Genomic DNA, 57,671 nt, shown 5'->3' on the forward strand with positions numbered 1-57,671 from the left:
TGCGAACGAGGCGGAAGGACGCCGGGATGGTGACGTCCGAGTACGCCATGGGCATCGTGGCGGCGGTGGCGTTCGCCGTGGTGCTCTACAAGGTGGTCAACAGCGGGCCGGTCAGCACGGCCCTGCGGAACATCGTGCAGCAGGCACTCGATGGCCGGATGTGACACCGGACGTGACACGCGGGACCGGGGATTCGTGACGGCCGAGTCGGCCCTGGTGCTGCCCGTGCTGGTGCTGTTCACCACGGCGCTGGTGTGGGGGCTGATGGTGGTGGCGGCGCAGATCCAGTGCGTGGACGCGGCCCGGGCCGGCGCCCGTGCGGCCGCCCGGCAGGATCCGCCGGACGCGGTCGTCGAGGTCGCCCGTGCGGCCGCGCCGCCCGGAGCGCAGGTCACGGTGAGCCGGGGTGCCGCGCAGGTACGGGTGGTCGTCGTGGCCCGGCCGCGGCTGCTGCGGGGACTTCCGTTCGACGTACGGGAGGAGGCCGTGGCGGCCGTGGAGGAGACCGTGGGGGCCGGGCCGTGAGGATCGGCGGTGCAGGCCCGGGCGGCCGGGCCGGGACGGGCACAGGCCGGCGCCCCGGACGACGCCGCGGTGGGTCCGGAAGGAGGCGGTTCCCGGCGGACCGGGGGTCGGCGACCGTGTGGAGCGTCGGGGCGATCGCGGTGCTGTGCGTCGTCTTCGGGGCTGTGCTCGCCCTGGGGCACGCGGTGGTGGTCCGGCACCGTGCGGCCGGGGGCGCGGATCTCGCCGCGCTCGCGGCGGCGGACCACTGGGCCGAGGGCGGCGCGGCGGCCTGCGCCCGCGCCGACCAGGTGGCCGGGGCGCAGGGCACGCGGCTCGTGCGGTGCACGGTCGAGGGTGAGATCTCGGACGTGTCGGTGGCCGCGGGCCGGACCCCCTTCGCCGCCGAAGTCAGGGCGAGGGCGGGACCCGCGACGACGCCCGCGCATCCCGGGGGCCCCGCCGGTCCCGGGACTCCGCCCCCTCCCGCGCCTCCGCTTCTCCCGGAGCCGGCTGCGCACCCTCCTCCGGGTCCGGCCCCCCGCGCTTCTCCTCCGGTGCCCCCTCCAGTAGCACCGTGAGGAGGCGGACCGCGCCTCGTTTGTGCAGGGGATCGTTGCCGTTGCCGCACTTGGGGGACTGGATGCAGGAGGGGCAGCCGGCCTCGCAATCGCAGGAGGCGATGGCCTGGCGGGTGGCCGCAAGCCAGTCCCGGGCCGTGCGGAACGCGCGTTCCGCGAAGCCCGCGCCCCCGGGATGGCCGTCGTAGACGAAGACCGTGGGCAGCAGGGTGTCGGGGTGCAGCGGGACGGAGACGCCGCCGATGTCCCAGCGGTCGCAGGTCGCGAAGAGCGGCAGCATGCCGATCGAGGCGTGCTCGGCGGCGTGCAGGGCTCCGCCGAGGATCTCCGGGTTGATCCGGGCCCGGTCCAGCTGGTCCTCGGTGACCGTCCACCACACCGCGCGGGTGCGCAGCGTACGAGGAGGGAGGTCGAGTTTCGTCTCGCCCAGCACTTCACCGGTCATGACCCGGCGGCGCAGGAAGGAGACCACCTGGTTGGTGACCTCGACGGAGCCGAAGCACAGGCGGCCCTCGCCCCAGGGGATCTCGGTGTCCGTCTCCAGGACGGAGACGGACGTGGTGTCGCGGGCGACCGTGGTGTACGGCGGGTCGGCCTGCTCGACGAGGGCGACGGAGTCCTCCAGGTCAAGGGAGCGCACCAGGTAGGTGCGGCCCTGGTGCAGATGGACGGCGCCCTCGTGGACGGTGGTGTGCGCGGCGCCCGCGTCGACCGTGCCGAGCAGCCGCCCGGTGCCGGCCTCGACGACCTGGACGGGGCGCCCGCCCTCGCCGCGGATGCCGGTGAGGTCGGCGGCCCGCTCCCTGCGGGTCCAGTGCCAGGCCTTCGTCCGGCGGCGCAGCAGCTTCGCCGCCTCCAGCTGGGGCAGCAGCTCCGCGCTGGTGGGGCCGAAGAGTTCGAGGTCGTCGTCGGTCAGCGGCAGTTCCTCGGCCGCCGCGCACAGGTGCGGGGCGAGCACATAGGGGTTGTCGGGGTCGAGGACGGTGGACTCGACGGGCTGGTCGAACAGGGCCTCGGGGTGGTGCACCAGGAAGGTGTCCAGCGGGTCGTCGCGGGCGACCAGCACGGCCAGGGCGCCCTGCCCGGACCGTCCGGCACGCCCCGCCTGCTGCCACAGCGAGGCACGGGTGCCGGGGTAGCCGGCGATCACCACGGCGTCCAGGCCGGCGATGTCCATGCCGAGCTCCAGGGCGTTGGTGGCGGCGAGGCCGAGGAGCTCGCCCGAGTGCAGGGCGCGTTCCAGGGCGCGGCGCTCCTCGGGGAGGTAGCCGCCCCGGTAGGCGGCGACCCGTCCGGCCAGGGAGCGGTCCACCTCGGCCAGGCGCTCCTGGGCGATCACCGAGATCAGTTCTGCGCCGCGCCGGGAGCGGACGAAGGTGACCGAGCGGACGCCCTGCACGGTGAGGTCGGTCAGCAGGTCGGCGGCCTCGGCGGTGGCGGTGCGGCGGACGGGGGCGCCCTTCTCGCCGTGCAGCTCGGTCAGCGGCGGCTCCCAGAGCGCGAACACCAGTTCACCGCGCGGTGAGGCGTCGTCGGACACCTCCACCACCGGCAGCCCGGTGAGCCGGCGGGCGGCCACCGCGGGCTCGGCGGCGGTCGCGGAGGCCAGCAGGAACACGGGAGAGGAGCCGTAGCGGGCACACAGGCGGCGCAGCCGGCGCAGCACCTGGGCGACGTGGGAGCCGAACACGCCCCGGTAGGTGTGGCACTCGTCGACGACGACGTACTTCAGGGCCTTGAGGAAGGAGGACCAGCGGGGGTGGGAGGGCAGCACGCCCCGGTGCAGCATGTCCGGGTTGGTCAGTACGTAGTTGGCGTACTGGCGGATCCACTCGCGTTCCTCGAACGGTGTGTCGCCGTCGTAGACCGCCGTGCGCACCGAATGGCCCAGCGGTTGTGAAAGTTCTTTCACCGATCTGCACTGGTCGGCCGCGAGGGCCTTGGTGGGGGCCAGATACAGGGCGGTGGCGCCCCGGCCGTTGGGTGCCTCGGCGCCGTCCAGGAGGGTGGACAGGACGGGCATCAGATAGGCCAGGGACTTGCCGGAGGCGGTGCCGGTGGCGACCACCACCGACTGCCCGTCCAGGGCGTGCTCGGCGGCTTGTGCCTGGTGGGCCCAGGGATGGACGATGCCCGCCGCCTGCACGGCGGCGATCGCCTCGGATCGGATCCGGTCCGGCCAGACGGCATGGCGGCCCTCGCGCGGGGGCAAGTGCTCCGTATGAGTGATGCGCGAAGCCCGGCTCGGTCCGGACGCAAGCCGGTCGAGCACCGCACCCGGCTCGGGCCGGGGTGTGGTGCCGGCAGGGGGTCGATCGGATCGGTGATTCTTGGCCATCGGCACCGAGTGTGTCACCGGCGTGACGGACAATGGAGCCAAGGCGTCGTGTACGCCTGCCGTTAAGTGATTGAATGCCATCGCGGCTGGCGAACCGTCCCGGAGGGCGAGCCGAGATGCCCCGAGGGCGACCGCTCGATAGCAAGGTGCTGGAGGATCCGTGGACCTGTCCCTGTCGACCGAGACCATGGGCGATCGCACGATCGTCAGGGTCGGTGGCGAAATCGACGTATATACCGCGCCCAAGCTGCGCGAGCAGCTGGTCGAGCTGGTGAACGACGGCAGTTTCCACCTTGTCGTCGACATGGAAGGCGTGGACTTCCTCGACTCCACCGGTCTCGGCGTGCTGGTCGGCGGCCTGAAGCGAGTGCGTGCCCACGAGGGCTCCCTGCGCCTGGTGTGCAACCAGGAGCGCATTCTCAAGATCTTCCGCATCACCGGCCTCACCAAGGTGTTCCCGATCCACACCTCGGTCGAGGAAGCGGTTGCGGCCACCGACTGACCATCCCGCCCGGGCCGGTGCGCCCGGGCGGGAGAAGCCAAGCAGGCGGGGACCGGGCGTGCAGGCGGCCCGGTCTCCCCGCAGCACGCCCGAAGTTGCGAGGGGGATGCATGGCCACCGTTGAACTCCGCTTCAGCGCGCTGCCCGAGCATGTCAGGACCGCCCGTCTGGTGGCGGCGGCAGTGGCGCGCAGGGCCGGAGTGGACGAGGCCGTCCTCGACGAGGTCAGGCTCGCCGTCGGAGAGGCGTGCTCACGGGCCGTCGGACTGCACCAGGCCGGCGGGATCTCGGCACCCGTGAAGGTGCTGCTGATCGAGGAGGAGAAACAGTTCTCCATCGAGGTCGGCGACGAGGCGCCCCACGCGGTCCCCGGAAACGCGGACTCCGCGGGCGGCTCCGGCGGCGGTGACGCGGAGATCGAGGAGGACCAGATGGGCCTCGCGGTCATCAGCGGCCTCGTCGACGACGTGGAGGTGAGCGCCGGGAAGCACGGCGGTTCGATCCGCATGCGGTGGCCCACCACGCCGCCGCCCGCGGTGATCGACTGACCGGCGTTCTCCGGCCGGGCGTCACGCCGCGCGTTCACCCGAACAGCCAACTCTTTCCGAAGGGCCCCACTCGTGGGGCCCTTCGGCATGTGCGGGTGTCATCTCCCGCGCTTACAGTGGTCCCTGTGCGATTGATCGCGTGAATTGATTCACGATCAATCCATCGATAGTGATGCGATCAAGTAAATGCCTTCGGGGCATTACCAGGCGGGCCATTTACATTTCCTGCGCTCTGTTTTGATCAGGTTCCGGTACCTACAATCCCGTCCACATCTTGAGCTCAGCCCAAGCGTCAAGGAGGACGAATGGCGGGGCTTTCCATCTCACCTCAGTCGGGCCACACCACCTCCCTCGCAGCCGCCGTGCTGACCGACGACAACCGCGTTCTCGTGGTGGTCATCGGCGTCGTGGCACTGGCGGCACTGGTGGTCGCGGGCGTCCTGGTGCGCCAGGTACTCGCGGCCGGCGAGGGCACCGACAGCATGAAGAAGATCGCCGCCGCGGTCCAGGAGGGCGCGAACGCCTATCTGGCCCGCCAGCTGCGGACGCTCGGCGTATTCGCCGTGATCGTCTTCTTCCTGCTCATGCTGCTGCCCGCGGACGACTGGAATCAGCGTGCCGGGCGGTCGGTGTTCTTCTTGATCGGAGCGGCGTTCTCGGCGGCCACCGGCTATATCGGCATGTGGCTCGCCGTGCGGAGCAATGTGCGTGTCGCCGCGGCGGCTCGTGAGGCGACCCCGGCACCGGGCGAGCCGGAAAAGGATCTCACCGACGTGTCCCACAGAGCGATGAAAATCGCTTTCCGCACCGGCGGTGTGGTCGGCATGTTCACCGTCGGGCTCGGCCTGCTGGGCGCCGCCTGCGTGGTGCTGGTGTACGCGGCGGACGCGCCGAAGGTGCTGGAGGGATTCGGTCTCGGGGCCGCGCTGATCGCGATGTTCATGCGGGTCGGCGGCGGCATCTTCACCAAGGCCGCCGACGTCGGCGCCGACCTGGTCGGCAAGGTCGAGCAGGGCATTCCGGAGGACGACCCGCGCAATGCCGCGACCATCGCCGACAACGTGGGCGACAACGTCGGCGACTGCGCGGGCATGGCGGCCGACCTGTTCGAGTCGTACGCCGTGACGCTGGTGGCCGCGCTGATCCTCGGCTCGGCGGCGTTCGGCGACGCCGGACTGGCCTTCCCGCTGCTCGTCCCGGCGATCGGCGTGCTCACCGCGATGATCGGCATCTTCGCGGTGGCCCCGCGGCGCGCCGACCGCAGCGGCATGACGGCGATCAACCGCGGCTTCTTCATCTCCGCGGTGATCTCCCTGGTCCTGGTCGCCGTCGCGGTGTTCAGCTATCTGCCGTCCTCGTACGCCGACCTGGACGGCGTCACCGACACGGCGATCCAGGCCAAGGACGGCGATCCGCGGATCCTCGCGCTGGTCGCGGTGGCCATCGGCATCGTGCTCGCCGCGCTGATCCAGCAGCTCACCGGCTACTTCACCGAGACCAGCCGGCGCCCGGTCAGGGACATCGGCAAGACCTCGCTCACCGGACCCGCCACCGTCGTCCTCGGCGGCATCTCCGTCGGTCTGGAATCGGCCGTCTACACCGCCCTGCTGATCGGCCTCGGCGTGTACGGGGCGTTCCTGCTCGGCGGTACCTCGATCATGCTGGCGCTGTTCGCGGTGGCGCTGGCCGGCACCGGCCTGCTCACCACGGTCGGTGTGATCGTCGCGATGGACACCTTCGGGCCGGTCTCCGACAACGCGCAGGGCATCGCCGAGATGTCCGGCGACGTCGAGGGCGCGGGCGCCCAGGTGCTCACCAACCTGGACGCGGTCGGCAACACCACCAAGGCCATCACCAAGGGCATCGCCATCGCCACCGCCGTCCTCGCGGCGTCGGCGCTCTTCGGCTCGTACCGGGACGCCATCACCACCGGCGCGCGGGACGTGGGGGAGAAGCTGAGCGGTGAGGGCGCGCCCATGACCCTGATGATGGACATCTCGCAGCCCAACAACCTCGTCGGGCTCATCGCGGGCGCCGCGGTCGTCTTCCTCTTCTCGGGGCTGGCGATCAACGCGGTCTCGCGGTCGGCCGGTTCGGTGGTCTTCGAGGTGCGGCGGCAGTTCCGCGAGAAGCCGGGGATCATGGACTACAGCGAGAAGCCGGAGTACGGCAAGGTCGTCGACATCTGCACCAAGGACGCCCTGCGGGAGCTCGCCACGCCCGGTCTGCTCGCCGTGATGGCGCCCATCTTCATCGGGTTCACCCTCGGCGTCGGCGCGCTCGGCGCGTTCCTCGCGGGCGCGATCGGCGCGGGCACGCTGATGGCGGTCTTCCTCGCCAACTCCGGTGGCGCCTGGGACAACGCCAAGAAGCTCGTCGAGGACGGGCATCACGGCGGCAAGGGCAGCGAGGCCCATGCGGCGACCGTCATCGGCGACACCGTCGGCGACCCCTTCAAGGACACCGCCGGCCCGGCGATCAACCCCCTGCTGAAGGTGATGAACCTGGTGGCGCTGCTCATCGCGCCGGCGGTCATCAACTTCTCCTACGGCGACGACAAGAGCGTCGGCATGCGGGTGCTGATCGCGGTCATCGCGGCCCTGGTGATCATCGGCGCGGTCTACATGTCCAAGCGGCGCGGGATCGCCGTGGGTGACGAAGGCAACTCCGAGACGGATCCCAAGTCGGCCGATCCCGCGGTGGTTTCGTAGCAGACTGCCGGGAATCGCGGCGAGAGGAGCCCCAGCCGCAGCTCAAGGTGCGGGCGGGCGGCGCGTGTTGACGCGTCGCCCGCCCGTGCTGTGCGCGGAGCGCCGTCGCCGTGAGCCTTCTCTCGCTTGGTGCAAATGGTTATAAACGTGTCTTAAGGGATGCTTGACCGGTAGGTGTCGCCCATGTGGCGTGTATGTTCCGGGGCCGAGAGCCATGGAAGGGACCAAACCGGTGAACAAGAAGCTCGCGGCCGCACTGTCCGGCGGTGCGGTACTGGTACTGGCGCTGACGGGATGCGGCGGCGACGACTCCAACGAGGAGCTGGACGCCTGGGCCAAGCAGGTCTGTGACGCGGTGCAGCCGCAGGCGAAGAAGATCGAGTCCGCCAACGCCGCCATCCAGAAGGAGACCTCGGACAACAGCACGCCGGAGGACGTCCAGAAGACCGACTCCAAGGCCTTCAAGGACATGTCCGACGCGTACAAGGCGATCGGCGCCGCCGTGGAGAAGGCCGGGCCGCCGAACGTCGACGACGGCGAGAAGAAGCAGCGGAACGCGGTCAAGGAACTCAACAGCATCTCCGCCGCCTACGCCTCCCTGCGCAAGCAGGTCGACGGCCTGGACACCGACGACCAGGCGAAGTTCGCCGACGGTCTGAAGGACATCGCCACCGAGCTGGACAAGCTCAGCAAGAGCGGCAACGACGCCCTGCGGAACCTGGAGGAGGGCGAGGTCGGCGAGGCGATGTCCCGTCAGCCCAGCTGCCAGGCGGCGACCGCCTCGGCGGGCACCTCGGGCGACTGACGAGCGGGCGGACGGCGAAGGAACAACTGCGGGCCGACCGAGGGACGACGGCCCCGCGTCGTCCGGGTGACGGTGCGGGGCATTCCGTGCGCGCACGGGATGCGCAGGCGCACGCCCTGCGCGGGGAGGTCCGGGCGCACTCCGTGCGCGGGACGGTGGGGCGCGGGCGCCGGTGCGGGCGGCCACAATGGGGTGCGTGAGTGAAGCCGGTCTGCCGCCCCTGCCCTCGTCCGATCGACCCGACGTCGCCGCGCGGCTGAGAGAGGCGCTGCTCGCTGCCTCCTTCACCGCCGACGGACTGCTCGACCTGCTCGGCGCCCCCGCCTACGCGGCGCTGGCCCGCAGCGAGACCGTCCCGGCGCTGCGCGCCACCCGCGGGGACACCCCGCTGGAGGCGCTGGTCCGGCTCTTCCTGCTGCAGCAGCCCGTACCGCTGAGCCGCCTGGAGGACGTGCTGCCGGTCGAACTCTGCCTGGAGAACGGCTGGCTGACCCGGGTCGCCGCGGACGAGCTCGCCGCCACCGTGGACGTACGGCCCTACGGCGGGCCGGACGGCGAGGACTGGTTCATCGTCTCCGACCTCGGCTGCGCGGTCGGCGGCGCCGGAGGGATCGGCAGCCGGGAGGAAGGGGTCGTGCTCGGCGTCGGCGGCGCGTCCACCACGCTGGCCGGCATCACGGTGCGCACCCCGGTCGCCTCCGCGCTCGACCTCGGCACCGGCTCCGGCATCCAGGCGCTGCACGCCGCCCGGCACGCCACGCGCGTGACCGCCACCGACGTCAATCCGCGGGCGCTGCACATCACCGCGCTCACCCTCGCCCTGTCCGGCGCCCCGGCGGCCGATCTGCGCGAGGGGTCGCTGTTCACGCCGCTGCGGCACGACGAGACCTTCGACCTGATCGTGTCCAACCCGCCCTTCGTGATCTCACCGGGCGCCCGCCTCACCTACCGGGACGGCGGGATGAGGGGGGACGACCTGTGCCGCACCCTCGTCGCGGAGGCGGGGGACCGTCTGAACGAGGGCGGCTTCGCCCAGTTCCTCGCCAACTGGGAGCACGTGGAGGGAGAGGACTGGCAGGACCGGCTCAGGTCCTGGGTGCCGCGCGGCTGCGACGCCTGGATCGTGCAGCGCGAGGAGCAGGACGTCACCCAGTACGCGGAGCTGTGGCTGCGGGACGCGGGCGACCACCGCGGGGACGTGGCCGAGTACCAGGCGCGGTACGACGCATGGCTGGACGAGTTCGAGGCGCGCAAGGTCAAGGCGGTCGGATTCGGCTGGATCACGCTGCGCAAGACCGGTTCCCCGGTGCCGTCGGTGACCGTCGAGGACTGGCCGCACCCCGTCGAGCAGCCGCTCGGCGAGACGATCCGCGCGCACTTCGAACGGCTCGACTATCTGCGCGCCCACGACGACGCGGCCCTGCTGGAGGCGAGCTTCCGGCTGGCCGACGAGGTGGTGCAGGAGCAGGTCGGGCTGCCGGGTGCCGAGGATCCGGAGCATGTCGTACTGCGCCAGAACCGCGGCATGCGCAGGGCCACCAGGGTCGACACGGTCGGCGCGGGCTTCGCGGGCGTGTGCGACGGCTCCATGAGCGCCGGCCGCATCCTGGACGCCATCGCCCAGCTCCTCGGCGAGGACCCGGTGGTCCTCCGCGACCGCACCCCCGCCCAGATCCGCCTCCTGATCGAACAGGGCTTCATCGAGCCGGTGGGCTGACCCGGCGGCCCGGCGGGGAGCCCCGGACGACAGGCGTGCGGGGCGCCTGCCGCTCGGGGCTCTCCTCCGGTCGTTTCCGCGGCCGGAATGCGCCTCCGGCGAAAACTTTCGTGCCGTTCTCGATCTCGTGCCGGGCTTCCTTCGGGCCGGGCCGGTCGCCTGCTCCTCCGGATGTGGTCGCCGGGTGTTCACCCGGGATTCGGCCGGGGGTCGCCCGGGGGCGGCAGGGTGCGGGCGGTCGGGCACGGTCGGGCGTGGGAGGAGGGGATCGGACGGTCATGGAGAGTGGGCCGGCGATCTTCGCGGGGACGGTGTTCTGCCTGTTCGGGGCGGGGCTGCTGGCGTGGACCGTGAGCCGTGCACGGCAGCGGCGTCCGGTCGCGCACGGTGTGAGTCCCGTCGCATCCGCCGCCTGCGCCGGCCTCGCCGCGGTGATCTCCCTGGCCCTCGGCGCGTGGTGTCTCGGCCGCCTGTGAGCGGCCCCGCGAGGGGCGGAGGACCGGCGTTGCGGCCGGTAACCGAAATGTCGCGCTCCGCGTTCCGGGGCGTAGGCTCCGGACACTCCGGGCGGCAGGAACGGCGGTAGTCGGGTTACCGTTCGAGTGGCCGTTGCGGACTTTTCCCGTTTGACACGGGGGCGGGATGTACCGTCACACTCCGCAGCGTCACCATGTCCAGGCCCCGGGAGGACCCCCTGGGGAGGCCTCAGCGTCGATCCGGAGAGAAGAGCGAAGTTGTCCCCGACCAGCGAGACCGCGAAGGGCGGCCGCCGACTCGTCATCGTCGAGTCGCCTGCCAAGGCGAAGACGATCAAGGGCTATCTCGGCCCTGGCTACACCGTCGAGGCGAGCGTCGGACACATTCGCGACCTTCCCAACGGCGCCGCCGAGGTGCCCGAGAAGTACACCGGTGAGGTCCGCCGGCTCGGCGTGGACGTCGAACACGACTTCCAGCCGATCTATGTGGTCAACGCCGACAAGAAGGCCCAGGTCAAGAAGCTCAAGGACCTGCTGAAGGAGTCCGACGAACTCTTCCTCGCCACCGATGAGGACCGCGAGGGGGAGGCCATCGCCTGGCACCTCCAGGAGGTCCTCAAGCCGAAGATCCCGGTCAAGCGGATGGTGTTCCACGAGATCACCAAGGAGGCGATCCGGGAGGCCGTGGCCAACCCGCGCCAGCTCAACCAGAAGCTGGTCGACGCCCAGGAGACCCGCCGCATCCTCGACCGCCTCTACGGCTACGAGGTCTCGCCGGTCCTGTGGAAGAAGGTCATGCCCCGCCTGTCCGCGGGCCGCGTCCAGTCCGTCGCCACCCGGCTCGTGGTGGAGCGGGAGCGGGAGCGCATGGCGTTCCGCAGCGCCGAGTACTGGGACCTGACCGGCACCTTCGCCACCGGCAGGCCCGGCGACGCCAGCGACCCGTCCTCGCTGGTCGCCCGCCTGCAGACGGTCGACGGCCGGCGCATCGCCCAGGGCCGGGACTTCGACTCGCTGGGGCGGCTGAAGAGCGAGAACATCCTCCACCTCGACGAGGCGAACGCCCGCGCGCTCGCCGCCGCCCTGGAGAACACGCGGTTCTCGGTGCGGTCGGTGGAGTCCAAGCCGTACCGCCGCTCGCCGTACGCGCCGTTCCGTACGACGACGCTGCAGCAGGAGGCGAGCCGCAAGCTCGGCTTCGGCGCGAAGGCCACCATGCAGATCGCGCAGAAGCTGTACGAGAACGGCTACATCACTTACATGCGTACGGACTCGACGACCCTGAGCGACACGGCGGTCGCCGCCGCCCGTGCCCAGGTCACGCAGCTGTACGGAGCCGACTACCTGCCGCCGCAGCCGCGCACCTACGCGGCCAAGGTGAAGAACGCGCAGGAGGCGCACGAGGCGATCCGCCCCTCCGGGGACCGTTTCCGTACGCCCGCCGAGACCGGCCTCACCGGTGACCAGTTCAAGCTGTACGAGCTGATCTGGAAGCGCACCGTCGCCTCCCAGATGAAGGACGCCACCGGCAACTCCGTCACCGTGAAGATCGGCGGCACCTCCGCCGACGGCCGGGACGTCGAGTTCACCGCGTCCGGCAAGACGATCACCTTCCACGGCTTCCTCAAGGCCTATGTGGAGGGCGCCGACGACCCGAACGCCGAGCTCGACGACCGCGAGCGCCGGCTGCCGCAGGTCGCCGAGGGCGACGCGCTGACCGCCGAGGAGATCACCGCCGACGGGCACGCCACCAAGCCCCCCGCCCGCTACACCGAGGCCTCGCTGGTCAAGGAGCTGGAGGAGCGGGAGATCGGCCGCCCGTCGACGTACGCGTCGATCATCGGCACGATCCTGGACCGCGGCTATGTCTTCAAGAAGGGCACGGCCCTGGTGCCGTCCTGGCTGTCCTTCGCCGTGGTCAACCTGCTGGAGAAGCACTTCGGCCGGCTCGTCGACTACGACTTCACCGCCAAGATGGAGGACGACCTCGACCGCATCGCCCGCGGCGAGGCACAGGCCGTGCCGTGGCTGAAGCGGTTCTACTTCGGTGAGGGCCGTGACAACGGCGGCGCCGCCGAGGCCGGCAACGGCGACGGCGACCACCTGGGCGGCCTGAAGGACCTGGTGACCGACCTGGGCGCGATCGACGCCCGCGAGGTGTCGTCGTTCCCGGTGGGCAACGGCATCGTGGTGCGGGTCGGCCGCTACGGTCCCTACATCGAACGCGGCGAGAAGGACAGCGAGCAGCACCAGCGGGCGGACGTCCCGGCCGACCTGCCGCCCGACGAGCTGACGGTGGAGCTGGCCGAGGAGCTGCTCGCCAAGCCGAGCGGCGAGCGCGAGCTGGGCACCGACCCGGCCACCGGGCACACCATCGTCGCCAAGGACGGCCGCTACGGCCCGTACGTCACCGAGGTCCTCCCCGAGGGGACCCCGAAGACCGGCAAGAACGCGGTCAAGCCGCGCACCGCCTCGCTCTTCAAGTCGATGTCCCTGGACACGGTGACGCTCGAGGACGCCCTGAAGCTGATGTCGCTGCCGCGGGTGGTCGGCGTCGACACCGACGGCCAGGAGATCACCGCGCAGAACGGCCGCTACGGCCCGTATCTGAAGAAGGGCACGGACTCGCGGTCGCTGCAGTCCGAGGAGCAGATCTTCACGATCACGCTGGAGGAGGCGCAGGCGATCTACGCCCAGCCCAAGCAGCGTGGCCGGGCGGCCGCCAAGCCGCCGCTGAAGGAGCTGGGCGAGGACCCGGTCAGCGGCAGGCCGGTCGTGGTGAAGGACGGGCGCTTCGGCCCGTACGTCACCGACGGGGAGACCAACGCGACGCTGCGTTCCGGCGACAGCGTGGAGACGATCACCCCGGAGCGGGGCTTCGAGCTGCTCGCGGAGAAGCGGGCCAAGGGCCCCGCCAAGAAGACGGCCAAGAAGACCGCGAAGAAGACGACCGCCAAGAAGACGGCGGCCAAGAAGGCCCCGGCGAAGAAGACGGCCGCGAAGAAGACCACGGCGAAGAAGACGGCCGCGAAGAAGGCCTCGACCGCGAAGAAGACGGCGAGTGCGTCCGCCGCGGACACCGCGGACGGGGCCGAGGGCTGAGGCGCTCCGAGGGCGCCACAGGCGTCGGCGGGGACTGAGGCTCCTAGAAGGCAGAGGCCTTTCGGGAAGGCTGCCCTTCGGGAAGGGTGAGGTCTTTCGGGACCTTTAGAGAAGGATGAGGCCCTTTCAGGGGCCCCGTCCGGTGGCCGGCTGCTCCGTCCGCGTCGCGGTGCGCTGCTTCGCCCGGGTTCGGAATGCGAACGTCCCGGCAACACTTCGATGTCGGGTCGTGTGCATGTCAGGGATCCCGGCCCGGGCTGCCGGCCCGGGCCGATAGGCTGAAAGCATGACGCGAGCCGAGCAGCCAACGGCCCCTCAACCGGCCCCCGACGACGCCCTGGTCGCGGACTCCCGAGAGCGCGCAGTCCGAGCGCTGCTGCGCCGGCCGCAGCTCAGGAGGCTGTGGAGCGCGCACCTGGTGGGCGGTGTCGGCGACACCCTCGCCCTGCTGGTGCTGGTCCTGCTCATGGTGCAGGCGGCGGTCGCCGAGGGTTCCTTCGGCGGCGGCTACCGGGGCGTGGCGTTCGCAGTGGCGACCGTTTTCGCGGTGCGCATCCTCGCCACGCTGCTGTTCGGCGCCGTGCTCCTGGGCCCGCTCACCTCGCTCACCTCGCAGGACGGCCCGCTGGACCGGCGCTGGACCATGATCGGCGCGGACGGCCTGCGGGCCGCGCTGCTGATCGTCGCGCCCCTGTGGATCGACTGGACGCCCGGCAACGCCCCGGCCGTCCTCCTCGTCACCGCCTTCGTGGCGTCGGTGGCCGAGCGGTTCTGGACGGTCTGCCGCGAGAGCGCGGCCCCCGCGCTGCTGCCGGGACCGCCCCCCGAGGGTGCGTCGATCCGGCCACTGCCCGACCACATGGACGCGCTGCGCCGCCTGTCCCTGCGCACCGGCTTCGTGGCGGTGCCGCTGGCCGCGCTCGCCCTGGTCCTGGCCGCGCTGCTGAACAACCTGCTGGGCACCGGCATCGCCTGGTTCGACCAGCACCAGGCGGCCCTGGCCTCCTATGTGGCCGCCGGGCTGTTCGCCGCCTCGCTGTCCGTGCTGACCTTCCTCGACCTGCCCGACACCCGCACGCCCCGCGCCCGGTCCCCGCTGGAGGGGCTGCGCCGGCCGAGGAGCACCGCAGGCAGCGACAAGGGCCGCACCGGCGCCATACCGCTGCTGGTGTTCGCCTGCGCCTGCGCCGCCGCCGCGATCTCGGCGGCCGTCGCGGTCGCGGTGCTGCACGCCAAGGACCTGGGCGGCGGCCCCGTGCTCTACGGCCTGATGGCCGGCGCGCTGACCGGCGGCGTGGTCGTCGGCATCCGTATCGCGCCCTCGCTGCTGCCCGCCCTGTCCCGGCGCCGCCTGCTGGCGCTGGCCCTCGCCCTCACCGGCGTCGCCCTGCTCGCCGCCGGTCTGGTGCCGGACGTCACCAGCGTGCTGCTGATCATGGCGCTGGCCGGCACCGGCGCGGGCGTGGCCGCCAACGCCGGGCACACGCTGCTCGACCAGGAGGCCGAGGAGCAGCGGCGCACCCGCACGACGGAGCACCTGCACGCGGTGGTGCGGGTCTTCGTGGCGCTGGGCGCGGTGGCCGCCCCGGTGGTGGCCGGGGCCATCGGACCGCACCGCCTGGAGAACGGCCGGTTCGTCTTCGCGCACGGCGGTGCCGCCTTCACGCTGATGCTGGTGGGCGCACTGCTGCTGCCGGTGGCCGCGCTGGTGCTGGCCAAGGTGGACGACCGCTCCGGGGTGCCGCTCCGGCACGATCTGCTCGACGCCCTGCGCGGCGGCGACGACCCGGAGCCGCGGACCGCGCCCTCCGGCTTCTTCATCGCCCTGGAGGGCGGCGACGGCGCCGGCAAGTCCACCCAGGCCGAGGCGCTGGCCGAGTGGATCAGGTCCAAGGGCCACGAGGTGGTCCTCACCCGCGAGCCCGGCGCCACCCCGGTCGGCAAGCGGCTGCGGTCGATCCTGCTCGACGTCTCCAGCGCCGGCCTCTCGCACCGTGCGGAAGCCCTGCTCTACGCCGCCGACCGCGCCGAGCACATCGACACCGTGGTGCGTCCCGCCCTGGAGCGCGGCGCCGTGGTCATCTCCGACCGCTACATCGACTCCTCGGTCGCCTACCAGGGCGCGGGCCGGGACCTCTCCCCGACCGAGATCGCCCGGATCAACCGCTGGGCCACCGACGGGCTGGTCCCGCACCTCACCGTGCTGCTCGACGTGGCGCCCGAGACGGCGCGCGAACGGTTCACGGAGGCGCCGGACCGGCTGGAGTCCGAGCCGGCCGAGTTCCACGCCCGCGTCCGGGCCGGCTTCCTGACGCTGGCCGCCGCCGACCCCGGCCGCTACCTGGTGGTCGACGCCGGCCAGGAGCCGGAGGCGGTCACCACCGTCATCCGGCACCGCCTCGACCAGGTGCTGCCGCTGTCCGAGGCGGAGATCGCCGCCCGTGAGGAGGCCCGCCGCAAGGCCGAGGAGGAGGCCCGGCGGCGAGCCGAGGAGGAGGCCCGCCGCAAGGCCGAGGAGGAGCGCCTGGAGCGCGAGCGCCAGGAGCAGCTGGCGCGGCTGCGCGCCGAGGAGGAGGAACGCAAGCGGCGCGAGCTGGAGGAGGCCCAGCGGCGCGAGGCCGAACGGCAGGCCGAGGAGGCCCGCAGGCGCGCCGAGGAGGCCCGCCGCCGGGCGGAGGAGGAACGTCAGCGGCTCCTCGCCGAGGAGAAGGCCCGCGCGGAGGAGGAGGCCCGGCGCAAGGCCGAGGAGGAACGCCGCCGCAAGCAGGCCGAGGAGGAGGCCCGGCTGCGCGCCGAGGCCGAGGTGCAGCGCCGGGAGAAGCAGCGCAAGGCGGAGGAGGCCCTGCAGCGGGCCGAGGAGGCGCGGCGTCTGGCCGAGGCGGCGGCCGCGGCGGCGCAGGCGGGCCCGCCGAACCCGGCCGCCGGCGCCGCACCCGCGGCGGGAGCCCCGGCTCCCGGCACCGCAGGCGGCGGGGCCTCGGACGCCACGGCCGTGCTCAGGAAGGTGCCCGGGGAGCGGGAGAGCTCGGACTCCGGCGGTGCCTCCGAGTCCGAGACCACCGCGCAGCTGCCCCAGCCGTCCGTCCCGCCGGGGGCGGCCGACGAGACGGCCGTGCTCCCGCCGGTCGGCACGGGCGCCGGTGCCCACGAGGGTGCCGGTGAGGAGACCGAGGTCCTGCCTCCGGTCCGCCAGGACGCAGAGGAGACGGCGGTCCTGCCGCCCGTCGTGCCCGGCCCGGCCGACGAGACGGCGGTCCTGCCTCCGGTGCGCGGCGAGGGCGACGGACCGGGCGGGGGCGCCGGGGACCGGGTCCCGCCGGGCTACTTCCGCGACGAGAGCCCGTCGGCCCCCGCCGACGGCACGGACGGCGGCACCCGCGAGCTGCCCCAGGTCGACGCCGAGCCCGCCCCCCGCCGCGGCAGGCGGCGCAAGCGCTCGGACTGGGCCGAGGAGACCCCGCTGGACGACCTTCCGTCCCTGGCGGACGAACTCCTGGGCCCCCACGAGGACGACCAGGACGACGAAGGGGGCCGGGGCGGGCGCCGGCGGCGCTGAGCGGCACTCTTTGGCGCCTTCCCCGAGCTGACGGCCGGGGGCCGGGCGCCGAGGGGCCGACGCCGGCGCTGCCCCCGGCACGGCTCCGGGGCCCGCTGTGTTTCGCAGGTCACCGTGGTCCGCGCTGTCAGTGCGCGCCCCCACAATGGACAGCGCGGACCGGATGTGAGGCGCAGCCGGATGTGAGCGAGAGGCAGCGGGATCGATGACCGTATGGGACGACCTCGTCGGGCAGGAGCGGGTGAGCGCGCAGCTCGACGCCGCCGCCCGGGACGCCGACGCGATCGTCACCGCGGCGGCGGCCGACGAGCCCCTGCCGGAGGCGTCGAAGATGACGCACGCCTGGCTGTTCACCGGCCCGCCCGGCGCGGGACGCAACCAGGCCGCGCGGGCCTTCGCCGCCGCGCTGCAGTGCGTCAGTCCGGACCGCGCCCTCGGCGGATCTCCCGGCTGCGGTTTCTGCGACGGCTGCCACACCGCCCTGGTCGGCACGCACGCCGATGTCACCACCGTCGCCGCCGTCGGCAGCGAGATCCTGGTCAAGGACATGCGGGACACGGTGCGCAAGTCGTTCACCGCACCCGCCAACGGGCGCTGGCAGATCATCCTGGTCGAGGACGCCGAGCGGCTGAACGAGAAGTCCGCCAACGCCGTCCTGAAGGCCGTCGAGGAGCCCGCTCCCCGCACGGTGTGGCTGCTGTGCGCCCCGTCCATCGAGGATGTGCTGCCGACCATCCGCTCCCGCTGCCGTCACCTCAATCTGAGCACGCCGTCCGTCGACGCCGTCGCCGACATGCTGGTGCGCCGCGAGGGCATCGAGCCCGACGTGGCCGCCGCCGTGGCCCGTGCCACCCAGGGGCACGTCGACCGGGCCCGCCGGCTGGCCACCGACCCGGCCGCCCGTGAGCGCCGCGCCGCCGTGCTGAAGCTGCCGCTGCGGGTCGACGACATCGGCGGCGCGCTCCGGGCCGCGCAGCAGCTCGTCGACGCCGCCGCCGAGGACGCCAAGCAGCTCGCCGAGGAGATGGACACCAAGGAGACCGACGAGCTGAAGGCCGCTCTCGGCGCCGCCCAGGGCGGCAGGCTGCCGCGCGGCACGGCCGGCGTGGTCAAGGAGCTGGAGGACATGCAGAAGCGGCGCCGCACGCGCACCCAGCGCGACAGCCTGGACGTCGCCCTCACCGACCTCACCAGCTTCTACCGCGACGTCCTCGCCCTCCAGCTCGGCTCCCGCGTCGCCATCGCCAACACGGACATGCAGGACGCCCTGGAGCGGCTGGCCCGCTCCAGCACCCCGGAGTCCACGCTCCGCCGCATCGAGGCGATCAGCGCCTGCCGCGACGCCCTCGACCGCAATGTGGCCCCGCTGCTGGCGGTGGAGGCGATGACCATGGCCCTCAGAGCCGGCTGACCGCCCCCGTGCGCAACACCGCGCCGGGTGTCGCCGCAACTCGTACGCGGCACGAGCCGCACACAGCGCATTCGAGTCGTTGCACAGAGTTACGCTCGCGGGATGTACCCAAGGCGCACCCTTCGCAGGACCCGTACCGCGGCCACGCTGCTCGCCGCCGCCGCGCTGCTGCTCGCCGGCTGCTCGGCCGGAAGCTCCACGAGCACCGCCAGCTCGGCCGGCCGGGAGGCCGAGGCGGCGGCGCTGGCACCGCTGCCCCGCTCCACACCGGCGGCCCTGAAGCCGTACTACGCGCAGCAGCCCCGCTGGCGCGACTGCGGCGTCCCCGGCTTCCAGTGCACCACCCTCAAGGCCCCCCTGGACTACGCCGACCCGTCGGCCGGGGACGTCCGCCTCGCCGTGTCCCGCAGGCAGGCCACCGGGCCGGGGAAGCGGCTGGGCTCGCTGCTGGTCAACCCGGGCGGTCCCGGCGGCTCGGCGGTCGGCTATCTGCAGCAGTACGCCGGGGTCGGCTACCCCGCCGAGGTGCGCGCCCGCTACGACATCGTGGCCGTGGACCCGCGCGGCGTGGCCCGCAGCGAACCCGTCGAGTGCCTGGACGGGCCCGCGATGGACGCCTACACGCAGACCGATCTCACCCCGGACGACCGGCGGGAGGAGCAGGCGCTGGTCGGGGCGTTCCGGAAGTTCGCCGAGGGCTGCGGGGCGGACGCCCCGCGCCTGCTGCGCTATGTGTCCACCATCGAGGCGGCGCGCGACATGGACATCGTGCGGGCGGCGCTGGGCGACGAGAAGCTGAACTTCGTGGGCGCCTCCTACGGCACCTTCCTGGGCGCCGCCTACGCCGGGCTGTACCCGGACCGGACGGGGCGGCTGGTGCTGGACGGGGCGCTGGACCCGTCGCTGCCCGCGCGCCGGCTGAACCTGGAGCAGACGGAGGGCTTCGACACGGCGTTCACCGCCTTCGCCGAGGACTGCGTGCGGCGCAGCGGCTGCCCGCTCGGCGCCAAGGGCACGCCCGTGGAGACCGTCGGCAAGAACCTCAGGGCCTTCTTCGACGAACTCGACGCCCGCCCCCTCCCCGCCGGTGACGCCGACGGCCGCGAACTCACCGAGTCCCTGGCCACCACCGGGGTGATCGCGGCGATGTACGACGAGGGTGCCTGGGAGCAGCTGCGCGAGGCGCTCACCTCCGCGATGAAGCACCGGGACGGCGCGGGACTGCTGCTGCTCTCCGACAGCTACTACGAGCGCGGGGCCGACGGCAGCTACTCCAACCTGATGTCCGCCAACGCGGCCGTGAACTGCCTCGACCTGCCGCCCGCCTTCGCCTCGCCCGAGGAGGTCCGCAAGGCGTTGCCCGAGTTCGAGAAGGCGTCCCCCGTCTTCGGCGAGGGCCTGGCCTGGGCGGCCCTGAACTGCACCTACTGGCCGGTGGAGGCCACGGGTGAGGCGCAGCGCATCGAGGCGAGGGGCGCGGCCCCGATCGTGGTCGTCGGCACCACCCGCGACCCGGCGACCCCCTACCGCTGGGCCCGCTCCCTGGCCGCCCAGCTCTCCTCGGCCCGCCTGCTCACCTACGACGGCGACGGTCACACCGCCTACGGCCGGGGCAGCCGCTGCATCGACTCGGCGATCAACGCCTACCTGCTCCGCGGCACCCCGCCCGCGGACGGAAAGCGCTGCTCATAGCGGGCGTGCCGGTCCTTGAGGGCGGGGACGGGCCCCGCCCTCGGGGCCGGTACGAAGCACCCCCGGAAACTGTGTAGACTTACCGGCGTTGCTGATCGCACCATGGTGCGCACGGCGCGCCGCCTTAGCTCAGATGGCCAGAGCAACGCACTCGTAATGCGTAGGTCTCGGGTTCGAATCCCGAAGGCGGCTCGGAGAGACCCCAGGTCCCACGCTGGTGACCTGGGGTTTTGTGTTGCCCGGGGCAGGGCGCTCCGCGCATGGGGCACGAGGGGGGCGGGGGGAGTCGCCGTGGGCTTTTCCTACACCGGGGCCGCCCTGTTCTGGCTACCGGCCGCACTCGTGTCCGCGGCCATCGCGCTCCTGGTCCGGCGCAGGCAGAGGGAACCGGGCCTGCTGCGGCCCGCGCCGATGCTCGCCCTCGGCTGCATCTCCCTGCTCAACGCCCTCACCGCATGGGCCGTCGGTATCGCCCAGGCGGGCCTGGACCTCAGGGAGTCCTGCGAGTACCGCGGCGGCGTCCGCTTCGACGAGCGGTGGCACGCCGCGCACTACCGGGAATCGCAGAACCTCTTCCCGGTCCACGCCAGATGCAGCGCGGCCGTGGACCTCGTACCCGCCTGGATCAACCCCGCGATCACCGCTCTCGTCCTGCTCTCCGTCGCCTGCCTGTGCACGGCGCTCTGCCTCTCCGCCCGCCGGCTTCTCGGCGGCGCGGCCCGGAACGGCGTCCGCCGCCCGCCCGTACGAGGCGCCGGGCGCTCTCGAGTCAGGCGGGCGGAACCCGGGGTGTCAGACGCCGGCGTGCGGCTTGCTCTGCTCCAGCTCCGGGGCGGCGGTCCTGGTGACGGACGGGCGGGTGAAGCGGTCGGCCAGGGGAGCGACGTAGCGGGCGGTGAGGGGGCCGATGACGACCAGGATCAGGACGTAGGCGGTGGCCAGGGGGCCGATGCGGGGTTCGACGCCGACGGCGAGGCCGGCGATGACGATGGAGAACTCGCCGCGGGCGACCAGGGTGCCGCCGGCGCGCCAGCGGCCCGCTCCCTGGATGCCGGCGCGGCGCGCCGCGTACCAGCCGGTGGCGATCTTGGTGCCGGCGGTGGCGAGGGCCAGCAGCAGCGCGGGAATGATGACCGGGGGGATCGCGGCGGGGTCGGTGGACAGGCCGAAGAAGACGAAGAAGACGGCGGCGAACAGGTCCCGCAGCGGGGTCAGCAGGCTGGCGGCGCCCTCGGCGACCTCGCCGGACAGGGCGATGCCCACCAGGAAGGCGCCCACGGCGGCGGAGACCTGGAGCTCCTGGGCTATGCCGGCGACCAGGATGGTCAGGCCGAGCACCACCAGCAGCAGCATCTCGCGGCTGTCGGAGGAGACCGCACGGCTGATCAGACGGCCGTGGCGCAGGGCGACGTAGAGGACCGCGCCGACGGTGCCGAGGGAGATCAGCAGGGTCAGGCTGCCGCCCGCGAGGCTCACCCCGGCGAGCAGGGCGGTGAGGATCGGCAGGTACACGGCCATGGCGAGGTCCTCGAGGACCAGGATGCCGAGCACCACCGGTGTCTCCCGGTTGCCGAGCCGGCCGAGATCGCCGAGGACCTTGGCGATCACGCCCGAGGAGGAGATCCAGGTGACGCCGGCCAGCGCGGCGGCGGCCACCGGACCCCAGCCGAGCAGCAGCGCGGCGATGGCGCCGGGGGCCGCGTTGAGGACGAAGTCGACCGCGCCCGAGGGGTACTGCGTCTTGAGGGTGGTGACGAGTTCGGAGGCGCTGTACTCCAGGCCGAGCAGGAGCAGCAGGAGGATGACGCCGATCTCGGCGCCGGTGGTGGTGAACTCCTCACTGGCGTCGAGGGGGAGGATGCCGCCATGGCCGAAGGCGAGTCCGGCGAGCAGGTAGAGAGGGATGGGGGAGAAGCCCACTCTTCCGGCGAGGCGTCCCAGCAGTCCCAGTCCGAGGATGACGGCGCCTAGTTCGATGAGCATGGCGGTGGTGTTGTGCACGGGCGTCTCCTCCGGTGGTCGGCGGCGGCGTCTGCGCCTGGTCGGCTTGCGGTGGCGTGCGGGCGCTGTCGGCGGGTGGGCCTCACGGGCCGTGCAGGGGCCGGGTCGGGCGGGGCGGGTACGGCCGGGTCGTGCTCGGCGCGCGGGATGTGCGGCGAGCAGGAGTGGTCGAGTGGCTGGTTACAAATGGGCCGGTCCGGCGGCGGACCGCGCCGGGCTCGGCGCGGCTGCCCGGGTACGGGCCCTCATGGCCCGGCCGGGCGGCGTTCGCGCGCAGGCCGGGGCGGGCCCGGAGTGCGGGTGGGCCGGGGTTCAGACTCGGGGAGCGGACGCGCACGGATCGGGCACGCTGTCGCGAGCCGTGTTGTCGATGCGCACAGCCCTGACTCGATCCATGTCACGCCCCCCATCACACGCGCCGGTTCCGGGAACGTCCGGAAGCAACTTCTCGTACTTCAAAGAGTGAGCGAGCCAGCGCTCAACGGAGCGTCAAGGCTCGGTAAAGAAGCTTAGCGTACGAAAAAAGACGCATAGCGAACATACTGCTGCAAATGGGTGGTTGGGGAGCTGAGGATCGCACAATTTACCGGATGTAACGCCCATGTCATTCGGCCCGTACGGAGGTTGCGGGCCCCGTGTTCTCGGTGGGCTCCTCCTCCGGCGCGCCCCGTTCGCCGAGCCAGCGCGCGAGCTTCCCACGTCGGCCGATGGCCCGGAGCCGGCGCTCCGTGGCCTCGCGGTTCTTCGGCGTGGTGATCAGCAGCAGCTCGTCGCCGGCCCGCAGCACGGTGTTGCGATCGGGAACCAGGGTGGTGCCGTCGCGGACGATCAGGGTGACCACGGTCGGCGGCGGCAGCCGCAGCTCGAAGACGGCGACGCCGTGCAGCTTGGAGCCTTTCGGGATGGAGACGGTGAGGAGGTCGGCGTCCAGCACGTCGAGCGGGGCGGTCTCGACCTGGATCTCGCGCAGCGCGTCGGCGCGTGCCAGGCCCAGACGCTTGGCGACGGCGGGCAGCGTGGGCCCCTGGATCAGGGTGAACAGCACCACCAGCACGAAGACGATGTTCAGCACGTCCCGGGCGCCCGGAACGTCCTCGACGATCGGGAACGTGGTCAGCACGATGGGGACCGCCCCGCGCAGGCCCGCCCAGGAGATGAACGCCTGCTCGCGCCAGCGGACCGGGAACGGCAGCAGGCACAGCAGCACCGAGACGGGACGCGCGGCCAGCAGCAGGACCAGACCGACGGCCAGGGCCGGGATGATCGCGGAGGGCAGCTCGCTGGGGTCCACGAGCAGCCCCAGCATGACGAACAGACCGATCTGGGCCAGCCAGCCGACGCCCTCGGCGAAGGAGCGGGTGGCCGCGCGGTGGGGCAGGTCGCTGTTGCCGAGGACCACACCGGACAGGTAGGCGGCGATGATCCCGCTGGCGTTGACCGCGCCGGCGGCGGCGAAGGCGATGATGCCGAAGCCCACGGTGGCCAGCGGATACAGCCCGGTGGCGGGCAGCGCGATATGGCGCAGCGCGAGCGAGCCCAGACGCCCGACCAGCACGCCGAGCGCGCCGCCCACGCCGAGCTGATAGAGCAGGTTGCCGATCAGGGACACCGGTCCGGGCAGATCGGCGGCCGTGGCGGTGGTGGAGAAGACCAGGACGAGGATGATGGTGGGCGCGTCGTTGAAGCCGGACTCGGCCTCCACCAGGCTGGTCAGCTTCTTGGGCAGCGGCAGCGAGCGCAGCACGGCGAAGACGGCTGCGGCGTCGGTGGACGAGACGATCGCACCGAGCAGCAGGGACAGCTGCCAGTTCATGCCCAGCAGATAGTGCGCGCCGGTCGCCGTCACCACGACGGAGAGCGCCACGCCCACGGTGGCCAGCACCGAGGCCGGGGCGAGCACCGGCCGCACGCTGCTCCACTGGGTGGTCAGACCACCCTCGACCAGGATGATCCCCAGGGCGGCGGTGCCCAGCGCCTGGGCGAGCTGGGCGTCGTCGAACTTCAGTCCGAACCCGTCCTCGCCGGCGATGACGCCCACCGCGAGGAACAGCAGCAGGCTGGGCAGTCCGACGCGATGGGCGGTGCGTGCGGCGGCGATGCTGGCCAGCAGCACCGTGCCGCCGATCAGCAGCGTCAGATACAGCTCGGGCAGGGTCATCGCTCGGTCCCCGGGAGGCAGGGGCCGGCTGCCGTGACAGGGCGCGCGGCGACGTCCCTCGGCTCAGGGCACGGACGGAGGACCGCGCGCGGACGGGCACCCGCCGGCTCAGAACCGGGGGCGGCGCCCGCCGTCGCGGCGCGGGCCCCGGCCGGGGCCGAACATCTCCCCGGCGAGGCCGGCCAGAACCAGCCCGGCGGCGATGAGGAGCCCGTGGGCCAGGGCGATGCCGCCGCCCAGTACAGCCAGGGCCAGGACGAGCAGCAGCCAGACCCGCAGTCGGCGGTATTCGCGGGGACTGCGCGGCCGGCCCGCCCCGAGCGCGCGGGCGAACCGGGGGTCCTCGTGCTGCAGGCGTGCCTCGATGTCATGGAGCCGCTCGTCGTCGGACGCGGGCATGACGCCGCCCTCCTCACGGCGCGGAACGGCGGGCGGGCATCGCGGTCGGTGCTGCGGACCATCGGCTCTCCTCGCAGGGTGGGGACATCGAGATCACGCCAGCGCGAAGTAGCGCAGCCACACATACGCGCCGGCCACGGCCACGGTGACGGCGGTGACGATCAGGCCGTAGCGGCTGAACTGCCAGAACGAGATGTGGTGGCCTTCCCGGTCGGCGATGCCGGTGACCACGACATTGGCCGAGGAGGCGATGATCGTCGCGTTCCCGGCGAGGTCGGCGCCGAGTGCGAAGGCCCACCACAGCATTCCCGCCTCGCCGGTGCCGCCGGAGGCCTCCACGATCTCGGCGACGATCGGGCTCACCGAGGCGACGAACGGGATGTTGTCGATGACCGCCGACGGCACCACGGAGCCGAACACCAGCGTCATCGCCGTCGCCAGCAGATTGCCGCTGGTCGCCTCGGCCGCCATCTCGCCCAGCTCGCCGATCACGCCGGTCTGCACCAGCGCGCCGACCATGACGAACAACCCGGCGAAGAACGCGAGCGTCTCCCACTCCACGTCCTTGGCCACCTCATGGGGGTTGAGCCGGGAGACGCCGAGCAGCAGCAGACCGCCGCTGATGGCCACCACGGACGGCTCCAGGTGCAGCCAGGTGTGCAGGACGAAGGAGACCATCACCGCGGTGATGACCACGCCGCTGACCAGCAGCAGCCGGCCGTCCTTGATCTGGTCCCGCGGGTTCAGCTCCATGATCGAGGCGGCGCGCTCGGGGTCGTGGTGGAACGCCTTGCGGAACATCACCCGGCTCATCAGGACGAACACGATCATCAGCACGACGACGACCGGCGCCATGTGGATGAGGAAGTCGTTGAAGGACAGGTTCGCCCGGGAGCCGATCATGATGTTGGGAGGGTCGCCGATCAGGGTGGCGGCTCCGCCGATGTTGCAGGCCATCACCTCGGCGACGAGGTACGGCACCACGGGCAGCCCGAGCCGCCGGCAGACCAGGATGGTCACCGGTGCGATCAGCAGCACCGTCGTGACGTTGTCGAGCCAGGCGGACAGGAAGCCGGTTGCCACCGTCAGCAGCACCATCAGCCGGTACGGTCTGCCCCGGGCCCGCCGTGCCGCCCAGATCGCGATGTACTCGAAGACTCCGGTCCGCTGCAGCACCGCGACGATCAGCATCATCCCGAGCAGCAGGAAGATGACGTTCCAGTCGATGCCGGCGTCCTCGGAGAAGAACGCGTGCTCCGGATCGGTCGCCCCGATGAGCAGCATCGCCACGGCACCGCCCAGCGCGGCGGCGACCCGGTGCACCCACTCGGTCGCGATCAGGACGTAGACGGCCACGAAGATCCCGATCGCGAGCCAGGTCGTCACGTCCACGGCGTCCACGCCCTCTCACCCCGGCCGCAGCGGACCGTTTCTGCCCGGTCGGCGCCCGCACCGCGGCGCGCCCCTGCCGTGGCGGCGCGACACCACAGCGGCACCGGATCGGAAACGGCCTCCATGAGGCCAGGCCGCCGGGGTGCAGCGTGCATGGGCGCAGGGCTCCTCTCGTCGTCCGGCAGATGGGCGCGTCGCCCGTCCTCGGTGCTTCCCCGGGACCATCGGCGGGTCCCGGATCCATCGGCAGGCCCCCGGACTCCCGGGCAGATTCCCGTGGCGCCGCATGACGGACGGCTGGGGCCGGACAGCGTGGCCGAAGGGCCGTCGGGGCGCCGGTTGCGGGACCGGACCGCGGCAGACGCTGTCCCAGGGCGGTCGTCGGGTCGGGAGGGGGCGTTGCCTACACCCTTTCTCGCCATGGCCGGCAAGACCATCGGGGACGGCACCCAAATGCGGATGGGTGAGACCTGTACGGACGACGGGGAATGGGTGGCGGCCCTGATGGACGCCCGAAGGGCGTCCCGCTCACGCTGGACGTGATGAGCCCCTCGCACGCCGGCCGCCCCGGGGCGCCGGCCGGTCCGCCGTCCACCTCCGGGAAGCCGACAGCCGGGAGCGGGGACGACGTCAGGGAGGCGGTGCGCGGTGTCCTTGGTCCGGCGGATCTGTCTGCTCGGCGCCGTGGTGCGGATCGTCGTCACCACCTTTCTGCTGCGCTGGGGCCAGGCTCCGGCACGGCGGCGCCTCGCCCGGGCCGGGTCCGCCACCGGCCGGCTGCGCTCCGGCAGCGGACCGTCCGCCGGCGCCCCGGCGGCCATACCCGGGCCAACTATCACGTTCCACGCTATGCGTGGCTCGCCGCAAGCCGTACGTGCCGCTGGCGACCCCGCCGGTCCGACCACGCAGGAGGCCCGACGTCCCGTCCGCCGAGCCCGGGACGCGGGCCCGGCCGTCCCCACCCCGCACCGGAGTCAGTGACCATGTCCGAGGCGACCCCCACCCGCATCCTGCTGGCTGACGACCACCACCTGGTCCGCCGCGGAGTGCGCCTCATCCTCGACAGCCAACCCGACCTCACGGTCGTGGCCGAGGCGGGCGACGGCCACGAGGCGGTCGAGGCCGCCCGGACCCACCATCCGGACCTGGCGATCCTCGACATCGCCATGCCCCGCCTGACCGGCCTGCAGGCCGCCCGCGAACTCTCCCGCACCCAGCCGGAACTGCACATCCTCATCCTGACGATGTACGACAACGAGCAGTACTTCTTCGAGGCCCTGGCCTCCGGCGCCTCCGGCTACGTCCTCAAGTCCGTCGCCGACCGGGACCTCATCGAGGCCTGCCGGGCCACCATGCGCGGCGAACCCTTCCTCTACCCCGGCGCCCTGGCCGCCCTGGTCCGGAACTTCCTCGACGACGTCCGGGAGGGCCGCTCCCCGCGCGGCGGCGCGCTCACCGAGGGCGAGGAGCAGATCCTCCGGCTGGTCGCCGAGGGCCACACCGCCCGGGAGATCGCCGACCGCCTCGGCGCCGACCCCGGCACCGTCGAACGCCGCCGCGGCGAACTGCTGGCCAGGCTCGGCCTGAGGAACCACGTCGAACTCACCCGCTACGCCATCCGGGTGGGCCTGATCGCACCCTGACCCGGGGGCCGCGTCCGGCCGGAGCACGGCTCGTCATGCGGGCCCGCCCCACCCGGCGCACCCTGGTGGCATGGCCGGTGATCAGCTCGTCGTGATCTACCCGCCCGCCTCGGACGGCGGGCGCCGGGTCCGTGTGGGCACGAAGTTCGTGGGAATGGCCTACGGGCTGCTCGACGTGGTCGAGTTCCTGCGGCTCGCCGGGCTGGAGGAGGCCGACGAGGACTGGGTGCGCCGGCCGGAACGCGTCGAGTGGCGCGGCGGCGGTCCGGGCCGGTGGGTGCCCTGAACCGGGCAGGGGGCGCCCTGAACGGGTGGACGAGGGTCCCGGTCGTTCACCTCTGCCGACCGGGCGTCCCTCGCGGACCGGACCGGGCCGTGGCGGCGGCACTCCCCCGAGTCTGCGCGTCCACGCGCGCGCACCGCCGGGCCGGGGGTCCGGTGATGTGATCACATCAGACTTTGCCGGAGGATGGCAAACGCGGGACCGGCGAAGCCTGGACAAGCAGCCCGCTGCCGCCGGGGGGTGAGGAGCCGTCAGGCGGCGGAGAGCCTCTTGCCGGCCCGGATGATCCCGGTGAGCGCGGAACGCACGTCGCGCAGTTCGGCGATCCGGTCGTCGATGCGCCGGCGCTCGGCCTCCAGCAGGGCGACGAGGTCGTCGCAGCCGGGCGCGAGGTACTCGCCCTCGTCGACCATGCAGGGCAGGATCTCGCCGATCACGTCGGTGCCCAGGCCCGCGGCGAGCAGGATCCGGATACGGCGCACGGTCTCGACGTGCTCCTCGCCGTAGACGCGGTATCCGGCGGCCGTCCGGCCGGGCCGCAGCAGGCCCTTCTCCTCGTAGTAGCGCAGAGTGCGGGTGCTCACTCCGGTGCGGGCCGCCAGTTCACCGATCCGCACGAGCGCCGCCCTCCGGGGTTGACCTTCACACCGACGTCAGGCTTTAGCGTACCGGCGACCAGGACCGGGACGCTCGGGCCCGGTGCGAGGCGAGGGGAGAACCCGACGATGGCGCAGGAGACTTCGAGGACGCCGGTGACGGTGATCGGGCTGGGGCCGATGGGCCGCGCCCTGGCCGCAGCGTTCCTCGCCGCCGGTCACCCGACCACCGTGTGGAACCGGACCGCGGACAAGGCCCGCGAACTCCGGGGCAGGGGCGCGGCCTGGGCCGACGGACCGCTGGCCGCGCTGCGGGCGAGCGAGGTGACCGTGGTCTGTGTCGTCGACGCGGACGCCGTCGGCGCCGTCCTCGACCGGGCGCTGGCCGAAGCGGAGGGCGGCCGGCTGCCCGCCACCACGCTGGTGAACCTCACCTCCGACGGGCCGGAGCGGGCCCGCGCACTGGCCGCCCGGGCGCGGAAGCTGGGACTGGACCATCTCGACGGCTCGATCATGACCCCGGCGGCGGCCATCGGCACCGAGGCGACGCGCATCCTCTACAGCGGACCGGCCGGCCTCTTCGACCGCCACCGCGGCACACTGGCCGCCCTGGGCGGCACCGCCCTCCACCTGGGAGCCGACCCGGGCCGGGCGGCGAGCTTCGACGTGGCGCTGCTGAACCTGTTCTGGACCTCGGTCACCGGTCTGATGCACTCCTTCGCCTACGCGGCCCGGCAGGGCGTGCCGGCCGGCGAACTGGCCCCGCACGCGGAGCAGATGGCGCGGCTCGTCGCGGACCTGCTCCCCGGGCTCGCCGCCGACATCGACGCGGGCCGCTTCTCCGGGGCCGAGTCGTCCGCGCTGACATCGGTCGCGGCGAGTCTGGACCACATCGTGCACGCACTTCAGGAGGCCGGGGTCCCCTCGGCCTTCACGTCGGAGGCCAGGGAGCTCGTGAACGCCGCCGTGTCCGCCGGCCATGGGGAGGACTCCCCGGTCCGGCTCGCCGACTTCCTCGGGCGGGAGCCGCTGGGAGCGCAGGGGCGGGGGTAGCCGGTCCCGGGGCGGTCACTTGGCGTCCGCGTAGCACTCCACCACGGACGTGCTGAAGGGGAAGCGCACCGGGGTCTCGCCGAAGGTGAGGCGGGCCGCGAGGCCGGAGGCCTCCCGGATGGCCGCCACCACCGCCTGGGCCTCCTCCTCGGGGCAGTGCACGATCACCTCGTCGTGCTGGAAGAACACCAGCTCGGCAGCCATGTCCGCGAGGGCCCGGCGCAGCGCGGCGAGCAGCAGCAGCGCCCAGTCGGCGGCGCTGCCCTGGACGACGAAGTTGCGGGCGAAGCGGCCCCGGGCACGGGCGTCGGCCGAGGCGTAGCCGGGCACCCACGGCCGGGCCGGGCCGGGGTCCTGTTCCTCGGTGACGGGGATGCCCGCCTCCTCCGTCGCGTCGTCGCCCGTGCGGGCGGCGGGCGGGCAGGTGCGGCCGAGCCAGGTCCGTACGAGCCGGCCCTCCTCGCCGGCCCGCGCGGCGTCGTCGACGCAGGCGACCGCCCGCGGGAAGCGGCGGCGGAGGGCGGCGAGGTTCTTCAGGCCGTCGCCCGAGGTCTGACCGTAGATCGCGCCGAGCACCGCGAGTTTGGCCTGGGCGCGGTCTCCGGAGAAGGCCCGTTCGGAGACCGCCTGGTACAGGTCGCTCTCCCGCCCGGCGACCTCCATCAGGCCGGGGTCGCGGGAGATCGCCGCCAGCACCCTGGGCTCCATCTGGTCGGCGTCGGCGACGACCAGCCGCCAGCCGGGGTCGGCGACGACCGCCCGGCGGATCACCTTGGGGATCTGCAGGCCGCCCCCGCCGTTGGTCACCCAGCGGCCGGTGACCGTGCCGCCCGCGATGAACTCGGGCCGGAACCGGCCGTCGCGCACCCAGTCCTGCAGCCAGGACCAGCCGTGCGCGACCCAGATGCGGTACAGCTTCTTGTACTCCAGCAGGGGTTCGACCGCCGGATGGTCGATGTGCTCGATCTCCCAGCGGCGCGTCGAGGTGACCTTGATGCCGGCCTGCGCGAACGCCTTGACGACGTCGGCCGGGAGGTCGGGCCGGACCCGGCGGCCGAACGCGGCGGAGATCTCCTCCGCGAGCTCGGCGAGCCGGCGCGGTTCGCCCCCGCCCGCGTACCGCTCGCCGAGCAGATCGTGCAGGAGCGCGCGGTGCACGTCCGCGCGCCAGGGCAGGCCCGCGTGGTTCATCTCGGCGGCCACCAGCATCCCGGCCGACTCGGCGGCGATCAGCAGCCGCATCCGGTCCGGGTGCGCGGTCGCCCCGATGCGGCGCTGCTGCTCGGCGTAGACGGCGATCAGACCGGACGCCGGGACATGGACGCCGCGCGGCTCGAACAGCGGTGACTGCGCGCCCGGTTCGGCCGGGAGCAGCGGCGGATCGGGCGGTACGGGGCCGCCGCGCAGCCGGGCCAGGGCGGCCGCGGCCGAACGGGGCTCCCCGTACCGCCCCTCGTGACCGAGCAGGAGCGTCTCGGCGGCCTCGATGTCGTAGCACCGCTCCACTCGCACCCCCGTGGCGAGCAGGCGTGGGCAGATCTCGGCGGTGGACCGCCACACCCACCGCGCGACACCGGGACGGCTCCGCACCGCCGCGGCGGGATCCGCCTCCCGCCGCACCGGACCGGCGGGCAACCCGTCGGGGCCGAGGGGAGCGACGTCCACGCCGCCGTCCTCGGTCCCGGCGAGCAGCCATCGGTCGGCCATGCCACGCAGTCTGACAGGAGGGTCCGACAATGCATCCGGCCTGCGCGGACGAGCGCCCGTCAGGGCGGTGGAGCGCAGGCCCGGGACGTCAGCCCTCGGTCCCGCCTTCGGCCTCCCCGCTCTTTTCGTTCCCCTCGGCCCCCTCGGCCCGCTCGCGCTCGGCCCTCTCGTTCTTCCCGCCCTTCTCGGCCTTCTCGCCCTTCGCGTTCTCCGTCCCGCCACCCGGCTGCGCGAGCTGGATCTGCGAGAGCACCTCGAGGAGCCACTCCTCGGTGCGCTCCTTGGTGATGCCGAGGCCGCTGAGGACGCCCTCGCCGTTCTCGTGCTCCAGCAGGGCGAGCAGGATGTGCTCGGTGCCGATGTAGTTGTGGCCGAGGCGCAGCGCCTCGCGGAAGGTGAGTTCCAGGACCTTCTTGGCCGCCGGGCCGTACGGCACCAGCTCGGGCGCCTCCTCCACGCCCGGCGGCAGCGCCGCGCTCGCCGCCTCGCGCACCGCCTCCAGGGTGACGCCCTGCTTGGTGATCGCCACGCCGGCCAGGCCCTCCGGCTCGCTGAGCAGACCGAGGACCAGGTGCTCGGGCACGCCCTCGGCGTTGCGGGCGGCCTTGGCCTCGTTGTGCGCGGCCATCACCACGTTGCGGGCGCGCGGGGTGTAGCGGTTGAAGCCCTCGTTCGGGTCGAGTGACGCGGTCTCCCTGGGCACGAAGCGCTTCTGCGCCGCCTGCCGGGTGACGCCCATGCTCTTGCCGATGTCCGTCCAGGAGGCGCCGGAGCGACGGGCCTGGTCCACGAAGTGGCCGATCAGATGGTCGGCGACATCGCCGAGGTGCTCCCCGGCGAGCACCGCGTCCCGGAGCTGTTCGAGGGGCTCGTCGTGGACCTTCTTGATGGCCGCGATGAGGTCGTCGAGACGTACGGATGACGTGATGATGGGGTTCGTCGTCATGTGTCAACCGTAAGTTGACACCCGTGCACTGTCAACCGCCCGTTGACACTCACGGGTGAACCGCGCCGCATGACACGATCGGGCCCGTGAGTACGTCCAGCACCGTCGACCGCGCCTTCCGCGCCGCCCTCCACGACACCGGCGACGACGGCCTCGACACCGGCGCGTCCCTGCTCGCCGCCGATCCGGCGGCCGACGCCGAACTCGACCGGCGCGGCCGGGAGTTCGTCGCCGCGGCCTGGCGGCGCGGCTGGCAGCCCGCCGATGTCGTCCGGTTCGTGCGGCGGGAGCTGGAGGAGGTGCACGTGGGACTCGTGGTGGCGCTGATCCGCGCCCAGGCGCGGCACGACGACCGTCCCCGGAGCGCGCGCTGGACCGCCCAGCTGGCCGCCCTCCCCGACGGCAAGGCGGGACGCTCGGAGCGCGGTGACCGCTTCTCGCACGCCACCGCCGTACTGGAGCTGTACCGCCTGCTGCTGCGCCTGCCCCCGCTGGAGCCGCTCGAGGAGACGGCCGCCGCCCGGGGCGGGGGCGACCGGCACCCGGAGTCGCGCATGCTCGCCCGCATCCGGGCACTGCTGGCCAAGGCCGAGGCGACCGGCTTCCCCGAGGAGGCGGAGGCGCTCAGCGCCAAGGCGCAGGAACTGATGGCCCGGCACAGCGTCGACGCGGCGCTGCTCGCCGCCGGGGCGCCCGTGGCGCAGACGCCCACCGCCTGCCGGATCGGCGTGGAGCCGCCGTACGAGCAGGCCAAGGCGGTGCTGCTGGACGCGGTCGCGAGCGCCAACCGCTGCCGGGCGGTGTGGAACGAGGCCCTCGGCTTCTCCACCGTGGTCGGCTTCGCCCCCGACCTGGAGGCGGTCGAGCTGCTCCACACCTCACTGCTGGTGCAGGCCACGACCGCGATGACCAGGGCGGAGGCCGCCCAGCGGGCCGGCGGCCGGAAGCGCACCAAGACCTTCCGGCAGTCCTTCCTCGCGGCCTACGCCCACCGGGTGGGGACGCGCCTGGCCCGGGCCGCCGAGACCCAGGTGACCGACGATCTGCTGCCCGTCCTCGCCTCCCGCGAGGCGGCGGTCACCGAGCGGCTGGAGCGGCTGTTCCCGCAGACCACGACCACCCGGCTGCGCGGGGTGAGCGACGCGGCGGGATGGCAGGAGGGCGCCCGGGCCGCGGACGCGGCGCAGGTCGGGCCCCGCCCGCACCTGCCCTGACGGATCCGGTCCGACGGATCCGGTCCGACGGATCCGGCCTGACGGACCCGGCCCGACGAAAGTGGCCTGACGGCGTGCGGTGCCGTCCGCCGGAACTCCGCAGTCCCCGATCTTCTCAGTCCCCGATCCTCTGGTAGGCGCTGACCGAGACCTCCAGCTCCTCCCCGTCACCGGCCGCGATGGGCCCGTACGACCACCGGAAGACACGGGTGCTGGGGTCGCCGGCCTCGCTGGGGAAGACGACCCGCAGATCCTTGGCCCGGAACGACCCGGAACCGCTCGCTCCCCGGACATAGGTCACGGTGAACGCCGCCGACTCACCCTTGGCCAGGGTGAGTTTCTGGGCCTTGGCGCCCTCGGCCGGGGGCACCTCACGGGTCACGGAAGAACCGCCGGCGCCGGTCAGACGCACCTGGGGGAAACCCTCCAGGGTGCATTCGCTGCTCTGGTTGGTGAAGCTGACCGGCACCTCACCGGTGTCACCGGCGGCCGGGGCGACGCTGGCCGGGCCGGCCTCCATGCTCACCGTGTCGATCGCGCAGGCCCGGCCCCCGGACTGCCCGGACTTGCCGCCCCCGCCCCCGTCGTCGCAGGCGGTCAGCAGCACAAGGGCGGACAGGGCGGTGACGGCGATCGGTACGGCGCGCATGAGGTCCCCTGGGTGTGTGGAGGTGCACTCCGATCATCGCCCACGGGACCCCTCGTCCGTGCCAGGACCTCGCCGGGCGCACTGCGGCGTCCTCACCTCTGCGGCATCCTCACCTCACCGGGGCCGGCACGGCGCCGCACGGCCTCACGGCGCGGCGGACTCCAGCCCCTCGGTCGGCAGACCCGGAGGCAGTGTGCCGCCCTCCGCCTTCTGGTAGGTCTCCGTCCCCAGACCGCTGTCCCAGGTGACCTTCAGGGACTTCCCGCTGACCGACTCGACCGTGCCGGTCGCCCGGTCCTTGTCGCCGTCGGTGCACTTCAGGCGGATCGTCGTGGTCCCGGCGTCCTCGCGGGCGGAGCCGCTGCAGACGGTGCCGCCGGTGGCGAAGAGGCCGGCCTGCTCACCGTTGACCACCAGGGCCACCGCCTTGCCGCCGGTCGTGGCGAGCCAGCTGCCCTCCAGGTCGCTCCCCTTCGCCTCCGGGGAGGCCGTGGCGCCGTCGCCGCCGGGCGCGGTCGCGGACGGGGTCGGGCTCGCCTTGGAGTCACCGGAGCCGCCGTCGTCGTCGCTGCACCCGGTGAGAGCGAGCGTGCCGGCCAGCCCCAGGGCCAGGGCCGCCACGCGGACGCGCGAGAAGGTCACCGAAGACACCGAAGTCACTGCAAGCCCCCTAGTCGTTTCCGGCCGCACCGGCCTGAGAAGCGGCCGGAGCCAGCTAACCGTACTCGCCAGTCACCTCACCACCCCGGTGACGTACCTCGCACAACACCGTCACGGGCCGCGCCGGGCGGGCCCGGCCCACGGTGCGCGGCCGCGCCGGACCGGCACGGCCGGGCAGAGAGCACCCGCCGGAACCCCGCGGACGGCTCGGGCATACGGCTGGAAAAGGCCGTTGGGCCGTCACGGAGATAGTTCAAGGGAACACAAAAGCCCCCTGCTGCGTCTCACCTACAGCGGGGGCTGTCCGGCGCAGGGACGCTGTAGTCGCAGGATGACCCCGCGTGCACGTGCATCTGCTCATGCATTTGCACAGGAACGAAGCTATGATCCGAGTCAGTTGACCATGGCATCACCAGCCACACCAGCCAGTGCACACCGGGGAGCGACCTGTGGACCACGACGTGTACGACGGTGACGTGTTCGACGGTGACGTGTACGACGGCGGCGAGGTGTCCGGCGTGTACAACGGCATGGCGGCCACCAGGCTGGTCGGTGTGGCCTGGCAGAAGAGCCGGCACAGCAACTCGCAGGGTTCCTGCGTGGAGTTCGCGCGGCTGCCCGGAGGGGAGGTCGCCGTGCGCAACTCACGCTTCCCCGACGGTCCCGCACTCGTCTACACGCGTGCGGAGATCGAGGCGATGCTGCTGGGTGCGAAGGACGGCGAGTTCGACCACCTGATCGCCGGCTGACCGGCGGCCGGGGCGCGGCCCGGGCCCACCACGGCCGTGAGGCTGTGCGGGGCCGTGCGGCTTCCCGGAGTCATGCGGCTTCCCCGCGCCGTGAGGCATTCCAGGACCGTGACCGCGCGCTGCGCCCCGGCCCGGCGCTCGACGCGCGTAGAACCGCGGCGCGACAAGAGAACGCCCGGCGTCAGTCGGCGGGGTGCGGGCATGCGCCCGCACGCTGAAGACGGAACAGCGCCCAGACCACCTTCCCGCCGAGCCCGCCGGCCATCGGGTGCCAGCCCCAGCCGTCGCTGAAGGAGTCGACGAGGAACAGGCCCCGGCCCGACTCGGCGGAGAAGTCGTCGGTCTCCCGGGTGACCGGGCTCTCCTCGCTCGGATCCCGCACCGCGCACACCAGCCGCTCGGTCCACCGCATCAGGTGCAGCCGCACCGGCGGGTCCTGTCCGGGCAGCCGCGGGGCGTTCGCCGGGAGGGCGTGCCGCAGCGCGTTGGTGACCAGTTCGGAGACGACCAGGCACACATCGTCGAACCGCTCGCTCAGATCCCACTGGTCCAGGGTTCCGCGGGTGAACCGCCTGGCGTCGCCCACCGCTTCGTACCGGGCGGGAAGGGCGCAGGAGGCGGCGTCGGACACGGCCGCGGGGTCCAGCGGCGGAAGGCCCTGCCGTAACGGCTCGAGCATGGTCGATCCATTCGTCCCCATGCGAGGCACTCCCGGAAATTCGCGTGCTGGCGAGGCGGCGGTGGTGCGGGGACCATGGTTTCGGATGCGTACAGCAGATGCAAGGGCAGATGCACGTGCAGCTGACCGAAATGGGCTTGCCCGTACCGGTTGTTGGTTAATTTTTCCGTCATCTTCACCTCCTCTTCTGGCTGAGGCGCGACCCCCTCGGTGTTCGTTCCCGACCGGTTTGCTTGGCTGGATTCCGTTTCTGTAACCGGACGAGTACTGCTCGGAGTGTTTTAGTGGCAGACTGCGGGCCCTGCGGATGTTGGGGAGGCTGGCGAACGTGAGCGCGGGAGAGCCGGGATCGGTGGTGCGGCGCATGCTGCTCGGATCACAACTCAGGCGACTGCGTGAGGCACGGGGAATCACGCGCGAGGCGGCGGGTTACTCGATCCGCGCCTCCGAATCGAAGATCAGCCGGATGGAGCTGGGCCGGGTGAGCTTCAAGACCAGGGACGTGGAGGACCTGCTGACGCTGTACGGCATCACGGACGAGCAGGAGCGCGCCTCGCTGCTGTCGCTCGCCCGGGAGGCGAATGTCGCGGGCTGGTGGCACAGTTACTCGGACGTCCTGCCGAGCTGGTTCCCCACCTATGTCGGCCTGGAGGGCGCGGCCTCCCTGATCCGGGCGTACGAGGTGCAGTTCGTGCACGGTCTGCTGCAGACCGAGGAGTACGCCCGTGCGGTGGTGCGGCGCGGCATGAAGGGCGCCTGCGAGGCGGACGTGGAGCGCCGGGTGGCGCTGCGGCTGGAGCGGCAGAAGTGCCTGGTGGCGGAGAACGCCCCCGAATTCCACATCGTGCTCGACGAGGCAGCCCTGCGCCGCCCCTACGGCGACCGCCAGGTGATGCGCGGCCAGCTCCAGCACCTGATCGAGATCTCCGAGCGGCCCAATGTGCGCCTGCAGGTGATGCCGTTCAGCTTCGGCGGGCACTCCGGCGAGTCCGGTGCGTTCACCATCCTCAGCTTCCCCGAGTCCGATCTGTCGGACGTCGTCTACCTGGAGCAGCTCACCAGCGCCCTGTATCTGGACAAGGCCGAGGACGTGGCCCAGTACGAGAAGGCGCTCAAGGAGCTCCAGCAGGACAGCCCCGGTCCCTCGGAGAGCCGGGACCTTCTCCGAGGTCTCCTTCAACTCTCCTGAAACACAAGTACGATGACGCTCGATCAGGCTTTGAGCAGAGGTTGATCGGACCGTGACTGATCTGGGTTCTGCTTCGGCAGCAGGGGATTGAGGGATCACATGTCGTCGTACTTCACCGACCTGGCGCAGCAGTACATCGACGGTGAGTGGCGTCCGGGCAGCGGCTCCTGGGACATCATCGACTTCAACCCGTACGACGACGAGAAGCTGGCGTCGATCACCATCGCCACGGCCGACGAGATCGACCAGGCGTACCGGGCGGCCGCCCGGGCGCAGAAGCCGTGGGCCGGCACCAACCCGTACGCGCGCCGGGCGGTGTTCGAGAAGGCCCTCGGACTCATCGAGGAGCGGGAGGAGGAGATAACCGAGGCGATCATCGCCGAGCTGGGCGGCACCCGCCTGAAGGCGGGCTTCGAGATCCACCTGGCCAAGGAGTTCCTGCGCGAGGCGGTCAATCTGGCGCTGGCGCCCGAGGGCCGGATCATCCCCTCGCCCGCCGACGGCAAGGAGAACCGCCTCTACCGGGTCCCGGTCGGCGTGGTCGGTGTGATCAGCCCCTTCAACTTCCCCTTCTTCCTCTCCATCAAGTCGGTCGCCCCGGCGCTCGCCCTCGGCAACGCCGTGGTGCTCAAGCCGCACCAGAACACCCCGGTCGTCGGCGGCACCCTGATCGCGAAGATCTTCGAGGACGCCGGGCTGCCGGCCGGACTGCTGAACGTCGTCGTCACCGACATCGCCGAGATCGGCGACGCCTTCATCGAGCACCCGGTCCCCAAGGTCATCTCCTTCACCGGCTCCGACCGGGTCGGCCGCCATGTGGCCACGGTCTGCGCCGCCGGCTTCAAGCGCTCGGTGCTCGAGCTGGGCGGCAACAGCGCCCTGGTGGTGCTCGACGACGCCGACGTCGACTACGCGGTGGACGCGGCGGTCTTCAGCCGCTACGTGCACCAGGGGCAGGTCTGCATGGCCGCCAACCGGATCCTGGTCGACCGGTCGGTGGCCGGGGAGTTCACCGAGAAGTTCGTCGCCAAGGTGCGGTCCCTGAAGGCGGGTGACCCGCGCGACCCGGAGACGGTGATCGGCCCGGTGATCAACTCCTCGCAGGCGGACGCCGTCTGCGCCGCCGTCGAGCAGGCCCTCGCCGAGGGCGCCACGGCACTGGTGCGCGGCGGCCGGCGGGACAACCTCCTCGAGCCGGTCGTCCTCGGCGACGTACCGGCCGGCTCCGACCTGCTGCGGCAGGAGGTGTTCGGACCGGTGGCCTTCCTGGTGCCGTTCGACGGCGAGGAGGAGGCCGTCCGCATCGTCAACGACACTCCGTACGGCCTGAGCGGTGCGGTGCACACCGGGGACATCGAGCGGGGCGTGGCCTTCGCCAGGCGGATCGAGACCGGGATGTTCCATGTGAACGACGGCACCGTCCACGACGAGCCGATCGTCCCCTTCGGCGGCGAGAAGCACTCGGGGCTGGGCCGCCTCAACGGCGAGGGCACGCTGGAGGCGTTCACCACCCTGAAGTGGATCTCCGTCCAGCACGGCAGGAGCCGCTTCCCCTTCTAGAGCCGGCGGCTGGAGCCGGCGCGCACCCTCGTTCGGACGCCCGGGCCCTTGCGGACAGAAGCTGACCGCAAGGGCCCGTACCGTCGTCGGTGTCAGGCAAGCCCAGGGGCGACGCCCCCATCCGAACGAAAGGCGGCCGGTCATGGTCACTCACGTTCCCGCCACGGCACCGGGCGACGAGCGGGGAGCGCTGCTGGCGTTCCTGGCCGAGCAGCGCGACGACCTGCGCCGGACGGTGCTCGGACTCACCCACGAGCAGGCCACGTCCCGCCCCTCCGCGAGCGAGCTGTCCCTCGCCGGGCTGATCAAGCATGTCGCCGAGGTCGAGCAGGGGTGGGTCGCCCGCGCCAGGGGTGAGCAGCCGGCCGTGGCCCGCGACGAGTCGAACTGGGACGAGTGCTTCCGCCTGGTCGGCGACGAGACCGTCGAGGAGCAGCTCGCGTACTACGAGAAGGTGGCGGCGGAGACCGAGTCGTTCATCCGCTCGGTGCCCGGCCTGGACGACACCTTCGCCCTGCCGGACCAGCCCTGGTTCCCGCCCGAGGGACGGGTGTCGATGCGCTGGCTGTGTCTGCACCTGATCCGCGAGACCGCCCGGCACGCCGGTCACGCCGACATCATCCGCGAGTCGCTGGACGGGAGGACCGCCTTCGAGCTGGTGGCCATGGAGCGGGACACGGACCGGGGCTGATCCGCCCGGGTCCTACGCTGGCCCCATGTCAGCGATCCGTCTTCTCGTGCTGGGCGCGGTGCGCCAGCACGGGCGGGCCCACGGCTACCAGGTGCGCAACGACCTGGAGTACTGGGGCGCGCACGAGTGGTCCAACGCCAAGCCGGGCTCGATCTACCACGCCCTGAAGCAGATGGCGAAGCAGGGCCTGCTGCACGCGCACGAGGTCGCCCCGTCCACGGCCGGCGGGCCTCCCCGCACCGAGTACGAGATCACCGAGCAGGGCACCGAGGAGTACTTCCGGCTGCTGCGCGCGTCGCTGACGTCCTACGACCAGAAGCCGGACGTGCTCTCCGCCGCCCTCGGCTTCATGGTCGACCTCGAACGCGCGGAGGCCCTTGCCCTGCTGGAGGAGCGGGTGCGGGCGATCGAGGAGTGGCGCACGTCGGTCACCGAGTACTACGTCCCGGAGGACGGGCCGGCACAGCTCGGGCACATCGGCGAGATCATGGACTTCTGGATCCACTCGGCCGACGCCGGCGCCGCCTGGACCCGCGGTCTGATCGAGCGGATCCGCGGCGGCGCCTACACCTTCGCCGGTGAGGGCGAGCCCTTCGTCGGTGTCCTGTCCGAGGGCGAGGAGAACCCCTACGCGACGGACGAGCGCCATCCGGACGACGAGCGCTGACACCCGGCCGGTGGGATCAGGGGCCCGGCCGGAGCCCCGGCCGGGCCCCCGCGAGCGGGACGCGGCCGGTCAGTGGTGGAACGCCGTGGCCGTGGCCCTGTCCTCGGTGAGGGGCCGTGGCTGGGCGCGGAGTTGTGGCAGGAGGCGGGTCAGGTCGGCCTCGAAGAGGTCGGCAAGGTCCTCGGAGAAGCCGTTGCGGCACACCAGGCGCAGCACCGACAGGTCCTGTCGGTTCGCGGGGAAGGTGTAGGCGGGCACCAGCCAGCCGTTCTCGCGCATCCGCCGGGCCACGTCGAAGACGTCGTAGGAGGTGACGCCGTCGGCGGTGGTGAAGGCGAGCACCGGGAGCTGGTCGCCCCTGGTCAGCAGCCGGAAGTCGCCCATCGCCTCGATGCGTCCGGCGAGTGACTGAGCGACGTCCCGGGAGGCCTGCTGCACGGCCTTGAAGCCCCGCCGGCCCAGCCGCAGGAAGGTGTAGTACTGGGCGGCCACCTGGGCGCCCGGGCGGGAGAAGTTCAGCGCGAAGGTCGGCATGTCGCCGCCCAGGTAGTTCACCCGGAACACCAGCTCCTCGGGCAGCGCCTCCGAGCTGCGCCACAGCGCCCAGCCGACACCGGGGTAGACCAGCCCGTACTTGTGCCCCGAGGTGTTGATCGACGCCACCCGCGGCAGCCGGAAGTCCCACACCAGGTCCTCGTCGAGGAACGGCGCGATCATCGCGCCGGACGCCCCGTCGACATGCACCGGGATGTCGAGCCCGGTGCGCTCCTGCAGCGCGTCCAGTGCCGCGCACAGTTCGGCGATCGGCTCGTAGGAGCCGTCGAAGGTGGAGCCCAGGATGCCGACGACGCCGATGGTGTTCTCGTCGCACAGCTCGGCGGCGGCCTGCGGGTCCAGGTGGAACCGCTCGCCCTCCATCGGCACCTGACGGGCCTCCACCTCCCAGAAGTTGCAGAACTTCTCCCAGCAGACCTGCACATTGATGCCCATGACGAGGTTGGGACGGGCGTCCCTGGACGGGTAGCGGTCGGCGTTGCGCAGCGCCCAGCGGCGTTTGAGCGCCATCCCGGCGAGCATGCACGCCTCGCTGGAGCCGGTGGTCGAACAGCCCACGGCCGCCGACGGGTCGGGCGCGTGCCACAGGTCGGCGAGCATCGCCACGCAGCGCCGCTCCAGCTCGGCGGTGCGCGGGTACTCGTCCTTGTCGATCATGTTCTTGTCCCGGCACTCCATCATCAGCGCCCCGGCCTCCGGCTCCATCCAGGTGGTGACGAAGGTGGCCAGGTTCAGCCGGGCGTTGCCGTCCAGCATCAGCTCGTCGTGGACCAGCTGATACGCCGTCGAGGGCGCCATGGGGTGCTCGGGCAGCCGGTGCTTGGGCGGCGCCCCGGTCATGCCGCCCACCGGGTTGGCGGCCCCCAGGAAGGGATTGACGGACAGGGGACGCTCGTGGCCCTTCGGGCCCTGGCTGAGCGGCATGGGTCCTCCTAGGTCTGCCGGAATGCGGGGTGGGATCGGTGAGGGGAGGCAGGAAAGACAGGGGAGTCAGGGAAGTCAGGGGAGACAGGCGGAGACAGAAGAGACAGAAGAGATAGAAGAGGCAGGGGAGACGGGGGCGGCCGGGCGGACGTCGGCACGGTCAGCGCACCGCCCGTCCGTCCGGACCGAGCTGCATCTGCGGGCGCCCGGTCACCAGCAGCCAGGCCGGCAGCGAGGCGAGCACCAGCAGCGTGATCACGCCGGGCGAGGTGACCAGCACGGCGGCGACGAAGAGGCTCAGCCAGCCCTGCCGGGTGATGGCGAGCAGCATCCCGAGCACCGCCGCCGCCACCCCCACCGCCACATGCACCTCGGGCACCAGGGCGTGGGCGCACAGCCCGAGCGCGGTGCCGGCGAACACGGCGGGGAAGATCCGCCCGCCGCGGAAGCCGCAGGAGGCGGCGACCAGCATGGCCGCCACCTTCACCACCGCCATCACCGCGAACTCGCCCGCCGACCAGCCCCCGGGGTCGTGCCCCAGTTCGGTCATCTCGTCGAGCCCCTTGAAGAGGGTCAGATGCCCGCCGAGCGCCGCCAGGCCGCCCAGCACCAGGCCGCCCGCGGGGAGCATCAGCATCGGGTGCCGCAGCCGCCGGAAGGCGGCGTGCACGTGGGGGAAGGCGTATACGGCGCCCATGCCGAGCAGCGCGCCCGCCAGGGCGACGGTCACGGCGGCGAGCAGATCGGTCCAGCCCGGGTGGCCGAACGGGGGCAGGCCCAGGTCGAAGACGGGCTGGGCCACCAGGGTGACGGTGATCGCCCCGGCCGCCGCGGCGAGCAGCGGAGCGAAGAGGCTGTCCCACAGCTGCCCCTTGATCCGCTGCCCGGCCAGCGCCTCGGAGATGATCAGCGCCGCGGCCACCGGCGTGCCGAACAGCGCCCCGATGGTCGCCGCCTCCGCCAGCGCCACCCAGCCCTTCTCCGGCGCCCCGGGGAAGGCCCTCGTGCCGAGCCGGACCGCCAGTGAGACGTTCACCGCGATGACCGGGTTCTCCGGGCCCAGGCTCGGGCCGCCCGCCAGCATCAGACCGGTGGCCAGCACCAGCCCCGGCAGCACCACCGGCGGCAGCACGGGCGCGTCGAGCCCTGTCGTCGCCGGGTCGGGACCGGCGTGCCCGGGCGCCTTCCACACCACCAGGCCCACCGCGACGGCCGTGGCGAACAGCACCGTGCACATCCACAGCACGGAGTACCTGCCGACCCCGATCGCATCCGGCAGGTCCCGCCACAGCAGATGCTCCAGCTGCTCGGCCGCCGCCTCGACGCCCAGCAGCACCAGGCTCGCCGCGATGCCGACGAGCAGGGCGGGGACGATGGTGGGCAGCAGCGCGAGCGCCGGGGCGGTGGAGGGCTCCTGCTGCGCGCTGTGCTGGATCACCCGCTCACGATAAGCGGACGAAGAGGGCATTTCGGGCGTGGCACAGCCGGTGTGACCCGCGGGGGCACCGGTGTGACCCCCGCGGGCGGAAACGGGCTTGCACCTCACGCGGCGTGAGGACTCATCGTGAAGTGCGTACCGAGAAGGGAGCGGAAGTGAGCTACTCCGTCGGACAGGTGGCCGGCTTCGCCGGAGTCACGGTGCGCACCCTGCACCACTACGACGACATCGGCCTGCTCGTCCCCAGCGAGCGCAGCCCTGCGGGGCACCGGCGTTACAGCGACGCCGACCTCGACCGGCTGCAGCAGATCCTGTTCTACCGGGAGCTCGGCTTCCCGCTCGAGGAGGTCGCCGCCCTGCTCGACGACCCGGACGCGGACCCGCGCGCGCACCTGCGCCGCCAGCACGAACTGCTGACCGCCCGGATCGAGAAGCTGCGGAAGATGGCGGCGGCCGTGGAGCAGGCCATGGAGGCACGCACGATGGGAATCAACCTCACGCCCGAGGAGAAGTTCGAGGTCTTCGGGGACTTCGACCCCGATCAGCACGAGGAGGAGGCGCGCGAGCGCTGGGGCGACACCGACGCCTACCGCCAGTCACAGCGGAAGGCCGCCTCCTACACCAAGGAGGACTGGCAGCGGATCCAGGCGGAGAGCGACGAGCTCACCCGGCGCTTCGTCGCCCTGATGGAGGCCGGTGAGCCGGCCGACTCCGAGGCGGCGATGGACGCCGCCGAGGACCACCGCCAGGGCATCTGCCGCAACCACTACGAGTGCAGCCACGAGATGCACACCTGCCTGGGCGAGATGTTCGTCGACGACGAGCGCTTCACGCGGAACATCGACAAGGCCAGGCCCGGCCTGGCCCGTTACCTGCGCGACGCGATCCTCGCCAACGCCGCCCGGCACGCCGCGTGATCCCTGGCCCGGGGCTCACTCCCGGGCCAGGACCACCGCCGTCCCGTAGGCGCACACCTCGGTGCCGACGTCGGCGGCCTCCGTCACATCGAAGCGGAAGGCCAGCACGCCGTTGGCGCCGCGTGCGCGTGCCTGCTCCACCAGGCGTTCCATGGCCTGGTTGCGGGTCTCCACCAGCGTCTTGGTGAGCCCCTTGAGCTCGCCGCCGACCAGGGACTTCAGTCCCGCGCCGATCTGGCTGCCGACGTGCCGGGAGCGCACGGTCAGCCCGAACACCTCACCCACGACCTGCTGCACGCGGTAGCCGGGCACGTCGTTGGTGGTCACCACCAGGACGTCGGCCCCGGGGCCCTGTCCACCGCCGTATTCTTCGATGCCCATGGACACCAGGTTTGCCCATGGCGTGTCCCGGTGCATCCTGGGTACGCCCATGGAACCCGGGCCGGGGCGCCATGGCGTGTCCCGGTGCATCCTGGGTACGCCCATGGAACCCGGGCCGGGGCGGCTGCGTTGGTAGTTTGAGCAGCCAGCCTTGCCCACGTCCCTCAAGCAGCAGGAGCCACAGCCCCGTGACGACCCTTGCGCTCGGCCCCGAGTGGCTGAGCCCGGACTACCTGATCTCGACCTTCAGCCTTCCCGGCATCCTGCTGATCGTCTTCGCGGAGTCCGGACTCTTCGCCTTCCTGCCCGGTGACTCCCTGCTGTTCACGGCCGGACTCTTCGTGGCCGAGGGCAACTACATCAGCCAGCCGCTGTGGCTGGTCTGCACGCTCATCGTGATCGCCGCCGTCCTCGGCGACCAGGTGGGCTACACGATCGGCAAGTTCTTCGGGCCGAGGATCTTCAACCGGCCGAACTCCAAGCTCTTCAAACAGGAGAACCTGGAGAAGGCCCACGACTTCATGGAGAAGTACGGCCCGAAGGCCATCGTCCTGGCCCGCTTCGTGCCCATCGTGCGCACCTTCGCCCCGATCGTGGCCGGAGCCGGCCGCATGAGGTACCGCACCTTCCTCACCTACAACGTGATCGGCGGCATCGCCTGGGGCACGGGCGTCACCTGCGCCGGCTACTGGCTCGGCCAGATCACCTTCATCAAGACCAACATCGAGGCGATCCTGGTCCTGATCGTCTTCCTCTCGGTGGTCCCGATCATCGTCGAGTACCTCCGGGAGCGCGGGAAGAAGAAGCGCGCCGCCGAGGCCGGGCCCGCGCAGCAGCCGCAGCCCCAGCAGCAGCACTCGCAGTACCCGGTGCGGGACGAGCCCACCACTCAGCTCCGCCGCATCGACCCGCACCAGCCGTACGACGCCCAGCAGCCGTACCACCCGCAGCACCAGCCCTACGGCGACGCCCAGCAGCCCCCGTACGACCCGCAGCGCACGTACGACCCGCGCCTGTAGCCCGTCGGGACAGGAGCTGGAGCCGGTCCCGGACAGGAAGCCCGGAGCCGGCCGCGGACGGGCCTCAGAAGCCGCGTGTCCGTTTGGCCGCGCGGCGCTTCTCCGCGGACCCGATCCGCAGGTGCATCCGGGAGATCTCGGACCCGAGGTTCACCCCGATCGCGATGGCCATCGCCAGGGCCACCGCCTGCGAGAGGTACACCAGCCCGGTGTTGACCTCGTTCTGCGCGATCGCCAGCAGCCCGAAGTACGTGGCGGAACCCGGGAGCAGCGGCCCGATCGCCGCCGTGGTGTAGGGCAGCGCGGAGGCGAACCGGTACCGCGACAGCAGCTGGCCGAACAAGCCGACCACCCCGGCCGCCGCGGCCGTGGAGGCGACCGGGGAGATGTCGCCGGCGTAGCGCATCGCCCCGTACACCACCCAGGCGATTCCGCCGTTGAGGGTCACCATCAGCACGGTGTGCCGCTCCTGCTGCAGCAGCACCGCGAACGTCAGCGACAGCAGCATCGAGGCGAGGATCTGCACCACCGGCCGCTCGGAGAGCACCAGCGCCTCGTCCGGGTTGAGCTTGGCGCCCAGCTGGACGCCGAAGTAGAGCACCACCAGCACGCCGGCGACGATGCCCACGAAGAAGTACAGGACCTCCAGCAGACGCGCCGAGGCGGTGATGTAGAAGCCGGTCAGACCGTCCTGCACGCCCGCCACCAGCGCTCGCCCGGGCAGCAGCGCGAACAGCCCACCGGTGATCACCGCGGACGCCTTCACATCCGCGTGCGCCAGCGTCAGCGCCACGCCGATCGCCGCGGGCGGCATCGCGGCCACCGTGAACTGGTAGAACTCCGGCAGCCCCCGGCCCGCGCACAGCCACGCCAGCCGGTCGCCGAGCATCGCGCCGATCGCGGCGGCGACGAACACCAGGGGGCCGCCGCCCACCAGCAGCGAGGCCGCGCCCGCAAGCCCGCCGCTGGCCACCGTCAGCACCCACTTGGGGTACGGGTGCCGGTTGCGGCGGATCTCCGCCAGCCGCCGGTAGGCCTCCTCCAGCGTGATGTGCGTCTCGTCGTCGCTGAGGTCGTCCACCAGCTGGTACACGGCCGCCAGCCGGGTGTAGTCGGTGCCCCGGCGGCGCACCGTGCGGGAGGCGGTCACCGGGTCGTCGACCAGCGACGGCTGGTAGGAGATGGACAGCAGGGTGAAGGTGACGTTCGGTTCGCAGCGGTCCAGGCCGTAGGAGCGGCACACGGCGAACATCGCCGCCTCCACGTCCTCGGCGCCCTCGCCGCCCGCGAGCAGCAGCTCGCCGATACGCAGCGTCAGGTCGAGCACGCGCGGGACGGCGGGGCCGCCCTCCTCCGGCTTCGGCGCCGACTTCTCCGGCGCCGGACGCTCGGCCACCGGCATGCGCAGCATGGTGCGCATGCGGTCCTGCCAGGGCACGTCCGGGGTGATGCTGACGACCGGTGTCCCGCCGGGCGGTGTGAAGGCGGGCGGGGCGTGCCGGGCACTGTAGGTCTTCGGCGGGCTGAACGCCGAACTCTCCGCCTCGGCGGGCTGCGGCGAGGACACCTCCAGGCCGTCCGGGATCGCGAACTCGCTGGTCGTCTCGGACTCGCCGGAGTCGTTCCTGGGCACTCTCAGCCCCTCGGGAACGGCGAACTCCGAGGTGATCTCCGATTCGCTCTCCGCCGGCGACGGCAGTCCCGCGGGAGGGGTGAAGGCACTCCTCGCCTCGTCCGACTGCGGCTTGCGGTCCTCCGCGTCCGTCACCTGCGCTGCGCTCCCTGTGCGACTCGGGTCGGTCTGCCTGTTCTCGTTGAGGCCCCTGCCCCGTCAAGCCTCAGTATGCGCACGCACAGCGGAACGGGCCGCACGCATGTGGCGTACGGCCCGTTCGCGGTTCGCTGCCGCGGGGAGCCTCAGTGGTGGCCGCCCTGCTCCTTGAAACGCTTGTAGGACCGCTCGATCTCGGCCTCGGCGTCGGCGCGGCCGACCCAGTTGGCGCCCTCCACCGACTTGCCGGGCTCCAGGTCCTTGTAGACCTCGAAGAAGTGCTGGATCTCCAGGCGGTCGAACTCCGACACGTGGTGGATGTCCCGCAGGTGCTCCACGCGCGGGTCCGTCGCCGGGACGCACAGCAGCTTGTCGTCGCCACCGGCCTCGTCCGTCATACGGAACATGCCGATCGCGCGGCACTTGATCAGGCAGCCCGGGAAGGTCGGCTCGTCCAGGATGACCAGCGCGTCCAGCGGGTCGCCGTCCTCGCCGAGGGTGTTCTCGACGAAGCCGTAGTCGGTCGGGTAGGCGGTCGAGGTGAAGAGTCGACGGTCCAGGCGGATCCGACCCGTCTCGTGGTCCACCTCGTACTTGTTCCGCGAACCCTTCGGGATCTCGATCGTGACGTCGAACTCCACCGGTGGCTCCTCCATGATCAGCACATAGTTCTGGTGGTTAAGTGTCCCTCACGCAGGTGTGTGATCGCGAAAGGGGCTGGTGGTCGTGCCAGAGCTGAGGCCTTGGCGAGGCGCGAGACCGCGTGTCGAGCGGATCGCGGACGCCGTACGACCGTCACTCGCGCGCGTGGGCGATGCGCTGCGACGGTCGATCGGCACCGGATCACCGCAGGTCAGGCGGGGCTCACGGCCAAGGCCCTGGCTGTACACCGCGACCGCCGCCACCGCCGGACTGGCCCTGGCCGTCGGCGTGGTGACCGTCTCCGGCCCCTGGGACTCCTCGGGTCAGCGTACGGCCGAGCGGGACCGGGCCGTCGCCCTGGAAGCCGCGCGTGGCACAGATCACGGCAGCACTCGGGGCAGAGCGGGCACGCCGCGCGAGACGCGCACGCCCCCCAGCGCCCCCTCCGTGCTCACCGGCCTCGGCGGCACCGCCACCACCGTCAAGTCGGCACCCGGCGGCAAGGCCCTCGCCGCCGTCCTCGACCCGCTGCTCAAGACCCCGGCGCTCGGCCGCCACTCCGCCTCGGTCGTCGACGTGGCCACCGGCAGACGCCTCTACGGCACCGCACCCGGCACCCCGCTCACCCCCGCCTCCACCATCAAGATCGTCACCGCCGCCGCGGCGCTCTCCGCGCTCGGTCCCGACCACCGGTTCACCACCCGCGCCACGTACGAGCCCGACACCGAGGAGGTCGTGCTGGTCGGCGGCGGCGACCCCACCCTCTCCGCCCGGAAGAAGCCCGCACCCGGCACGGCCCGGCTGAGCGACCTCGCGGAGCGGACCGCCGCCGCCCTCGCCAAGCGGGGCGTGCGCAAGGTGACGCTCTCCTACGACGAGACCCTCTACCCCGGCGACCGGCGGCACCCGATCGGCGAGAACACCAACATCGCCGAGATCACCCCCCTGATGACCGACGAGGCCCGCACCGACGACTCCGGCAGCGGCGCCGCCCCCCGCGTCCCCGACCCGGCCGCCGACGCCGCCCGCACCTTCGGGGAGCTGCTGCGCAAGCACGGCGTCGAGACCTCGCCACCCGGCCCGTCGAAGTCCAGCAGCCGCGCCGCCACCCTCGCCTCGGTGTCCTCGCCCCCGCTGTCCGCCCTGGTCGAGCGGATGCTGACCAACAGCGACAACGACATCGCCGAGGCCCTCGCCCGGCACACCGCGATCGCCACCGGCAAGCGCGCCGACTTCGCCGGTGCCTCGGCGGCGGTGCGCGCCCAGCTGCAGAAGCTGAAGGTCCCGCTGAAGGGCGCCGTGCTGCGCGACGGCAGCGGCCTGGACCGCCGCGACCGGCTCACCGCCGACCTGCTCACCGCGCTGCTGGTCAAGGCCGCCGACCCGGCCCACCCCGAGCTGCGCCCCGTCCTCACAGGGCTGCCCGTCGCCGGCTTCACCGGCACCCTCAGCGGCCGCTACGCCGACGGGGCGGGCGGCGTGGTCCGCGCCAAGACCGGCACCCTCACCGGCGTCAACACCCTTGCGGGCACCGTCGTCGACCGCGACGGGCGCCTGCTGGCCTTCGCCTTCCTGGGCACCGGCGCCGACCGGGGCGCCGCCCAGGACGCCCTGGACAAGGCGGCCACGGCCCTCGCGGGCTGCGGCTGCCGGTGACCCGGGGCGGGGTTGCGGCCCGCCCCGACGGTGACCGTGGGCGGGCATCCCGCGCCCGCCCCGCCGGCCCGCGGGATCTCGTCGCCCTGCCCGCTTCCCCGGCACTCACGTACCGTTGACCCATGACGAGCATCGGTGGTGCTGCCTCTTCCGGGATGGTCGACTGGAACCTCGCGGTCGCGACCGCGACCCGGCTCATGCGACCCGGCCCCGACGTGAGCCGCGACGAGGCCAGGGCGGTCGTCGCGGAGCTGCGCCGGCACGCGCAGGCCTCGGAGGGGCACGTGCGGGGCTTCACCCGTCTCGGGACGGAGGAGACGCACGACACCCCGGTGCTGGTGGTCGACCGGCCCGGCTGGGTGCGCGCCAACGTCGCCGGATTCCGCGAACTGCTCAAGCCGCTGCTCGACAAGATGCAGCAGCGGCGCGGCACCGGCCCCGGCAACGCGGTGCTGGGCGCCGTGGGCGGCAAGGTCACCGGCGTCGAGCTGGGCATGCTGCTGTCCTTCCTCGCCTCCCGCGTCCTCGGCCAGTACGAGACCTTCGCTCCCGCCACCCACGACCTGCCCGCCGGGGAGAACGGCGGCGGCCGGCTGCTGCTGGTCGCGCCCAACGTGGTCCATGTCGAACGCGAACTCGACGTCGACCCGCACGACTTCCGGCTGTGGGTGTGCCTGCACGAGGAGACCCACCGCACCCAGTTCAGCGCCGTGCCCTGGCTGCGCGACCACCTGGAGGGCGAGATCCAGTCGTTCCTGGGGGAGACCGACGTCGACCCCATGACCGTCCTGGAGCGCATCCGCGACGCCGCCCAGACGCTGGCCGGCGGCCGGCCCGAGGGCGAGGAGGAGGACGGCGGACGCTCCCTGGTGGAGATCGTCCAGACCCCCGCCCAGCGCGAGATCCTCGGCCGGCTCACCGCCGTGATGTCCCTGCTCGAGGGCCATGCCGACTACGTGATGGACGGCGTGGGACCCGAGGTGGTGCCGACCGTCGCCGAGATCCGCGAGAAGTTCCAGCAGCGCCGCGCCAAGGGCGCCTCCCGCCTGGACATGGCGCTGCGCAAGCTGCTGGGCCTGGACGCCAAGCTGCGTCAGTACCGGGACGGGGAACGTTTCGTCCGGGCGGTCGTCGAGGAGGTCGGCATGGACGGCTTCAACCGCGTGTGGACCTCGCCCAACACGCTCCCCACCAAGGCGGAGATCTCCAGACCTGCCGACTGGATCACACGGGTGCACCGCAAACCGGAGGCATAAGCTCCGCACGACGGCATGCGGAGTCCCCTCCAATCACCCGTCCGAGGGACCGTGAGCCATGGGCAGGCGTGCAATGCTCGGGGAACGGCCCGGTTCTGTCACCATCTACACACTCTGCGTGACCGAATCTCGGGCTCACCCCCCGACAACTTCATGAAGGGAACCGGACAATGGGTCCCCATCCTGCGGTCGCGGCGATACGCCTGGCGGTCCGCCGCGTACTCCACGACATCCTCGCCGAACACGCCGAACACGCCGAACACGCCGAACACGCCGAACGCGCTCCCGGTGGACATCACGAGCGCCACGGGCACGACTGCCGTCACGAGCACCCCCGGCAGCACGGCCTGCACGAACAGCACGGGCATCACCGCCATCACGTCCAGCACCGGCAGCACGCCGGCGGGCTCGGCCGCACCCCGTCCCGGGCCTCGGTGGCCATCCCGCAGGGATGCTCCTGCGCCCCGCTCGTGCTGGTGGCCTGCTCCGGCGGCGCCGACTCCATGGCCCTCGCCTCCGCCCTCGCCTTCGAGGCCCCCCGGCTCGGCGTCCGGGCCGGCGGCATCACCGTCGACCACGGACTCCAGCCCGGCTCCGACCAGCGCGCGGCGGAGGTCGTGCAGCGCATGAGGGAACTCGGCCTCCATCCGGCCGAGTCCGTCGCCGTGACCGTCGGCCGCGAGGGCGGGCCCGAGGCCGCGGCCCGCGACGCCCGCTACGCCGCCCTGGACGCCGCCGCCGAACGGCTCGGCGCCCGCGCCGTCCTGCTCGGTCACACCAGGGACGACCAGGCCGAGACCGTCCTGCTCGGCCTCGCCCGCGGCTCCGGCATCCGCTCCCTGTCCGGCATGGCCGCGGTCTCGGGGGCCGGCGGCCGTTACCGGCGCCCCTTCCTGCAGCTCGACCGGCAGACCGCCCGCAAGGCCTGCATGGTCCAGTCCCTGCCCGTCTGGGACGACCCGCACAACACCGACCCGTCCTACACCCGCTCCCGGCTGCGCCACGAGGGTCTGCCCGCCCTGGAGAAGGCGCTCGGCAAGGGCGTCGTCGAGGCCCTCGCCCGCACCGCCCAGCTCTCCCGCGACGACGCCGACGCCCTCGACGCCTGGGCCTCCCGCGCCGAGGCCGGCGTCCGCGACGCCGACGGCGGCCTCGAGTGCGCCGGCCTCCACGCCCTGCCGCCCGCGGTGCGCCGCCGGGTGCTGCGCCGCGCCGCCATCGAGGCGGGCGCACCGGCCGGTTCCCTGTTCGCCCGGCACATCGAGGAGGTCGACCGGCTGATCACCGGCTGGCGCGGTCAGGGGGCCATCAATCTCCCCGGCAAAGTCGTCGTCCGGCGGCAGGGTGGCAGACTGGTGATTCGGCAAGGCTGAAACGGTGCCCCCTCGGCGACGGAGGCGGCGGGGTCCGGCAGCCGGTGGGACGACCGAAAGTGATGCGGGTGGACGCGAAAGACATGGGTGCCGACCTCGAGAAGGTGCTCATCACCAAGGAAGAGATCGACGCGAAGCTGGCCGAGCTGGCTGCCAAGATCGACGCGGATTACGCGGGCAAGGATCTGCTGATCGTCGGCGTGCTCAAGGGCGCGGTGATGGTCATGGCCGACCTCGCGCGGGCGCTGTCCACCCCCGTCACGATGGACTGGATGGCCGTATCCTCGTACGGGGCGGGCACCCAGTCCTCCGGTGTGGTGCGGATCCTCAAGGACCTCGACACCGACATCAAGGGCAAGCACGTCCTGATCGTCGAGGACATCATCGACTCCGGTCTGACCCTGTCCTGGCTGATCTCCAACCTCGGCTCGCGCGAGCCCGCCTCCCTGAAGGTGTGCACGCTGCTGCGCAAGCCCGAGGCGGCGAAGGTCGCCATCGATGTGGAATGGGTCGGTTTCGACATCCCCAACGAATTCGTCGTCGGCTACGGCCTGGACTACGCCGAGAAGTACCGCAATCTCCCGTTCGTCGGTACGCTCGCGCCTCACGTCTACGGCGGCTGAGCCCGAAGGGCCCATTCGCCCGGACGGTGATCGGGAACCCCGGCGGTCTCCGCGCCGTTGGAGCATGCGTAGACGCGATTGCCAGCCGTCCCGCGCAGCTTCGGGGGACAATGCTGGGGTACCGTCCGAAGAACAGCCTTTATCAAACTCACTATGGCAGGAGGGACGGGGCGGCACCGCTCCGTATGGATGGACGTGAAGCGATACTTCCGTGGGCCGGTCATGTGGATCGTGCTGGCCGTCCTTGCCGTGGTCGTGTTGATGCAGGTCGTCGGTTCGTCCGGCGGCTACAAGACGGTGGACACGGGCCAGGTCGTCCAGGCGATCAATGAGAACAAGGTCGAGTCGGCCAAGCTGACCACCGGCGACGAGCAGATCATCAAGGTCTCGCTCAAGGACGGTCAAAAGGTCGAGGGCAGCTCGAAGATCCAGGCGAGCTACATCGGTGACCAGGGCGTCACCATCGCCAGCACGCTGCAGAACAAGTACGAGAACAAGCAGATCCCCGACGGCTACACGGTCTCGCCGTCCAAGCAGAACCCCTTCGTGAGCATTCTGCTGTCGCTGCTTCCGTTCGTTCTGATCGTGATCGTCTTCCTGTTCCTGATGAATCAGATGCAGGGCGGCGGCTCCCGCGTCATGAACTTCGGCAAGTCCAAGGCGAAGCTCATCACCAAGGACACGCCGAAGACGACGTTCGCCGACGTGGCCGGCTCGGACGAGGCCGTCGAGGAGCTCCAGGAGATCAAGGAGTTCCTGCAGGAACCGGCCAAGTTCCAGGCCGTCGGCGCCAAGATCCCCAAGGGCGTGCTGCTCTACGGCCCGCCCGGCACCGGCAAGACCCTGCTCGCGCGGGCCGTCGCGGGCGAGGCCGGTGTGCCCTTCTACTCGATCTCCGGTTCCGACTTCGTCGAGATGTTCGTCGGTGTCGGTGCCTCCCGGGTCCGTGACCTGTTCGAGCAGGCCAAGGCCAACGCCCCCGCCATCGTCTTCGTCGACGAGATCGACGCGGTCGGCCGCCACCGCGGCGCCGGCCTCGGCGGCGGTCACGACGAGCGCGAGCAGACCCTGAACCAGCTGCTCGTCGAGATGGACGGCTTCGACGTCAAGGGCGGCGTCATCCTGATCGCCGCCACCAACCGGCCCGACATCCTCGATCCCGCCCTCCTGCGCCCCGGCCGCTTCGACCGGCAGATCGCCGTGGACCGCCCCGACATGCAGGGCCGTCTGGAGATCCTCAAGGTCCACCAGAAGGGCAAGCCGGTCGCTCCCGACGTCGACCTGTCCGCCGTCGCCCGCCGCACCCCCGGCATGACCGGTGCGGACCTGGCCAACGTGCTGAACGAGGCCGCGCTGCTCACCGCGCGCAGCGACAAGAAGCTGATCGACAACAAGGTGCTGGACGAGGCGATCGACCGCGTGGTCGCGGGCCCGCAGAAGCGGAGCCGGATCATGTCGGACAAGGAGAAGAAGATCACCGCGTACCACGAGGGCGGACACGCCCTGGTCGCGGCGGCCTCGCCGAACTCCGACCCGGTCCACAAGATCACCATCCTGTCCAGAGGCCGCGCCCTCGGCTACACGATGGTCCTGCCGGACGAGGACAAGTACTCGACCACCCGCAACGAGATGCTCGACCAGCTCGCCTACATGCTGGGCGGCCGGGCAGCCGAGGAACTGGTCTTCCACGACCCGACCACGGGTGCCGCCAACGACATCGAGAAGGCCACCAACCTGGCCCGCGCGATGGTCACTCAGTACGGCATGACCGAGCGGCTCGGCGCGATCAAGTTCGGCGGGGACAACTCCGAGCCGTTCCTCGGACGTGAGATGGCTCACCAGCGCGACTACTCGGAGGAGGTCGCCGCGCTGGTCGACGAAGAGGTCAAGAAGCTCATCGAGAACGCGCACAACGAGGCGTGGGAGATCCTCGTCGAGAACCGTGACGTCCTCGACAACCTCGTGCTGGCCCTCCTGGAGAAGGAGACGCTGGGCAAGGAGGAGATCGCCGAGATCTTCGCGCCCGTCGTCAAGCGGCCGCCCAGGCCCGCCTGGACCGGCTCCTCGCGCCGCACGCCGTCCACCCGCCCGCCGGTCCTCTCCCCGAAGGAGCTGGCTCTGACCAACGGGGCGAACGGCGCGCCGCAGGCGATCAGCACCGCCAAGAGCACCGCGGACACCTCCAGGACGTCCGAGCGGGCACCGGAGGAGCGCCCGGAGAGCTGACACCGGCCCCGGCCGCCGTCGCCGGGGCCCGGAATGTATGCCGCGCCCCCCAGGTTCTAGCCTGGGGGGCGCGGTATGTGCGTCACCGCACCGGATATGCGTCCCCCCGGGCACGCGCGCAGGCAAGGAACGAGGCTCCACATGACCGACCCCGTGACGCTGGACGGCCAGGTCCCGATCGGCGAGTTCGACGAGAAGCGGGCGCAGAACGCGATCCGGGAACTACTCATCGCGGTCGGTGAGGACCCGGACCGGGAGGGCCTGCAGGAGACGCCGGCACGGGTGGCGCGGGCGTACAAGGAGATATTCGCGGGCCTGTGGCAGAAGCCCGAGGACGTGCTGACCACCACCTTCGATCTCGGGCACGACGAGATGGTGCTGGTGAAGGACATCGAGGTCTACTCGACCTGCGAGCACCACCTGGTGCCCTTCCGGGGCGTGGCGCACGTCGGCTACATCCCCTCGACCAGCGGCAAGATCACCGGCCTGTCGAAGCTGGCCCGCCTGGTCGACGTCTTCGCCCGCCGCCCCCAGGTGCAGGAACGCCTCACGACCCAGATCGCCGACTCCCTCATGGAGATCCTGGAGCCGCGCGGGGTGATCGTGGTCGTCGAGTGCGAGCACATGTGCATGTCCATGCGCGGCATCCGCAAGCCCGGCGCCAAGACCCTCACCTCGGCCGTCCGCGGTCAGCTCAGGGACGCGGCGACCCGCAACGAGGCGATGAGCCTGATCATGGCTCGCTGAGCCTCCGAGACGCTGGGTCTGCGGGACGCTCGCTTCCGGCCGGTCCGGCCCGGGCCGGCAGCTGGACCGCCTCTCAGGCCGCCGGGGCGGCGCCCTCGGTGTCGTCGTCCTCGTCGTCGGGGAGCTTGCAGACGCGTTCGAGGAAGATGCCGGCCGCTATGACCCCGATGCCCGCGACGACGGAGAAGCCGGCGTAGATGGCCTGGTCGCGGCGGGCGGGGACCTCCAGGGACTCCAGCAGGAAGACGCAGACGCCGCCGTACATGCCGGCCACCAGGGCGGCGACCAGGGCGCTGGCCTGACCGAAGACCACCGCCCGGGCCGCCATCAGGGGATCGACGCCCTTGGCGTCGGGGCGCCGCTCGCGCTGGGCCTTGAGCCGGGCGCGCAGGGACAGCGCCGTGGCCGTGAGCACCGTGGCGATCAGGGCGAGCACGATCGGGGCGGCCACGGGGACGCTCGGCAGGGTCCCGAAGGCGTTCCACAGGCGGGCCCCGGCCCAGGACAGGATCCCGGCGACGACGAAAACGCCGGCCAGCACCCGGATGCGCAGCTGTCTCACGGTGTCCCTTCCCCGGCTGTCGGTCGTGTCGACCTTAACGGCTACTCGGGCAGCCGGAGTTCCAGGTCCGGGCGCTGAGTCACACCCTGGCGGGTGACCTCGTCCAGCAGCGCGGCGACCGGGCCGCGGCCGGGCAGTTCGGCCTCCGGGTCGACGTCGTGCCAGGGGGCGAGGACGAAGGCGCGTTCGTGCGCGCGGGGGTGGGGGAGTGTGAGCTGCGGGTCGTCGGAGCGGACCTCCGCGTAGGAGACGATGTCCACGTCCAGCGTGCGCGGGCCCCACCGTTCGTCGCGGACGCGGTGGAAGGCCTCCTCCACCGCCTGCGCCCGCTCCAGCAGGGAGGACGGCGGCAGGGTGGTCTTCAGCACCGCGACCGCGTTGAAGTACGAGGGCTGGCTGCCGGGCTCGACGCCCCACGGCTCCGTCTCGTAGACCGGCGAGACGGCCTTGACCCGGATGCCGGGGGTGTCCTCCAGCGCGTCCACGGCCCCCTGCAGGGTCTCCAGGCGGTTGCCGAGGTTGGCGCCGAGGGAGACCACCGCGCGTTTGGGGTTCTGCAGCGTGGAGTCGGCGGCGTCGACCCGCTCGACCACGGAGGCGGGCACGGGCTGAACGGTCGGGTCCGTGGACCCCTGAGTGAACGGCCTGGTCATACGCGGCTCCGGGTGATGGTGACGGTCACGTCGTCGAACGGAACGGTGATCGGGGCGTCCGGCTTGTGGACGCAGACCTCGACCTCCCGCACCGCGTCGTGCTTCAGACAGACCTCGGCGATGCGCTCGGCGAGCGTCTCGATGAGGTTGACGGGCTCGCCCTGCACGACGGCCACGACCTCCTCGGCCACGACGCCGTAGTGCACGGTCTTCGTCAGGTCGTCGTCGGCCGCGGCCGGGCGGGTGTCGAGGCCGAGGACCAGGTCCACGATGAAGGTCTGGCCCTCCTCGCGTTCCCTGGGGAACACACCGTGGTGCCCACGGGCCCTCAGGCCGCGCAGCGCGACACGATCCACGCGAATCACTCCTGCAGTCGTCGGTCCGGCCGGCCGTGCCGCGTGCGGGCGGCACACGACGGCCTTCTGTCGAATCTACCTGCGGGCACCGACGCCACCGGACCACCGGTGGCACGGGCCGGGAGCTGTGCCGCGAGGGTTCATCCCGCGTTTGCCCTGGAGAGGCCGGGTGCTCACGGCGCGGAAGCCGCCCCTACCCGCCGCCGCATGATTCCAACCATGTGCGCGACCGCACAACGACGAGGGGGCGGCGTCAGGCGGGGCTGTCGTCGACGGGGGCGTCGTCGGGCGGGGTCTCGTCGTCCTCCTCGGCCTCGGCGAGCACCGGGGAGGCGTGGTGGGACCACAGCTTCCAGCCGGCCGGTGTGCGCCGGAACACATTGGTGGCCACCA

The 57,671-nt window shown here is 72.1% G+C and carries 48 protein-coding genes, 1 tRNA gene and 2 pseudogenes (2 of these 51 running past the window's edge); 31 read left to right on the top strand and 20 right to left on the bottom strand.

Translation table 11 applies throughout. From position 1 onward, the window contains the following. From HCJ93_RS10375 to HCJ93_RS29145, 3 genes and pseudogenes are all read left to right on the top strand, one after another. On the top strand, window positions 1-164 hold the 3' portion of the coding sequence (locus HCJ93_RS10375) for a DUF4244 domain-containing protein (RefSeq protein ID WP_167993356.1). It extends 46 nt beyond the left edge of the window; only the last 164 of its 210 coding nucleotides appear in the window; its start codon lies off the left edge, out of view; it ends in the stop codon at window positions 162-164. Then, entirely contained in the window at window positions 151-525 is a 375-nt protein-coding gene (locus tag HCJ93_RS10380) for a TadE family type IV pilus minor pilin (RefSeq protein ID WP_167993358.1), read from the top strand. The genes HCJ93_RS10375 and HCJ93_RS10380 overlap by 14 nt, the downstream gene beginning before the upstream one ends. Window positions 526-641: 116 nt before the next feature. Continuing rightward, window positions 642-998: pseudogene (locus tag HCJ93_RS29145) on the top strand (Rv3654c family TadE-like protein); the annotation flags it as partial. Here HCJ93_RS29145 and sftH read toward each other — a convergent pair. Continuing rightward, entirely contained in the window at window positions 916-3,504 is a 2,589-nt protein-coding gene (sftH, locus tag HCJ93_RS10390) for a DEAD/DEAH box helicase (protein WP_240967535.1), read from the bottom strand. The pseudogene HCJ93_RS29145 and the gene sftH sit on opposite strands and share 83 nt — an antisense overlap. A gap of 79 nt (window positions 3,505-3,583) precedes the next feature. On the opposite strand from sftH, the gene bldG reads away from it, so the two are divergent. From bldG to HCJ93_RS10445, 11 genes are all read left to right on the top strand, one after another. Next, window positions 3,584-3,925, top strand: coding sequence for an anti-sigma factor antagonist BldG (gene bldG, locus HCJ93_RS10395; protein ID WP_003991900.1), 342 nt, complete (start codon window positions 3,584-3,586; stop codon window positions 3,923-3,925). 110 nt (window positions 3,926-4,035) lie between these two features. Then, entirely contained in the window at window positions 4,036-4,473 is a 438-nt protein-coding gene (locus HCJ93_RS10400) for an ATP-binding protein (protein ID WP_167993360.1), read from the top strand. 305 nt (window positions 4,474-4,778) lie between these two features. Beyond that, window positions 4,779-7,184, top strand: a complete 2,406-nt coding sequence (locus HCJ93_RS10405; RefSeq protein ID WP_167993362.1) for a sodium-translocating pyrophosphatase — start codon at window positions 4,779-4,781, stop codon at window positions 7,182-7,184. Between the two features lie 214 nt (window positions 7,185-7,398). Then, window positions 7,399-7,989 carry a small secreted protein gene (locus HCJ93_RS10410; RefSeq protein WP_167993364.1) on the top strand — a complete coding sequence of 197 codons (591 nt, stop codon included), beginning with the start codon at window positions 7,399-7,401 and terminating at the stop codon, window positions 7,987-7,989. Between the two features lie 187 nt (window positions 7,990-8,176). Beyond that, window positions 8,177-9,706, top strand: a complete 1,530-nt coding sequence (locus tag HCJ93_RS10415) for a DUF7059 domain-containing protein (RefSeq protein WP_206317200.1) — start codon at window positions 8,177-8,179, stop codon at window positions 9,704-9,706. Between the two features lie 278 nt (window positions 9,707-9,984). Then, the gene (locus HCJ93_RS10420) at window positions 9,985-10,182 is read left to right on the top strand and encodes a hypothetical protein (RefSeq protein ID WP_167993368.1); all 198 of its coding nucleotides are present in this window, start codon (window positions 9,985-9,987) and stop codon (window positions 10,180-10,182) included. A 258-nt stretch (window positions 10,183-10,440) separates the two neighbouring features. Next, window positions 10,441-13,284, top strand: coding sequence for a type I DNA topoisomerase (gene topA, locus HCJ93_RS10425; protein ID WP_167993370.1), 2,844 nt, complete (start codon window positions 10,441-10,443; stop codon window positions 13,282-13,284). A gap of 286 nt (window positions 13,285-13,570) precedes the next feature. Continuing rightward, a complete protein-coding gene (gene tmk, locus HCJ93_RS10430) occupies window positions 13,571-16,840 on the top strand; it encodes a dTMP kinase (RefSeq protein WP_167993372.1) in 3,270 nt (1,089 codons plus the stop codon). A gap of 205 nt (window positions 16,841-17,045) precedes the next feature. Beyond that, window positions 17,046-18,251 carry a DNA polymerase III subunit delta' gene (locus tag HCJ93_RS10435; RefSeq protein WP_167993374.1) on the top strand — a complete coding sequence of 402 codons (1,206 nt, stop codon included), beginning with the start codon at window positions 17,046-17,048 and terminating at the stop codon, window positions 18,249-18,251. Between the two features lie 102 nt (window positions 18,252-18,353). Further along, on the top strand, window positions 18,354-19,943 hold the full coding sequence (locus HCJ93_RS10440) for an alpha/beta hydrolase (RefSeq protein WP_167993376.1): 1,590 nt from the start codon (window positions 18,354-18,356) through the stop codon (window positions 19,941-19,943). Window positions 19,944-20,061: 118 nt separating this feature from the next. Continuing rightward, window positions 20,062-20,135 (top strand) — tRNA-Thr (locus tag HCJ93_RS10445). Window positions 20,136-20,735: 600 nt separating this feature from the next. Here the strand turns inward: HCJ93_RS10445 and HCJ93_RS10450 are convergent. The 4 genes from HCJ93_RS10450 to HCJ93_RS10465 form a co-directional block, all read right to left on the bottom strand. Beyond that, window positions 20,736-21,944 carry a cation:proton antiporter gene (locus tag HCJ93_RS10450; protein WP_309141365.1) on the bottom strand — a complete coding sequence of 403 codons (1,209 nt, stop codon included), beginning with the start codon at window positions 21,942-21,944 and terminating at the stop codon, window positions 20,736-20,738. Window positions 21,945-22,548: 604 nt separating this feature from the next. Continuing rightward, window positions 22,549-24,102 (bottom strand): potassium/proton antiporter, encoded by a 1,554-nt coding sequence (locus tag HCJ93_RS10455; protein WP_167993378.1) that lies wholly within the window; start codon window positions 24,100-24,102, stop codon window positions 22,549-22,551. A gap of 108 nt (window positions 24,103-24,210) precedes the next feature. Continuing rightward, the gene (locus tag HCJ93_RS10460) at window positions 24,211-24,501 is read right to left on the bottom strand and encodes a DUF3040 domain-containing protein (protein ID WP_167993380.1); all 291 of its coding nucleotides are present in this window, start codon (window positions 24,499-24,501) and stop codon (window positions 24,211-24,213) included. Window positions 24,502-24,594: 93 nt separating this feature from the next. Beyond that, on the bottom strand, window positions 24,595-25,893 hold the full coding sequence (locus HCJ93_RS10465; protein WP_167993490.1) for an ArsB/NhaD family transporter: 1,299 nt from the start codon (window positions 25,891-25,893) through the stop codon (window positions 24,595-24,597). Window positions 25,894-26,876: 983 nt separating this feature from the next. On the opposite strand from HCJ93_RS10465, the gene HCJ93_RS10470 reads away from it, so the two are divergent. Together HCJ93_RS10470 and HCJ93_RS10475 are read left to right on the top strand one after the other, a co-directional pair. After that, a complete protein-coding gene (locus tag HCJ93_RS10470; RefSeq protein ID WP_167993382.1) occupies window positions 26,877-27,536 on the top strand; it encodes a response regulator transcription factor in 660 nt (219 codons plus the stop codon). A 70-nt stretch (window positions 27,537-27,606) separates the two neighbouring features. Then, window positions 27,607-27,822: a hypothetical protein gene (locus HCJ93_RS10475; protein WP_167993384.1), complete on the top strand. Its 216-nt coding sequence runs from the start codon at window positions 27,607-27,609 to the stop codon at window positions 27,820-27,822. A 248-nt stretch (window positions 27,823-28,070) separates the two neighbouring features. Here the strand turns inward: HCJ93_RS10475 and HCJ93_RS10480 are convergent, their stop codons facing one another. After that, window positions 28,071-28,436 (bottom strand): MerR family transcriptional regulator, encoded by a 366-nt coding sequence (locus HCJ93_RS10480; protein WP_167993386.1) that lies wholly within the window; start codon window positions 28,434-28,436, stop codon window positions 28,071-28,073. A gap of 108 nt (window positions 28,437-28,544) precedes the next feature. On the opposite strand from HCJ93_RS10480, the gene HCJ93_RS10485 reads away from it, so the two are divergent. Next, window positions 28,545-29,468 carry an NAD(P)-dependent oxidoreductase gene (locus HCJ93_RS10485; protein ID WP_206317201.1) on the top strand — a complete coding sequence of 308 codons (924 nt, stop codon included), beginning with the start codon at window positions 28,545-28,547 and terminating at the stop codon, window positions 29,466-29,468. 15 nt (window positions 29,469-29,483) lie between these two features. Here the strand turns inward: HCJ93_RS10485 and HCJ93_RS10490 are convergent, their stop codons facing one another. Both HCJ93_RS10490 and HCJ93_RS10495 read right to left on the bottom strand, forming a co-directional pair. Continuing rightward, on the bottom strand, window positions 29,484-31,175 hold the full coding sequence (locus HCJ93_RS10490) for a bifunctional 3'-5' exonuclease/DNA polymerase (protein ID WP_167993387.1): 1,692 nt from the start codon (window positions 31,173-31,175) through the stop codon (window positions 29,484-29,486). 88 nt (window positions 31,176-31,263) lie between these two features. After that, window positions 31,264-32,121, bottom strand: coding sequence for a Clp protease N-terminal domain-containing protein (locus HCJ93_RS10495; protein WP_167993389.1), 858 nt, complete (start codon window positions 32,119-32,121; stop codon window positions 31,264-31,266). Between the two features lie 86 nt (window positions 32,122-32,207). Between HCJ93_RS10495 and HCJ93_RS10500 the strand changes: the two genes are divergently transcribed. Next, complete coding sequence (locus tag HCJ93_RS10500) at window positions 32,208-33,335, top strand: DUF2786 domain-containing protein (RefSeq protein WP_167993391.1); 1,128 nt, start codon at window positions 32,208-32,210, stop codon at window positions 33,333-33,335. A gap of 115 nt (window positions 33,336-33,450) precedes the next feature. Here HCJ93_RS10500 and HCJ93_RS10505 read toward each other — a convergent pair whose 3' ends face one another. Continuing rightward, window positions 33,451-33,984 (bottom strand): DUF4232 domain-containing protein, encoded by a 534-nt coding sequence (locus HCJ93_RS10505; RefSeq protein WP_167993393.1) that lies wholly within the window; start codon window positions 33,982-33,984, stop codon window positions 33,451-33,453. Window positions 33,985-34,128: 144 nt separating this feature from the next. Further along, on the bottom strand, window positions 34,129-34,626 hold the full coding sequence (locus HCJ93_RS10510; RefSeq protein ID WP_309141366.1) for a hypothetical protein: 498 nt from the start codon (window positions 34,624-34,626) through the stop codon (window positions 34,129-34,131). Window positions 34,627-35,174: 548 nt separating this feature from the next. Here HCJ93_RS10510 and HCJ93_RS10515 point away from each other — a divergent pair. Further along, complete coding sequence (locus HCJ93_RS10515) at window positions 35,175-35,393, top strand: DUF397 domain-containing protein (RefSeq protein ID WP_167993493.1); 219 nt, start codon at window positions 35,175-35,177, stop codon at window positions 35,391-35,393. A gap of 181 nt (window positions 35,394-35,574) precedes the next feature. Here the strand turns inward: HCJ93_RS10515 and HCJ93_RS10520 are convergent, their stop codons facing one another. Then, complete coding sequence (locus HCJ93_RS10520) at window positions 35,575-36,093, bottom strand: ATP-binding protein (RefSeq protein ID WP_240967536.1); 519 nt, start codon at window positions 36,091-36,093, stop codon at window positions 35,575-35,577. A 286-nt stretch (window positions 36,094-36,379) separates the two neighbouring features. Here HCJ93_RS10520 and HCJ93_RS10525 point away from each other — a divergent pair, with 286 nt between their 5' ends. From HCJ93_RS10525 to HCJ93_RS10540, 4 genes are all read left to right on the top strand, one after another. Continuing rightward, entirely contained in the window at window positions 36,380-37,261 is an 882-nt protein-coding gene (locus HCJ93_RS10525; protein ID WP_507201368.1) for a Sco1979 family transcriptional regulator, read from the top strand. Between the two features lie 99 nt (window positions 37,262-37,360). Continuing rightward, window positions 37,361-38,821 (top strand): aldehyde dehydrogenase family protein, encoded by a 1,461-nt coding sequence (locus HCJ93_RS10530; protein ID WP_167993397.1) that lies wholly within the window; start codon window positions 37,361-37,363, stop codon window positions 38,819-38,821. A 142-nt stretch (window positions 38,822-38,963) separates the two neighbouring features. After that, window positions 38,964-39,512, top strand: coding sequence for a DinB family protein (locus HCJ93_RS10535; protein ID WP_167993399.1), 549 nt, complete (start codon window positions 38,964-38,966; stop codon window positions 39,510-39,512). Window positions 39,513-39,537: 25 nt separating this feature from the next. Beyond that, window positions 39,538-40,179, top strand: a complete 642-nt coding sequence (locus HCJ93_RS10540) for a PadR family transcriptional regulator (RefSeq protein ID WP_167993401.1) — start codon at window positions 39,538-39,540, stop codon at window positions 40,177-40,179. A gap of 69 nt (window positions 40,180-40,248) precedes the next feature. On the opposite strand, the gene gad is transcribed toward HCJ93_RS10540, so the two are convergent. After that, entirely contained in the window at window positions 40,249-41,658 is a 1,410-nt protein-coding gene (gene gad / locus HCJ93_RS10545; RefSeq protein WP_167993403.1) for a glutamate decarboxylase, read from the bottom strand. Between the two features lie 160 nt (window positions 41,659-41,818). Beyond that, window positions 41,819-43,126, bottom strand: a complete 1,308-nt coding sequence (locus tag HCJ93_RS10550) for an ion channel protein (RefSeq protein ID WP_167993405.1) — start codon at window positions 43,124-43,126, stop codon at window positions 41,819-41,821. Window positions 43,127-43,251: 125 nt separating this feature from the next. On the opposite strand from HCJ93_RS10550, the gene HCJ93_RS10555 reads away from it, so the two are divergent. Further along, window positions 43,252-44,013, top strand: a complete 762-nt coding sequence (locus HCJ93_RS10555) for a MerR family transcriptional regulator (RefSeq protein ID WP_167993407.1) — start codon at window positions 43,252-43,254, stop codon at window positions 44,011-44,013. Between the two features lie 15 nt (window positions 44,014-44,028). Here HCJ93_RS10555 and HCJ93_RS10560 read toward each other — a convergent pair whose 3' ends face one another. Continuing rightward, a complete protein-coding gene (locus tag HCJ93_RS10560) occupies window positions 44,029-44,394 on the bottom strand; it encodes a YbjQ family protein (protein ID WP_167993409.1) in 366 nt (121 codons plus the stop codon). Window positions 44,395-44,582: 188 nt separating this feature from the next. Between HCJ93_RS10560 and HCJ93_RS10565 the strand changes: the two genes are divergently transcribed. Further along, window positions 44,583-45,413, top strand: coding sequence for a DedA family protein (locus HCJ93_RS10565; RefSeq protein ID WP_167993410.1), 831 nt, complete (start codon window positions 44,583-44,585; stop codon window positions 45,411-45,413). Window positions 45,414-45,477: 64 nt separating this feature from the next. Here HCJ93_RS10565 and HCJ93_RS10570 read toward each other — a convergent pair whose 3' ends face one another. Together HCJ93_RS10570 and HCJ93_RS10575 are read right to left on the bottom strand one after the other, a co-directional pair. Further along, on the bottom strand, window positions 45,478-47,181 hold the full coding sequence (locus tag HCJ93_RS10570) for a threonine/serine exporter family protein (protein ID WP_167993412.1): 1,704 nt from the start codon (window positions 47,179-47,181) through the stop codon (window positions 45,478-45,480). Between the two features lie 149 nt (window positions 47,182-47,330). After that, window positions 47,331-47,825, bottom strand: a complete 495-nt coding sequence (locus HCJ93_RS10575) for an inorganic diphosphatase (RefSeq protein WP_167993498.1) — start codon at window positions 47,823-47,825, stop codon at window positions 47,331-47,333. 79 nt (window positions 47,826-47,904) lie between these two features. Between HCJ93_RS10575 and dacB the strand changes: the two genes are divergently transcribed. The 6 genes and pseudogenes from dacB to folE all read left to right on the top strand — a co-directional run bounded on the left by dacB (window position 47,905) and on the right by folE (window position 55,707). Next, a complete protein-coding gene (gene dacB / locus HCJ93_RS10580; RefSeq protein ID WP_167993413.1) occupies window positions 47,905-49,482 on the top strand; it encodes a D-alanyl-D-alanine carboxypeptidase/D-alanyl-D-alanine endopeptidase in 1,578 nt (525 codons plus the stop codon). Window positions 49,483-49,604: 122 nt separating this feature from the next. Beyond that, window positions 49,605-50,738 carry an Rv3626c family coenzyme F420 biosynthesis-associated protein gene (locus HCJ93_RS10585; protein ID WP_167993415.1) on the top strand — a complete coding sequence of 378 codons (1,134 nt, stop codon included), beginning with the start codon at window positions 49,605-49,607 and terminating at the stop codon, window positions 50,736-50,738. 170 nt (window positions 50,739-50,908) lie between these two features. Next, window positions 50,909-52,111, top strand: a pseudogene (tilS, locus tag HCJ93_RS10590) (tRNA lysidine(34) synthetase TilS). A 62-nt stretch (window positions 52,112-52,173) separates the two neighbouring features. Continuing rightward, window positions 52,174-52,734 carry a hypoxanthine phosphoribosyltransferase gene (hpt, locus tag HCJ93_RS10595; protein WP_167993500.1) on the top strand — a complete coding sequence of 187 codons (561 nt, stop codon included), beginning with the start codon at window positions 52,174-52,176 and terminating at the stop codon, window positions 52,732-52,734. Window positions 52,735-52,923: 189 nt separating this feature from the next. Then, window positions 52,924-54,960 carry an ATP-dependent zinc metalloprotease FtsH gene (gene ftsH / locus HCJ93_RS10600; protein WP_167993502.1) on the top strand — a complete coding sequence of 679 codons (2,037 nt, stop codon included), beginning with the start codon at window positions 52,924-52,926 and terminating at the stop codon, window positions 54,958-54,960. 141 nt (window positions 54,961-55,101) lie between these two features. Next, window positions 55,102-55,707 (top strand): GTP cyclohydrolase I FolE, encoded by a 606-nt coding sequence (gene folE / locus HCJ93_RS10605; protein WP_167993425.1) that lies wholly within the window; start codon window positions 55,102-55,104, stop codon window positions 55,705-55,707. 73 nt (window positions 55,708-55,780) lie between these two features. On the opposite strand, the gene HCJ93_RS10610 is transcribed toward folE, so the two are convergent. From HCJ93_RS10610 to HCJ93_RS10625, 4 genes are all read right to left on the bottom strand, one after another. Continuing rightward, the gene (locus tag HCJ93_RS10610; RefSeq protein WP_167993427.1) at window positions 55,781-56,269 is read right to left on the bottom strand and encodes a DUF3180 domain-containing protein; all 489 of its coding nucleotides are present in this window, start codon (window positions 56,267-56,269) and stop codon (window positions 55,781-55,783) included. A 41-nt stretch (window positions 56,270-56,310) separates the two neighbouring features. Further along, window positions 56,311-56,922: a 2-amino-4-hydroxy-6-hydroxymethyldihydropteridine diphosphokinase gene (gene folK / locus HCJ93_RS10615; RefSeq protein ID WP_167993429.1), complete on the bottom strand. Its 612-nt coding sequence runs from the start codon at window positions 56,920-56,922 to the stop codon at window positions 56,311-56,313. Continuing rightward, window positions 56,919-57,278: a dihydroneopterin aldolase gene (gene folB / locus HCJ93_RS10620; protein WP_167993431.1), complete on the bottom strand. Its 360-nt coding sequence runs from the start codon at window positions 57,276-57,278 to the stop codon at window positions 56,919-56,921. The genes folK and folB overlap by 4 nt, the downstream gene beginning before the upstream one ends. A 253-nt stretch (window positions 57,279-57,531) precedes the next feature. Continuing rightward, window positions 57,532-57,671, bottom strand: partial view of a nuclear transport factor 2 family protein gene (locus tag HCJ93_RS10625; RefSeq protein WP_167993433.1) — the end only. The gene runs 388 nt beyond the window's last position; 140 of the gene's 528 nt are visible here — the last part of the coding sequence; its start codon lies off the right edge, out of view; it ends in the stop codon at window positions 57,532-57,534.

Source organism: Streptomyces composti (assembly GCF_012034205.1).
Lineage (GTDB): Bacteria > Actinomycetota > Actinomycetes > Streptomycetales > Streptomycetaceae > Streptomyces > Streptomyces composti.

Coding starts and splice junctions, on each gene's coding strand:
- sftH (WP_240967535.1), bottom strand. CDS start 3,504: ATGGCATTCAATCACTTAACGGCAGGCGTACACGACGCCTTGGCTCCA.
- HCJ93_RS10415 (WP_206317200.1), top strand. CDS start 8,177: ATGGGGTGCGTGAGTGAAGCCGGTCTGCCGCCCCTGCCCTCGTCCGAT.
- HCJ93_RS10420 (WP_167993368.1), top strand. CDS start 9,985: ATGGAGAGTGGGCCGGCGATCTTCGCGGGGACGGTGTTCTGCCTGTTC.
- HCJ93_RS10435 (WP_167993374.1), top strand. CDS start 17,046: ATGACCGTATGGGACGACCTCGTCGGGCAGGAGCGGGTGAGCGCGCAG.
- HCJ93_RS10530 (WP_167993397.1), top strand. CDS start 37,361: ATGTCGTCGTACTTCACCGACCTGGCGCAGCAGTACATCGACGGTGAG.
- HCJ93_RS10585 (WP_167993415.1), top strand. CDS start 49,605: ATGACGAGCATCGGTGGTGCTGCCTCTTCCGGGATGGTCGACTGGAAC.
- HCJ93_RS10460 (WP_167993380.1), bottom strand. CDS start 24,501: ATGCCCGCGTCCGACGACGAGCGGCTCCATGACATCGAGGCACGCCTG.
- HCJ93_RS10380 (WP_167993358.1), top strand. CDS start 151: ATGGCCGGATGTGACACCGGACGTGACACGCGGGACCGGGGATTCGTG.
- HCJ93_RS10455 (WP_167993378.1), bottom strand. CDS start 24,102: ATGACCCTGCCCGAGCTGTATCTGACGCTGCTGATCGGCGGCACGGTG.
- HCJ93_RS10470 (WP_167993382.1), top strand. CDS start 26,877: ATGTCCGAGGCGACCCCCACCCGCATCCTGCTGGCTGACGACCACCAC.
- HCJ93_RS10490 (WP_167993387.1), bottom strand. CDS start 31,175: ATGGCCGACCGATGGCTGCTCGCCGGGACCGAGGACGGCGGCGTGGAC.
- hpt (WP_167993500.1), top strand. CDS start 52,174: ATGCGGGTGGACGCGAAAGACATGGGTGCCGACCTCGAGAAGGTGCTC.
- HCJ93_RS10520 (WP_240967536.1), bottom strand. CDS start 36,093: ATGGGGACGAATGGATCGACCATGCTCGAGCCGTTACGGCAGGGCCTT.
- HCJ93_RS10440 (WP_167993376.1), top strand. CDS start 18,354: ATGTACCCAAGGCGCACCCTTCGCAGGACCCGTACCGCGGCCACGCTG.
- HCJ93_RS10410 (WP_167993364.1), top strand. CDS start 7,399: ATGGAAGGGACCAAACCGGTGAACAAGAAGCTCGCGGCCGCACTGTCC.
- tmk (WP_167993372.1), top strand. CDS start 13,571: ATGACGCGAGCCGAGCAGCCAACGGCCCCTCAACCGGCCCCCGACGAC.
- HCJ93_RS10535 (WP_167993399.1), top strand. CDS start 38,964: ATGGTCACTCACGTTCCCGCCACGGCACCGGGCGACGAGCGGGGAGCG.
- HCJ93_RS10405 (WP_167993362.1), top strand. CDS start 4,779: ATGGCGGGGCTTTCCATCTCACCTCAGTCGGGCCACACCACCTCCCTC.
- HCJ93_RS10560 (WP_167993409.1), bottom strand. CDS start 44,394: ATGGGCATCGAAGAATACGGCGGTGGACAGGGCCCCGGGGCCGACGTC.
- HCJ93_RS10400 (WP_167993360.1), top strand. CDS start 4,036: ATGGCCACCGTTGAACTCCGCTTCAGCGCGCTGCCCGAGCATGTCAGG.
- gad (WP_167993403.1), bottom strand. CDS start 41,658: ATGCCGCTCAGCCAGGGCCCGAAGGGCCACGAGCGTCCCCTGTCCGTC.
- HCJ93_RS10515 (WP_167993493.1), top strand. CDS start 35,175: ATGGCGGCCACCAGGCTGGTCGGTGTGGCCTGGCAGAAGAGCCGGCAC.
- folK (WP_167993429.1), bottom strand. CDS start 56,922: ATGACCAGGCCGTTCACTCAGGGGTCCACGGACCCGACCGTTCAGCCC.
- HCJ93_RS10475 (WP_167993384.1), top strand. CDS start 27,607: ATGGCCGGTGATCAGCTCGTCGTGATCTACCCGCCCGCCTCGGACGGC.
- HCJ93_RS10525 (WP_507201368.1), top strand. CDS start 36,380: ATGTTGGGGAGGCTGGCGAACGTGAGCGCGGGAGAGCCGGGATCGGTG.
- HCJ93_RS10540 (WP_167993401.1), top strand. CDS start 39,538: ATGTCAGCGATCCGTCTTCTCGTGCTGGGCGCGGTGCGCCAGCACGGG.
- ftsH (WP_167993502.1), top strand. CDS start 52,924: ATGGACGTGAAGCGATACTTCCGTGGGCCGGTCATGTGGATCGTGCTG.
- HCJ93_RS10485 (WP_206317201.1), top strand. CDS start 28,545: ATGGCGCAGGAGACTTCGAGGACGCCGGTGACGGTGATCGGGCTGGGG.
- HCJ93_RS10505 (WP_167993393.1), bottom strand. CDS start 33,984: ATGCGCGCCGTACCGATCGCCGTCACCGCCCTGTCCGCCCTTGTGCTG.
- HCJ93_RS10550 (WP_167993405.1), bottom strand. CDS start 43,126: ATGCCCTCTTCGTCCGCTTATCGTGAGCGGGTGATCCAGCACAGCGCG.
- HCJ93_RS10495 (WP_167993389.1), bottom strand. CDS start 32,121: ATGACGACGAACCCCATCATCACGTCATCCGTACGTCTCGACGACCTC.
- folE (WP_167993425.1), top strand. CDS start 55,102: ATGACCGACCCCGTGACGCTGGACGGCCAGGTCCCGATCGGCGAGTTC.